The organism is Nostoc sp. KVJ20, from assembly GCF_001712795.1.
Taxonomy (GTDB): domain Bacteria; phylum Cyanobacteriota; class Cyanobacteriia; order Cyanobacteriales; family Nostocaceae; genus Nostoc.
In genome coordinates this window covers 1-57,671 of record NZ_KV757696.1, presented here as the reverse complement: position 1 = coordinate 57,671, position 57,671 = coordinate 1, and the positions used below count along the sequence as shown (strand labels likewise).

Genomic DNA, 57,671 nt, shown 5'->3' with positions numbered 1-57,671 from the left:
TCAAGTTTGATCTGGATCTGATTCAAAAGTACGACACTCGCGCACCTAGATACACCAGTTACCCACCGGCTACAGAGTTAAGCGAAACATTCACCGAAACTGATTTTAAGGCCGCGATCGCAGCATCGAACCAACGCAAAACCCCTCTTTCTTTATATTTCCACATCCCTTTTTGCCAAAGTGCTTGCTACTTCTGCGGCTGTAATACGGTAATTTCCAACAACAAGAATATTGCTAAACCTTATGTGGAGTCTTTGATTCAAGACATCAAAAACACCGCAGCTTTAATCGATCCAGACAGAAAAGTACTGCAAATCCACTGGGGAGGTGGTACTCCTAATTACTTAGAGCGTCACCAGGTAGAAGTTTTATGGAAAAATATAAATCGCTATTTCAACATCGATTCAAAAGCAGAAATCTCAATTGAGATTAATCCCCGCTATATCGATAAAAACTACATTTTCTTTCTGAGAGAGATTGGGTTTAACCGTATTAGTTTTGGCATTCAGGATTTTAATAGCCAAGTTCAAGTAGCTGTTAATCGTGTCCAGCCAGAAGAAATGCTCTTTGATGTTATGAGTTGGGTCAAAGAAGCTAAGTTTGAAAGTGTGAATGTAGACCTAATTTATGGTTTACCCTATCAAAACCGCGAGACGTTTCGGGAGACGCTGAAAAAGACTATTGAATTAGATCCTGACCGAATTGTGGTTTTTAACTTTGCTTATGTACCGTGGCTCAAACCGACGCAAAAAAATATTCCTCAAGAGGCGCTACCCCCAGCAGAGGAAAAGTTAGAGATTCTGAAAATGACCATTGAAGAATTGACGAATAACCAATATCTATTTATTGGGATGGATCATTTTGCTAAAACTGATGACGAACTAGCGATCGCTCAACGCAATGGCACTCTCAAACGCAATTTTCAAGGCTACACTACTCACGCTGAAACAGAACTCTTTGGTTTTGGTTCTACATCCATCAGTATGCTAGAAGATGCTTATGCCCAAAACCACAAGGAATTAAAGGATTATTATCAGACAATTGCAGCAGGTAGTTTACCTGTTAGTAAAGGCATCAAACTTACTCAAAATGACATCATCAGACGGGATGTCATCATGGGTATTATGTCTCACTTCCAGTTGCATAAGCAAGATGTTGAAAATAAATATCATATCAATTTTGATGAATATTTCTCCGAGGAAATAGAGGCATTAAAACCACTAGAAGCCGATGGTCTAGTCAGTTTATCAAAAAATCAGATCCAAATTACAGACATCGGTAGATTATTAGTCAGAAATATCGCCGTCATATTTGATACTCACACCAGAACGCGAGAGACAAAATTCTCCCGCGCCATTTGATATTCCTTTTGCAAATATTGACTACATATTATCCCCTCAATCCAATACTGCTCGGATAAGCATTTTGAACTTGGAATTGGGTTTCGGGAAAAGGTTAAAGGGTAAAGGTTAAAGGTTTTTTCTTACCCCTTACCCCTTACCCTTTTCCCCAAAACCCGAAAAGTATTGCCCCTCAATCTACCTTGAAAATAGCGGTTGAGGGGATTTCAGTAATGAGAAATTACGAATTAAAAATTATTTCAATGCATCTCCAAAAAGTTAGATAACTTTTTTCCATCTTTAGATAGATATAAAAAGCATAAAAAATATAATTTATTCATGTATTCATATCTAGTTATAGGGCGAATAACTTCTAAACTAGTCTATTCAATAATTCCTGATTTATCTGAGAAAACTTTTGCATAACATTTTTATACTATAAATGCTAATTATTATCCAAATAATCTTGATATAAACATTTTTGTCTAACTTTTGGATTTGGTATTTATCCCATCTGGTAGAAAGAATTTTAGTTCAGAGTTGATAACTTAGATACAAGCGAGATTGTTGAGGAAGCTTATAAGTATTATTGCTTGAGTAGTTTTAGTAATTTTGGCAGGTGCAACTGCTAAAGTTTCGCTCCCTTCTCTAACATCATAATTTTTGGAAGTATCAATCTATGTTTTTTCACAAAAAAGAGACTATTCGTGCAGTTAACGTTAGTGAGCCAAATCCTCGTTTTGCTCAGTTACTTTTAGAGCAGTTTGGCGGCGCTACTGGAGAATTGAGTGCAGCACTTCAATATTGGGTTCAATCATTCCATGTTGAAAATGCTGGCATTAAAGATATGCTCCAAGACATTGCAATTGAGGAATTCAGCCATTTAGAAATGGTTGGTAAACTCATTGAAGCTCATACTAAAAATGTAGATCAAACCGAGGCTTATAAGAGTACTCTCTTTGCAGTTCGAGGAATTGGGCCTCATTTTCTAGATAGCCAAGGTACTGCTTGGACTGCAAGCTACTTGAATGAGGGTGGAGATGTAGTGCGTGATTTAAGAGCCAATGTTGCAGCAGAAGCAGGCGCTCGTCAGACTTACGAATCATTGATCAAGTTGGCAACCGACAAAGGAACTCAAGAGACTTTAGTGCATCTGTTAACACGAGAAATTTCTCATACTCAGATGTTTATGAAAGCTCTAGATTCACTAGGTAAGTTGACAGATCCATTCTTTGGTAATGTTAAGCCAGATGATACTGTTGCTCTCTACTACAACCTATCTACAAACGGAAATGGTAAAGATGAACGTGGCCCTTGGAATTCGGAGCCAACATTCAAATATATTGCTGATCCGCTAGAAAGTCACTCTTAATTGCATAGGTTGCAGTTAGAGTATAGGTTGATTTGATGTAAAGAGATTTTTAACAGATTCTTGAAAAGTTCAATCATCCGGTAGACAGCCACTCTCTTTAGTAATTGTTGGGCTGTTGAGCTATCTCTCATAAACAAAAAGATTCCTGACTTTTTAGAAAAGTCGGGAATTTCAACTGAGTATTTGGTTATTACACTCAAGTGAAAATACCTATAGTTATTATTCAGTCACACTAAAAAAGTTAGAGCGATCGCTCATCAATATCTACATCAACATTTCTGATTTCAGAAATTAATTCAACTCAAATTCAAAACTCAGAATTAGGAGATTAACTTGTGATTGTCAACGCTATGCCAAATGGTTGGGAAGTCATTTATCATCGTGCCCATGCTCTATTAGCAGCTCAACTGGCGGGACAATGGCGACGTAAAGATGCTCCAGCAAGGTTATATGAAACGATGACTGCAATTTCCCATCACGATGACCTAGAAAAAGAGTGGGAAGAAGATATTCTGACTGAAGCGGGTGTGCCAAAGGACTTCACCCTCAACTCAAATGCCGATGCAGATGCCGGTGTCGAGAATTTGGCTGGTCTAGCAAAGAATGCCCTTTACCGTGGACGATGGGTAGCTCTATTAATTTCCATGCACATCAGCCGTTTAAATGAGCCAAGGCGGGGAAAGTCTTCAAAACTAGACAAAGTTTTGGATGAACAACTTCAAAATCAGCAACGTTGGCGCAAAGAACTGGGGATAAAAAAGGAGGAAGTTGATGCAGCCTATGCATTTATGCAATGGTGCGATCGCCTTTCTCTCATCTTATGTCAGCAACAACTACCTGAAGATGAGCGGTGTTTAGAGATTAGCAAGGGCCCTGAAGGTCAGCGCTATGACATCATGCAGCGCAGTGATAACTTGGTTGTTGTTAAACCGTGGCCGTTCCAGGACAATGAATTTACAGTCAACGTCGAAGCCTGCGAACTCTCCCAGGTAAAATTTGAAAGTAGTAACGAACTAACTAAAGCACTACAAGAAGCTCCCATTAAGGTACTAGAGTGGACATTTGTTAAGAGTTAGATAGTTGTCGCCACCACAATAAAAAAGAGCCAGAGAACTAACTCTCTGGCTCAAAGCTGGAGACAAAAGAATCTTCAAATAAAAGCTAACTTGGGTAAGAATCTAAATTCTTCCCAGGTTATGCAGCCCTAAGACAACGCCCACTCCTAAGATGTGACCAAAGGCGGTAGTTGCTAAAAGCGCTGGTAAACCAAAACCACCAAATAAATTAGATGAGGGTAGTTTTGGCTCTGCGTTGGGATACTTGATACTAGATTTGCCAAAGGCAATGGCAACAATATTAGCGAGAATGATAATCAGCCCAACTGTAGGACTCCATTGTAGGGGTGTAGTTGCAGCAGCGAGTAAGGTTGAAGTAAACACCTGATTTGCTCCTGAAATTTATTAATGATTGAAAATATAATCTGAAACTTTCTGAAGTAAATTCAATAGATTACCCAATTTTGCATCAATATTTAACAGTTATTCTCATTACTTAATACAATGTGAGTTGATCGTGACGCAAAAATCGCCAAAAAGCTTGATGGTTTCTTTACAAGATAATGCGCGACCGCGCATTATCTTGTAAAACAGAGTTTGTAGAATATGCCTAAATCCTGGAATTGACTGTGGTAGATGGTTAGAACTTCAACAGCACGTAGAGCGCCTGCTTTTTCGCTTCGTCGAACTCACGTTAATGTATCTATCTATGGGACTATATCTGCACAAACAAGACGAAATATAATATTTATCTATCAAAAGTATTAGATATTCTGAATTAATACAGCAATCCGAATTGAAATAAGAGAAAGCACGGAAGCTTAAAGTAAGTATTTATAGGCTTTTTAGCCATTTTGCCTTTCAAAGATCATATATAAAAAAATATAATTTGAATCTATCAAAAGTGTGAGATACAAGTATAGAAATAATCCTATATCTAAAGAAATTAAATATTTATATGCAACCTAATAGTATACTTTTGGTAAGAAGATGTAAATAAATATTAGACATAATAAATTAAGATAAATATTAATCAAAGTTCCTAAACAATTCAAGAAAGCGTGCTATACACGAACTTGAAACAGCCTAAAACTTTGTGAAAATCAGCAACACACAAACTATGAACTCTACCACCGAAAAACGTATCGCCTTAATTTCCGTCCACGGAGACCCGGCGATTGAAATAGGGAAAGAAGAAGCTGGGGGACAAAATGTTTATGTGCGCCAGGTGGGTAAAGCACTAGCGCAGCTAGGATGGCAAGTTGATATGTTTACCCGCAAAGTGAGTCTGGAGCAAGACTCGATTGTTCAACACAGCAAAAATTGTCGAACTATTCGTTTAAAAGCTGGCCCCCTTGAGTTTGTGCCGCGAGATGATATTTTTGAATATCTGCCAGAATTTCGGGATAATTTCCTCAAATTTCAAGTAGAAAATGACATTACATACCAGTTAGTTCACACTAACTACTGGCTCTCTAGTTGGGTGGGGATGGAGTTAAAGAAAATCCAACAGAGTAAACAGGTTCACACGTATCACTCCTTGGGAGCAGTCAAGTACAACACTATAGAAGATATCCCTCTGATTGCCAGTCAGCGATTAGCAGTAGAAAAAGAGGTGTTGGAAATAGCAGAGCGAATCGTGGCAACAAGTCCGCAAGAACAGCAACATATGCGATCGCTAGTTTCCACTGAAGGTAATATCGATATCATTCCCTGTGGTACAGATATTCAGCGGTTTGGTTCGATTGCACGAGAAGCAGCCAGGGCTGAATTGGGTATTGATAAAGAAACCAAAGTTGTATTATATGTAGGTCGTTTTGACCCACGCAAAGGCATAGAAACCTTGGTGCGGGCAGTAAACAAGTCTGGGCTACGCGACTCCAAGAATCTCCAGCTAATTATTGGTGGTGGTAGTACTCCTGGTAACAGCGATGGCATAGAACGCGATCGCATTGAGCAAATTGTCAACGAATTAGGCATAAGCGACTTTACTACTTTTGCCGGTCGTCTGAGTCAAGATATTTTGCCAACTTATTACGCAGCTGCCGATGTTTGCGTTGTTCCCAGTCACTACGAACCCTTTGGACTCGTAGCGATCGAGGCGATGGCAAGCGGTACACCAGTTGTAGCTAGCGATGTCGGTGGACTTCAGTTTACGGTGGTTAATGAAGAAACTGGTTTATTGGCTCCACCGCAAGATGTAGATGCCTTTGCTTCTGCCATCGACAGAATTCTCTTAAATCCAGAATGGCGAGATGAATTGGGTAAAGCTGGCAGAAAGCGCGTCGAAAACAAGTTTAGTTGGCATGGTGTTGCAACTCAGTTGAGTGAACTTTATACCGAACTGCTACAACCAGTTAAAGAAACTTTGTTGCTCACTAAATAACCTTCCAACCAATCCAATAGGATTTGGATCAGATCATCTACATACCGATAACTTTTGTAGAGACGCAAATTTTGCGTCTTTTTACGTCTGAAGTTCCCATGAACAACCTTAAAACAAATGGTATTGCCAACTAAACTTGTACGGAATTTGGCAATACAATTTGCTTATTTGAGTAATTGCTAATATCAATATAGGACTCATATTTGATTTGGTGAAAAAACTCAGTACAACTAAGAAGCCCTCCAATACTGCTCAGGTTTTGGATTTTTAACTCGGAATTGGGTTTTGGGAAAAGGTTAAAGGGTAAAGGTTAAAGGTTTTTTCTTTCCCTTTTCCCCAAAACCCGACAAGTATTGAAAAGCCCTATTGCCTAACTATTGCCTATTACCTATTGCCTATTGCCTGTTGCCTATTGCCTATTGCCTGTTGCCTGTTGCCTATTGCCTATTGCCTATTGCCTGTCTCCGCAAATTCGTTCAGAAATCAAAGCGGATTCCTATATTAGAGACGATAGAAGTATACTGAGCATCGACCTTTGAACGCGAATGGCTATGCAACCAGTTGACTTCACGACCCTTACAGCTACTTGTAGCGAAATACGCGCTAACTGGCTGCCCTCGCGGACAGAGCAGGTTTATCAGCGCGATCGCTACACTATTGCCATCGCATTACGCACCCTGAAACAGCGGGATTGGCTACAGATTTCTTGGCATCCCCAAGCTGCACATATTTGTATTGGTGATCCACCGCCGCGATCGCCAGACACTTTTACCTTTAGCCAACAACTGATACACCAATTGGGTGGTTTGGCGCTGGTAGCTATTGAAGCGATCGCTCCTTGGGAGCGGGTTATTGATTTGCAATTTGCTCGTCGTCCCGGAGAAAGTGCCCTGTATCATGTCTATGCAGAAATTATGGGCAAGTATAGCAACGTCATTCTCACCGACGCTAACAATATAATTATCACCGCCGCTCATCAAGTCAGTCAGCAACAATCTAGTGTCCGTCCCATCCAAACCGGACAACCTTATGAAACCCCACCGAAACTGACTGGCACTGTCCCTAGTTTGAACGAATCCCAAGAACGTTGGCAAGAACGGGTAAGTTTAGTCCCAGGGGCAATCAAGCGGCAATTGCTCAAGAGTTATAGTGGCTTGAGTGCAGCACTGCTGGAGTTAATGCTGTTAGAAGCAAATATTGCACCAGAAACATCCACCGATACTCTCAACCCCGACGACTGGCGACGGTTGTTTGAGCGTTGGCAAGAATGGCTGCAAGCCTTGGATTCCAAAAAATTTCAACCCGCTTGGACAAAAGATGGCTACACCGTCATGGGTTGGGGTGCAGTTGAAAAAGTCAAAGATATTCAAGAGTTACTCAACCACTATTACAGTAACCAGATTGACCAACAGTTATTTTCCCAATTGCGCCATCAGTTGAGTCAGAAATTGAATAATATTCTGGCGAAATTACGTAACAAAGCTCAAACCTTTAAGACGCGTTTGCAGCAATCAGATCAAGCCGATGATTATCGGCAAAAAGCTGATTTATTGATGGCTCACCTGCAAAACTGGGAACCGGGGATGAAAGAAATTATCCTGGCTGATTTTGAGACAAATTTGCCAATTGCGATCGCACTTCAGCCAGATAAAAATGCCGTCCAAAATGCCCAAAGTCTTTACAAACAGCACCAAAAACTGAAACGCGCTCGTGCTGCCGTGGAACCGTTATTGTTGGAAGTGCAGACAGAAATTGAGTATTTAGAACAAGTAGAAGCTGCGATCGCTCAGATAGACACCTACCAAACAGCAGAAGATTTACGAGCTTTAGAAGAAATCCGCGAAGAGTTGATTGGGCAAAAATATCTAGAAGATCCCGAATACCGCAGCCGCAGTGCAAACGAACCTCCCAGCACGAACTTTCATCGTTACCTGACTCCCGGTGGCTTTGAAGTATTAATTGGTCGTAACAATCGCCAAAATGACCAATTGACCTTTCGTGTAGCTGGAGATTATGACTTATGGTTCCACGCTCAAGAAATTCCAGGGAGTCATGTGTTACTACGTCTAGAACCGGGTGCTGTTGCAGAAGAAGCTGATTTGCAATTTGTAGCTAATCTTGCTGCATATTACAGTCGCGCTCGTCAGAGTGAGCAAGTTCCAGTAGTTTACACTCAGCTAAAACACGTCTACAAACCCAAAGGAGCAAAACCAGGAATTGCCATTTACAAGCAGGAAACCATACTTTGGGGAAAACCGCAATTAATGCAAGAGACGCGATAAATCGCGTCTTTATTTATGATGATTGATCGCATCTTTAGCGATCTATTGTCATCAACCGAACCGTATTGCCCTCATTCCGGTAAACCCTCTACCCGCATCAAATCCAATTCACGTTCAAATATTTCATCAATCGGCAACATTTGACCATCAGCAGTCATAAATTTATGGTCTTTTGTTGCCCGAATCAATGAACCATCTTCCAAGCAATACTCAAATACCTCTTGTTGTCCGCGATCGTGCCACTGTGCTACAGGTTGCGTGTAAATATTTCCATTACTATCAACACTGTACACAGTACATTCAATGCCTTTTTCGACAATTTCTCCAATCGGCATTAATCCATATTCTACTGTCAAGATTTCCGTGTCATAGCTTAAACAATATTCAGCAAACTTCAACATTTGCTCAAATAATTCATCCGCGACTTTTTTCTGAACGCCATTTTTCGCTGCGCCATCCACGAATTTTTCGCGCTGCTTTTGCATCTCAGAAACTTTCTTTTTACCCATCGCCCGACGCAGCAAGTCAGCTTGTCCTAAAGAATATCCTGCCATATCCTGAGCAATTTTCATGATTTGCTCTTGATAGACCATAATTCCATAAGTTTCGTCTAATATTGGTTCCAGAATGGTATGTTGATAATCAATTTTTTCTCGACCATGTTTGCGGTTAATAAATTTAGGTATCAGTCCCGCATCTAATGGCCCCGGTCGATAAAGTGCCAAAATAGAAGAAATATCTTCAATATTAGAAGGTTTCAAATCTCGCACGATCTGACGCATCCCAGAAGATTCTAATTGAAATATCCCTTCTAACTCACCTGCTTCTAATAGTTCATAAGTTTTTTGGACATCTTTAGGTAAACTGCTATGTTCACCTTTAGCTAATATCCTCTGGGCTTTTCTTTCTTGGCGAGGAATTTCATCGGGATCAACCCGATATCCTCTTGTTTCTTGAATCAAATCTACAGTTTTTTGAATTAGCGTTAGGTTCCGTAAACCCAGAAAATCCATTTTCAACAAACCCATTGATTCCAAGTCTTCCATGAAATATTGGGTAATTACGGAACCATCATTATTCTTCTGTAACGGGACAATTTCATCAAGTGGATCGGCAGAAATTACCACACCTGCGGCATGAACACCAAAAGTTTTGTTAGTTCCTTCAATTCGCATCGCCATATCAAGCCAATGCCGAACATGCGGTTCTTTATCATATTTCTCTTTAAACTCTGGTTCTGGAGTTTTATCGGAAACCATCACCTTGAGTTTCGTTGGTTTCCCCCGCACCACAGGAATCATTTTCGCCATTTTGTCAGCTTCCCCGTAGGGAATATTTAATACTCTGGCGACATCTTTCAAAACTGCTTTAGAAGTTAGGCGGTTAAAAGTAATAATTTGGGCAACTCTATCTGCACCATATTTTTCAGTTACATATTCAATAACTTTATCCCGTTGTTCAATACAGAAATCTGTATCAATATCAGGCATGGATTTCCGTTCTGGGTTCAAGAAACGCTCAAATAGTAACCCATGATGTACAGGGTCAATATTGGTAATTCGCATTGCATAAGCAACTAATGAACCAGCCGCCGAACCCCGACCTGGCCCCACAGGAATATTATTATCTCTAGCAAATTTGATGTAGTCCCATACAACTAAAAAGTATTTGGAAAAACCCATCTGCTGAATCATTTTCAGTTCGTATTCCAATCTTTCTTTATAGACGGAATCGACTTCCTGGCGAGATTTGCGATTTAAGCGTTCTAAAAGTCCGCTCCATGCAACATCTTCGGCGTAAGTGTCAGCAGTATGACCAGAAGGAATCGGAGGTGTAGGAATTTGAGGCTCACCCATGATATGGTAAGGCTCAACTTTATCGGCCACTTCTTCAGTAGTTGCGATCGCTTCGGCAATTACATCATCCGGTAAATGGTCACGAAATAGCTGCCGCATCTCCTCACCAGATTTGAGATACTCCGTACCGCTGTAACGCATCCGCTTATCTTCAACAATTAATTTGCCAGTTTGAATACATAGCAAAGCGTCGTGGGCTTCAACGTCAAAACAAGATATAAAATGTGAATCATTAGTGGCAATGATTTTAATGCCTAGTTCCCGCGCAATTTTGACTATTTCAACATTCACAATCCGGTCTTCTTGGGAACCGTGGTCTTGAATTTCTAGATAATAATCATCACCAAATACATCTTTATACCACTGAGCAACTTTCCGCGCGGCATCTGGTCTATTACTGAGAATCGCTTGGGGGACTTCTCCACCCAAACAAGCGCTGGTGACGATCAAGCCTTCATGATATTCTTTTAATAAATCTTTATTAATACAAGGACGAGAAAAAATTCCTTTACCTTGAACACCTTTGAGGTGAGAAATTGTGGTTAATTTGACTAAATTTTTGTAACCTTTGGTATTTTTAGCTAAAACTACTTGATGATATTTGGGGCGGCGTTCTTGTTTCTCGATATCGCCGTTAATTACATACATTTCATTGCCGATAATCGGCTTAATATTTTGACTCCGGCAAATTTTGATCAGTTCAACAGCGCCATACATGACACCATGATCGGTAAGAGCGATCGCTTTCATTCCCAGTGCGATCGCTTGATTCACTAACTCTGGTAGCTGACTTGCCCCATCGAGCAAACTGTAGTCACTGTGAATATGTAACGGGACAAAGGACATAAGCATCTCCAACCACAAGCCAAGATACCTCTAGGGGCCTACCTTGTGGTATACCCTTTCGAGCTAGATTTTGCAAACCAACGGAATCTTAGATTAACAGTTTTTACCCAAAATTAAAGCTGTTCTTTTTCCGAAATTGTCACTATCATTAGTGTTGTTTTAACAGTTACAGCAGTTAACCAGTATTTAACTAATGAGTCAAACAGAGAGTACTACTTCGCCTGCAACCAAAACTCGCCCTTGGTGGCAGCGTATCCCTCTCACGTTGCAAATTCTCATCGCCTTAGTAGTGGCAGTCAGTGTCGGAATTGCCCTTGGTGCAGGGAATCCCAATCCTAGCAATGCTGCCTTAATCAATAATTTAGCAATTCCGGCGGAATTGGTGCTAAAGGCTCTCCGCGCCTTGGCTACACCCCTAATTCTGGTAGCAGTGCTGCATACTTTGATGACTACCAACATCCCTGGGACAGCCGGACGGCGGCTGGCAGTGCTACTTTTAACCAACACTACCGTAGCTATTTTAGTGGGGCTTTTCGTAGCCAATGTACTGCGTCCGGGGACTTGGGGAAATGTAACGACCTCAACAAGTACAGAAATAGCTCCTCAGAGTCTTGACCCTTGGGGAATACTCAAAGATGCTGTCCCGGAGGCTATTCTCAAGCCATTGGTTGATAATAATGTCATCCAACTAATTGTGATTGCTCTAAGTTTTGGCATCGTTCTGCGGGCATTAAAATCTGAACAAATCGCTCAAGGCAAGAATGGATTCCAGCCGATAGAGGATGTCATCGGAATTTTATTTGAAGCGGTAGTCCGCGTCCTCAACTGGGTAATTGCCTTAGTGCCGTTCGCAGTCTTTGGAATTGTTGCTAAAACCGTGGCGATGCAGGGCTTTGCACCATTTAAATCTTTGGCTGCATTTATCGTCGCGGTGTTGTTAGCGCTGGTATTGCAAGCGTGTTACTACCTCACCAGAGTAAAATTTGGTTCTTGGGTACACCCACTAAAATTTCTAGCTGGCGGTTCTGATGCATTTTTGACAGCTTTCTCAACTTCTTCCTCAGCGGCGGCAATGCCCATAACCTTTGAGGTTTTGCAAACGAAAGTTGGTTTAAGGGAATCTTCTGCTGCCTTGGGGGCATTAGTCGGGGCAAATTTCAACAATGATGGCACTGCCCTCTATGAAGCAATGTCTGCGTTGTATATTTCCCAACTAATTGGGCAACATCTAAGTCTAGGACAGCAGTTAATTGTCATTCTTACCTCGATTTTTGCATCCGTAGGTGCGGCGAATATTCCTAATGCGGGACTGGTAACAATGACATTAGTGTTCACTTCTGTCGGCTTACCTACCCAGTACATTGCTTTGCTAGTTACTGTAGACTGGTTTCTAGATCGCTGCCGTACCGCGATTAATGTTATGGGAGATATGACTGTCAGTGCTTTACTTGACGGCAAAAAGCCCCATTCTGTAAACGAGGCTTAGTTTGCCGGTTTTTTAGCTCGCTAATGCTGTTGAGGCCCTTTGGCATCACATTCTTTAGTCCAGCAGCGTTCTAGAAGTTGCAGACGCCAGATCAATGCAAAACGTTGAGGATTCAATACTAATTTAGTATCGTGACTAAATAAGGGCTGGTTCAAATACTGCCAAAGGGGAAATTGGATTTTGGTGTGTTTTGGAGTCATAAGAACAACAAATATTATAAAAGTTTAGTGGCCATAGTTGGCATTTTTTCTAAAAACTGCCTTGATACTCTTTTTCTAGTTAAAGGCTACACTGCGTTTTTACAATTGTCTTGGTGGCAATTGCGGAATTTCAGCAAATGAATTTATATTGTTTCCGCTTTAATACTGAAATTGCACTCACCCCTGACCATTGATGACATCAGCTAAGTTGTCAAAACCATTGATATTATTTTTCAGGTCATTCAGAAAGGTGACTGTGTTTTTGTTGAAGATGGTGCTTTGGGTGGAGTTGGCTTTCAGGATATCAAAGCTGTCACTAATTGTAATTGGCCCATTAAACAGGATATTACCCACTGCTGAGAGATTATCTAGTTTTTCCACAGCAAAGTTTTGCAGAATAACTTTTTCATGAACCACCCCTTCAAAAGTGATTTCCAGATTGTTACTATTCTGAGTGAGTAGTAGATTTCGGGCAGTTAGAGGATATTTTAAAAGTTGCAAAATATAAACCTCTCCTCAAAAGTTCAAGAGGCTTTAAAACCCCCATTCCCTTGTAGGGAATATGACTAGTACAGCACGGCGGAAATAAACCACCCATTCCCAATCAACAAAACCCTTACGCTGTCTTCATTTTTAATTTTTAATTTTTAATTCCGCCTTGCGGTACTAGGGGGTTAAGTTTCCGAGGCTTAAATGTTAGCAATCATACTTTTCAAATAACCTCTAAGTTCGCTGGCCTTGCTTTCTAGAATCGATAATGTGGATTCCTATATCTATACCTTTAATATTGCAACTTATATACGACAAAAGCGCATAAATAAAGATAACTATGCCCAGCATCTCTAGCACTTCTTCTATAGTTGTTATGAAGACATAAAGCATGCTATTGGGGGTGTAGTAATATTCATAATATCCGCCTACCAATTCAGTAGCAATTGCACCCGCTACGTAAATTGTTCCAGAAATGAAAAATAAGCGTCGTGTCTTGCCAGGAAGAGTCGTGACAAATCGCCCAAATACTAGCAAAAAGAGGAGTACGAAGATAGCACCCGCAATCACCCAAGCATAGTAAAGAAAACCACTAGTATTAAATGTACCTCGCAGTGGTGTAGTTAGTCTTTCATGAAGACCGATCAATTCATCTAAGAATAAACCAGCAAAAACTATTGACAATCCTCTCCATGCCCAGACATCTTTATTCTTAGCTAACCTCTGAGCTTGGAAGATGATCTCCAGCAGAATAGAACAAAATAGTAAAGCTCCTCCAGAGTAAATTGTCGGAATATTATCTTCGCTGTTGAGATCGAATAGAATTCTAAAGATATCTCTCCCAGGGAAGTCAGGTAGATAGTAGACATTGTAATTAGCCAAAAGACTGATAATAGCCAAGAAAAGTACCACGCCAAGCAGAAATTTGAGGGTTTTGTTGGCAGAAAGATATACTTTCAATTTATGCGATGATTGCAATGGTGCGATCGCATCTACTGGTTTTATATAACTCTTTGACTCAATTACAGAGATGCGATCGCTGTTACCATTGTCTGAATAAGACTGGTTTTTCAGGATTTTGCGTCGCTCTGGCAATACAACCTTTGACATGAAGTACTCAATGGTTTGCTGCCTAACAAAACCATGCATTGCCAGAATTTTTCCCAACTGCTCACCACTCAACTTTTGTATCTTAAGTGCTGTGTCTAATTCATCTGGAGTGATTAGTTCAGCTTCAACCAAATACATCCCAAGAGGCTTAAGCTCAAAACTTTGCGCGTCTATTTTCCTAATCAATAATATCTCCTTATTTTCACTGGCTCAATGTAATAAATCGTCTGGCTTAGTCATGAAACATTACAATTACTGATGAGAGCAGATTTTAAAAGTTTCATAACCTTCGCTTAATCATATTTTGCACTCGCTAAATTCTTCACTATATACGTGTAAACTTATGATAAAAAAACTATGAATTTATTATGTAGATACGTCAGTTCTGCGGTTGCTGTTATTTCTAAACGCATTGATACAGGATTTTCTCTCATGGTTTATGGCAGGCATCCCTGACTAGCAGAACGCACTTTTACCTCAAAACCTTTTTCCTACCAAAAAAAAGAATCCACCTACACATGAGAGTGATAGGTGGATTCATTTAGATGTACAGACATCTAGTGAGGTTGATTGTATCTCTAGCAGACAGAGTAAGTAACAAAAATGCTGCTAGAGTTGCATTGCAGGGTAATCTTCTAAGTTGAAGAGTACCTATAAAGATTTAATAATGAGTGCCTGTTTTACGATGGTTGATGGCAGTAACAGCATCAGGCTTGAGTAATTTACCTTCATCCACAGTTGCATACACAACCCAATGATCGCCACATTCCAGACGTTGGTTGACTGAGCATTCCAAATATGCTAATGCATCAGTGAGGACGGTACAGCCATTATCTGCAACTGCTGTACTAAAGTTGGCAAATCGATCTTCCCCAGGCGCGAAAGATTTACGGAAATGCTTCATGTAGTCTTGATGATTGCCTTCAGGTAAAATATTTAAGGCAAACTTACCGCCTGGATACATTAAAGATTCGATCGCTCGTTCTTTAGCGATCGCAACTGTTATTCCGGGTGGATTGAAGGTGGCCTGAGAAACCCAAGCGCCTAGCATTGCGGTAGACACTTCTCCTTGTTTTGCTGTTACCACGCAAACGGAACCAACAATCCGACCAACAGCCTGTTCCACTGGGGTAGCAGCTTGTTGTGGTACACGTACCTTTTTAGCCTTTTTCAGTGTTTGGGCAAAGTCTGTACCTAGTTCTTCACAGAATTTGAGAGTGACATCATCAGGTTTAAACTTCACCTTCAGGGTGTCAAAGCCAAAGCGATATCCAGAATCTCGGAGTTTACCTTCGATTAAGTCAAATGCTTCGCCACTCCAGCCGTATGAACCAAATACCCCAGCGAGTTTACTGTTGTCACCGCTTGAGATCACAATCCCTAAAGCAGTATGAATGGGAGTTGGTGCATGACCACCGATGGTAGGAGAACCAATGATAAAACCCTCTGACTGTGCTAGGTTGATACGAATTTCATCAGGGGTAGCAAATTCGCAGTTGATTGATTTAACTGCAACTCCACCTTTGGTTAATCCCAGAGCGATCGCTTGTGCTAAAGTCGCCGTATTCCCGTAAGCTGAAGCGTAAAGTAGGGCAACGGAAATTTCGCGATCGTTATGAGAACGGCTCCATTCTCCATAAGCTTTGGTGAGTTCGATTAAGCTGCTACGTACCAAAGGCCCATGACCCACAGCATACATTCTCACCTGCAAATCTGATATTTTCTCCAAAGCTGCTTGCACATGAGGAGTTTGGGGAGCCATCAAGCAGTTAAAGTAGTAACGCTGGTCTTCTTTGAGCGCTTCCCAGTTATCATCAAACACTTCATCACCACAGAGATGAGTTGCAAATAACTTATCTGTGTAGAGAATTTGGGTTTGCTGATCGTAGGTACAAAGTCCTTCCGGCCAACGCGGACTAGGAGTGGGTAAAAATTTTAAAACATGACCCTTGCCTAAATCCAGAGTTTCTTTCCCCCGCATCACCAAGACTTTCAAATCATGATCTAGGAAAGCAGCACGCAAATTGTTCGCACCGGGAAGAGAACAGACAAAAGTTACCTGTGGTGCCAATTCTAAAATTGCTTTGAGGGTTGCAACTCGATTGGGACTAAAATGACCCAGGATTATATAATCCAAATGTTGCAAATCTAAAGTCTGCCGCAATGCCTCTAAATAAATTTCGGTAAAGCTTTCTGGCGGTGGATCAATAAGTGCGGTTTTATCAGCTTCAATTAAATAGCAATTGGAGGTAGTACCTCTTTCAAGTGCGTATTCAATTTCAAACCGCAGACGTGACCAACTACGTGCTCTGATCGCCTTAGTATTTGTAGCAATTGGTAAAACTTGTACGTCGCGTGGCTTGGAATTGGTCATAGCTGTTTTAAAGTTGGGGAATAGGGAATAGGGAATAGGGAATAGGGAACAGGGAACAGGGAACAGGGAATAGGGAACAGGTTATAGGGTATGGATCATAGGAAACAGGGGATAGTTTTCTTTTCTGTCCCCTGTCACCTATTACCTCTTCCCTATTTCTTAGTAGTAATTACCTACTTTGCGATGGCGAACAGCTGTCAGCCCATCGTTTTTGGAAACACGACCTTCTTGGACGGTGCAGTATAAAATCCAGTGGTCGCTGCATTCCATGCTGCTCTGTATTTCACATTCCATGTATGCCAGAGCATCTGTCAGAATTGGTGAACCGTTTTTCGCGGTTTGAGTTTTTACTCCCGCGAAGCGATCAGCACCGGGATGCAAGCGCTTGAGGAAGTGTTTCTTGAGTTCTTGATAATTGCCTTCTTCCAAAACGTTGAGGACGAAGCGATCGCCTACTTGCATTAAGGAATCAATGGCGCGGTCTTTAGCAACGGCAATTGTGAATCCTAATGGTTGCAAACTCGCTTGCGTTACCCAGGATGCCAGCATTGCACTGGATACATTTTCTTTTTTAGTTGTGACTATATATAGTCCGCTGCTAATGCGACCCAGCGCCTTTTCCATGTTGACATCAAGGGACTTGATTTGCTTGATGTTGCGATCGCGCACTAGCAATTGTCCGATGTCTTTACCCGCTTCTTCACACAACTGGAATGTTGATGCGCTGGGAGCCTCTCTAATCCGAATCGCTGGGAAGGCTTCTTTGATGCCAGAATCGAGAAATTTTCTTCGGAGTGTATCAATGGGTTCATCATCCCCACCGTAACATTCAAACAGCCCAATCAGTTGCTTGTTCTTGGCGACAGCTAGCACCGAACTGATGCTAGCTTGGGCGGCGGCGGAGGTAGTTGGAGGCATACCAATAATGATGCCTGCTGCTCTCCCAGCTAGTTCTTGAATTTCTTGGCTTTCAGCAGTACTCAGATCCAGTACTTCTACGCCAACGCCAGTTTTCAGTATACCTTCGGCAATTGCGTGACCAAGGCGCTCACCATACCCATATTCTGAGACAAAAAACAAGCCAACTGTTGTTTCTGCTTTAGCTTGTTTTTGGCTCCAATTTTCGTAGCACCCGGTTAGAACATCTAAGTGGTGGTATAATAAAGGCCCGTGACCATTGGCGATTATATTAATCTTCCCTAGCTCACCCATCCGCTTCATCGCATTCAGCAGCGAACGAGCGTTAGGGCCCATTAAGCAGTCATAGTAAAATCTAAAGTCAGCTTCGATCGCTTCTAAATCTTCATCGAAGGTGCGATCGTCACAGAAGTGCATCCCAAAAGCATCACAGGTATAGAGAATTTGGGTTTTGCGGTCAAAGCTAAAGATTGTATCCGGCCAGTGCAGGTTAGGCGCACTCACGAATTCCATTTCGTGTCCTTTGCCGATATCTATGCGATCGCCACTTTTGACAATCCGCTTGGAAAAAGGATCGTGTACTAAGCCTTCTAAAAACTGAAGTGCAACTTTTGAGGCTAAGACGGTAGCTCTAGGAGCTAACTGGAGGACATCTTCTACTAAGCCGCTATGATCTGGCTCTGTGTGACTAACAATTATGTAATCAATTGTCTTGGGGTTAACAAGACCTTTGAGAGTCTCTAAATACAGGTGACGAAACTTCTGGTGAGAAGTATCAATCAAAACTGTTTGTTCGCCCCTAATTAGATATGAATTATAGGTTGTACCGTTTTGCAGTCCGAATTCGATATCGAAGCGATCGCGATCCCAATCAAGAGAGCGAATCGCCGTTGTATTAGGGGCAATTTCTACAGTTTGTATAGTTAACCGATGTTGAACGTTCTCTGCGTGGGCATCGCCGGTCGTAGACATCGCTACCATTATTCGTCTCCGATCGCAAATTAACAGGTTTTTCTTCTGCCCCCATTCTCTCTATTATTTTTTGTTTAAGTTGTAATAAATATCAGTTTTTGAAAAATTTAACTTGTATCAATTATGGCTGTTTTTTAGCAAAAAATATGACTCGAAAATATACTACATATTAATCTTTTCTAAGAATTTACTGAGTAGTTAATTTTGCTGTTTATCTATTCATGTCTTAATTCAAAAATATCATCTCTATTATATTATTTGACAATAAAAACTGAAAACCTGCAAACTAAAAAAAATTACACGTTTAAGACTGTTATATTAGCCTTTATTTTTGAAAATGACCTATAAATGCTAATTACAGACCATAATTTACAAATAAATCTGATGATTGTGGCACACATTATTGAGCGATCGCAAAATAAATATCTTAAAAAAATAGATTGAAATATCAATCATAAAAAGCTGGTTTTTTTAAGATACTCTCTTATAACTAAGTATAAAAGTGGGAAAGGTAGGAAAGGTAGGAAAAGTAAGATAAGTTGTTTTAGATTTTAAATCTACATCAAATAAAGCTGCTAACACTGCTTTCTCAAATGGGTATTGAATATATTTTTATCTCAAGCAAGAATCTAGTTGTGTAAAATATAAATTTTATGTAAACTTGATGAAGCAGATACTTTTTTGGAGATTAGCAAAGCAATTTTGTAGAGACTAGTTGAATCAAAAGAAACTAGGCTTGCATATCTTTTTTTATTCATCCAAATGGAAAATAGCGTAAAAATCATTTTTAAAGTTTCCATAAATCTCCGTAACCATACGAATCATCTCAGAAGTTTGGTGATACAGTCCTTTATTATCGACTTTAGACATTAATCGGAATAACGCCAGCAAATTCTTATTTTCATAGCCATAAGCTACAGCTTCAGGCTATTAAATAAATTTGCCTATACAGGCTAATGGTGTCATCTCTGATATGCCTAACTTTTTACAAAAATTCCTGATGATAAATTGCAAACTTTGATAATGTTCTCGATCCAAATACTTATCACGTAGCAGTCTTCTAGACGCTGACAACCTTAATACTTGTAGTTTAGCTTTTAGAGAGTGTAATAAAGCACTAAGCTACTTAAGTATATAGGCGTGAATAGACATAAAAATGACAAAAATTTATTGCATAAAAGGTTATTAACTATGGGATGCCGATTAAAAGTCTTTCTAACTGAGGAAGAAAAGCTGACTTTAGAAGAGTTGAGAAAAGCCAAAGATGTACCTCAACGTACTAGGGATCGTGCTCAAGTTTTACTACTGAATACTCGCGGCTTAAAAAATGAGCAAATTGCTAAAGGCCTGAACTGGGCGATTTCAACAGTACATCAAACCCTTCATCGCTGGGAAAAGATGGGTTTAGTGGGTTTATGGGATGCTCCTGGCCGAGGAGGAAAACCGCGATATTCGGAATCAGATTTGGTTTATCTAGAAAATTGTTTAGCTCAAGAGTCAGAGAGTTATAACTCTAAAGAATTAGCAAAAAAACTGGCATCTGAGCGTCAAGTCAACTTGAGTGCAGATAGATTACGACGGGTACTTAAAAAAAGGGGAAGGAGGTTTGGAAGCGCACGCAAAGAACCCCAGAAACAGAATAATTAGCTGATTGAAGAAGAATTCAGAAGTCAGAATGGGCTAAACCTTAGCTATCCGCTAACAGGAGTCAGAATAAAGACGCTCTCTACAAGACGCTAAAAGCGAACGCGGACTCGCTCTCCGCAACGCTATCAGTCGGGGATTCAGACCGGCGCAGGAATTGTTGCACCACCAACTTGAAAATTTGGTAGGGGTGCAAAAACGTCGATTATTCAGACGCGACTCGAAAATACTCGCTCTAAGTGAAGCATCCCGAAGGGTATACGCTACGAAGCACCGCAGTCATACAGAAAACATTGCTGAATTCTGACTCCTGACTCCTGAATTCTGTTCGATAAAACAAAATCCACCTAAACATTAAAGTGTTTGGTGGATTTGTTACTTATCTTTAGTGGATCCGAGCAGAGTCGAACTGCTGTCCAAATTGGGTATTGACCCCCCGCTCATTCACAGGTTTAGCCTTTCTGACCCTCAAGGCGGGAATCGTTCATTATCCCGAACGTAGGATGCTCTGATTTAATCTTAGCCAGCAAGCCAACCAGAGAACGCTTGCTAGAGCATCCGTTGGGGGTTGGTCTTCAGTCCTTAACGGAGTCAAACTAAAGACGCTCGAACCTATAAGAGGTGTTTAGGCAGCTACTAGAGCATCCTTACGAGCAAAGCTAACGATGTTATTCGCATTTACTTTTTGTTTGAGCCTTTGATTTCCGAGAGGAGACTCACTCTCGACCTGAATCACAGAGCAGCGTTCGCCAACCTGTCGAAACCGTGACGGACCCATGCGCTTCATACTTCAATTATAATACGCAATTTTGAATTCGTAATTCTTAATTTGTAATTCGTAATTATCAAAGTCAGAATATATGGCTCCACTTAGTCAAAATAGCCAATTGCTAATTTCAAAACAAACTAGCAATTAGCTATTTATCACAATTAACAATTAGCTATTTCTAAGTTAGTGCTTCAGCACCACCTACAACCTCAAGGAGTTCTTGAGTAATTGCAGCTTGTCGTGCTTTGTTGTAAGACAGGGTGAGGGTGTTAATCAGTTCACCAGCATTTTCACTGGCATTACTCATGGCTGTCATCCGCGCTGCTAGTTCACTAGCTGCCGATTCTTGTAGCGCCCGCAATAGCTGGTTACTCAGATACAAAGGTAACAGGGAATCAAGAATCTGTACTGGATCTTGTTCAAAAATCATGTCAGGAGCCAACGGGCGGACTTGGCTAGTCACTTTCTCCCGTTCGACTTGAAATTGACCACCACGGGTTGTTAAGCGGAAGATTTCGTCATCTCCTGCTTCTAAACCTTGTGGATCGAGGGGTAGTAAGGTTTGGATTACCGGACGGGAGCTAACCAAAGAGACAAATCTGGTATAGATTAATTCGATGCGGTCAACTTCTTCCGAAAGGAACAAGGAAAGTAGTTGGTCAGCGATCTGATTGGCTTCCGCTGCGGTGGGGATTTGCTCTAAGCCGGTGTAAGTAGCATCGATGGGCTGATCGCGGCGTTGAAAGTACTGGGTAGATTTGCGTCCGACGAGTACAAATTTATAGTCTAAACCTTCTGCCTGGATTTCCTTGGCGCGGTTTTCTGCACGACGGATGACGTTATTATTGTAGCCGCCGCATAGACCGCGATCGCCTGAAATTACCAACAGCCCAACTGATTTAACTTGGCGTTTTTTCAGTAGTGGTAGGTTTGCTTCTTCAAAGCGCAGACGGCTTTGCAAACCATACAATACTTGTGCCAAGCGATCGGCAAAGGGACGAGTCGCTAGCACTTGTTCTTGCGCCCGACGTACTCTAGCCGCAGCTACGAGACGCATGGCTTCTGTGATTTTTTTGGTATTTTTGACCGACTGAATGCGATCGCGTATTGCTTTTAGATTGGCCATATTCTTGAGTTAGGAGTTAGGAGTTAGGAGTTAGGAGTTAAGAGCTAGGAGTATTTCATTAACTTTTAACTCTTAACTCTTCACTCCTCACTATTAATTACGCTGCTGCTTTGAAGGTCTTCTTGTATTCGGTGAGTGCTTCTTTCAAGGCAGCTTCTTCTGCGTCACCTAGTGCTTTGGAGGCTTTTACTCCTTCGGCATACTGGGTTTTACCAGTCTTTAAGTAGTCCCGCAGACCTTTGGTGAAGGTGGTTACTTGATTTACAGGCACGTCATCTAAGTAGCCATTAATACCAGCGTACAAAATTGCTACTTGCTCATATACTGAGAGTGGCGAATTTTGTGGCTGCTTCAGAAGTTCGCGCAACCGTTGACCCCGTGCCAACTGGTCTTGAGTGGCTTTATCTAAGTCAGAAGCAAATTGAGCGAAGGCTTGTAGGTCGTCAAATTGGGCTAGTTCCAATTTAATCTTACCGGCAACTTTTTTCATTGCCTTGGTTTGAGCCGCAGAACCCACACGGGATACAGAAATACCGGGGTTTACAGCGGGACGGATACCAGCGTTAAACAAGTCAGAAGACAGGAATATCTGACCATCGGTAATAGAAATTACGTTGGTGGGGATGTATGCTGAAACGTCACCAGCTTGGGTTTCGATGATTGGTAGGGCGGTCATGCTGCCTTTACCTAATTCGTCACTCAGCTTTGCGGCTCTTTCTAACAAACGGGAGTGGATGTAGAATACATCACCAGGGTAAGCTTCGCGTCCGGGTGGGCGACGCAGCAGTAGGGACATTTGGCGGTAAGCTTGGGCTTGCTTGGAAAGGTCATCATAAATTACCAGGGTAGCTTTGCCTTTGTACATAAAGTACTCAGCAATAGTTGCGCCTGTGTAAGGAGCTAGGTATTGTAGGGTTGCTGGTTCACTGGCACTAGCTGCGACGACGACGGTGTAATCCATTGCGCCTTTTTCTTGCAATGTCTGCACCACGTTAGCAACTGTGGAAGCTTTTTGACCGATCGCAACGTAGACACAAACTACATCTTCTTCTTTTTGGTTGATGATGGTGTCGATCGCGATCGCAGTTTTACCGGTTTGGCGATCGCCAATAATCAATTCCCGCTGACCACGACCGATAGGAATCATTGAGTCAATAGCTGTGATCCCCGTTTGCATGGGTTCGTGTACAGACCGACGGGCAATGATACCTGGTGCTGGAGATTCAATCAAACGGCTTTCTGAGGATTTGATGTCTCCTTTACCATCAATGGGACGACCCAAAGCGTCTACAACTCTTCCAATTAGAGCTTCTCCCACAGGTACTTGGGCAATTCTACCAGTGGCAGTTACAGAACTACCTTCTTGAATTTCTAGCCCTTCACCCATCAACACCGCGCCCACGTTGTCTTCTTCTAAGTTTTGAGCGATGCCAATTGTGCCATCTTCAAATTCTAAGAGTTCCCCAGACATAGCCTTTTCCAGACCATAGATCCGGGCAATGCCGTCACCAACTTGGAGGACAGTACCAACGTTAGCAACTTTGACCTCTTGATCGTATTGCTCGATTTGTTGTTGGATAATGCTGCTAATTTCGTCAGGTCTAATTGATATGCTCATGTGTCTATCTTTTTTGCTTTCGAGACGGAAGTAAAAGGGACTGGGGATTAGGGATTGGGGATTAGGGATTGGGGATGGAAAGAATTTATGACTATAATCTTTTTCCTAGTCCCCAGTACCCAGTCCCCAGTCCCAATTTTCTAGCTATTGGTTAAGCGCAATGAAAGGCGGCGCAACTGACCCCGGATACTGGCGTCAATTACCTGAGAACCTACTTTAATGATCACACCACCAATTAACTCGCTGTCTACATTGGTTTCTAGTTCTACCTGGCGAGCATTCGTAATGGCGATCACCTTTTCTGTAATTGCCTGCTGTTGAGCTTCTGTGAGGGGAACGGCTGAAATTACTTCCGCTAATACGGTTTGATTCAGCTGCCGCAACAGCGCCAAATACTGTTGAAAAATTGATTCCAAAAATGCAATGCGCCGTTTATCTACCAATACCAGCAAAAAATTGCGTAAGTAGGGGTTAGATCCTTCACCGAGTATTTGTTTGATGAGAGCTTTTTTGTTCTCAGACTGAATAAACGGGTTGCTGAAGAAGTTATGTAGCTGTTTGTCTGCTCTGAGCAGGCCGAGGAAAGTCCGCGCATCTTCCCCGAACTCTTCTGTCAAATTTTTCGATTGCGCTATTGACAAAAGTGCCTGTGCGTAAGGTTGGGCTACTTCAGCTGCCGCTACCTGACTTGTCATACATTGCCTCCCAGTTGTGCGATGCTGCGGTCAATTAAACTTTGTTGAGCATCGTCGGCAATCCCGCTTTTGAGTTGCGATTCGACTTTTTGCAATGCTAGTGTAGCTACCCGTTGCCGCAGTTGAGCGATCGCTCGATCAGTTTCGGTGTTTAAATCTGCTGCTGCTGTTTGTTTCAAGCGTTCTACGTCTTGCACTGCCTTCGCTAACAAGGCTTCTTTCGCTTTTTGAGCGTTTTCTACAGCAGATTGGCGGATGCGTTCTGCCTCTGCTTGAGATTGCTTTAATTGCTCTTGCGCTTGGGAAAGGGCAATCTTTGCCTCTTTTAAGCGCCCTTCTGCTTCCTGAATTGCGGTGGCAATATTGGATTGTCGCTCGTTCAGGATATTGCTTAAAACTTTACGTCCGAAGTAGAATAATATGCCAATCAGAATCGCTAGATTGATCAGATTGGTTTCAAAAATGTCTAGGTTTAGACCGAAACCACCTTCTGCTGCGCCTTCTGCCAATTCAGAGTGAACAGCGTTCGCTTCTGCGGCAAGTAATAAGAATGTCCCCATGATACCCATTTACAAGTGCGCTGCTCGCTGCTAATACGTTGTATTTTCCCCAAGGGAAATTTTAAGTATCTTTCCCCAAAGGGAAATTTAAGTATCTTTTCCCCGTAAGGAAGTTAAGTATCTTTTCCCAGAAGGGAAAAAAGTGCCTTTTTGTGACACTTAAATTTTGCGCTCTGGACTAGGGCCCAGTTGCGCGTATGCTTTCACAGAGCCAGTCTAGTTAGCTTATCTAACTGGAGTTGGCCCCAATAGTTTTTCTAGAATCTGCCGGCTTAAAGCATCAACTTGTTGCTCTAAGGTACGAAAAGCTTCCTGCTTTTGTTGTTCTATTTCAACAGAAGCTTGTTCTCGTTGAGTCTGAGCTTCTTTTTGGGCCTCAGCAATTTTCTCAGCAGTAATTTTCTTAGCTTCAAGTTGAGCTGCTTCTATAGTCGCTTGCGATTGTCTGCGAGCGTCTGCGAGTTGCTGCTCATATTCGGTAGCCAAGCGCTCGGCTTTAGCCAAGCTCTCCCGCGCCTCAAGGGTATTCGTTCGGATGTAACTATCGCGATCGTCTAGTACCTTGGTCAGTGGCTTATAGAAAATTGCATTCAACAAAGCTGCCAAGAGCAGGAATTGCAATGCCATGAAGGGCAAGGTAGCATCGAAATCAAACATTTGTCTCCTCTTTGGCTGGAGTAGCAGTTTTCATGGCTAGCAACGTCATCCAACCTTTCATATTTTAGAGACCCATAGCCAACAAGGGTCAAGTAATTTTGGATTTTAGATTTGCAATTTTGGTGAAGCAGCGCGGTCTTCTCCCAAGGGGAGACGCCAAGGGCGATGGGGGTTTCCCCCATGAGCGACTGCTGAACCCAAAGGGATTAACACTAATCCAAGGGTTATGTTCTTCTGAGCATTTTAGATTAATGATTTGAGATTTGTTTCACCAATCACCTTCGGCACATGTACCGGAAACTCTTGATAATCCAAAATCCAAAATCCAAAATCTAAAATCTAAAATCACATTAGAATGACTAAATACCTAAAACCTCTTAGATTGTAGAGGCGTGATGATTCACGTCTCCACACTCACAAAATTTTCAGGTATTAGCCGAAGGGGTTAGCAAACAGCAATACCAAGGCAATTACTAGACCATAGATAGTCAAGGATTCCATGAATGCCAAGGTTAATAGCAGAGTACCGCGAATTTTTCCTTCTGCTTCAGGTTGACGAGCAATACCTTCTACTGCTTGTCCAGCAGCGTTACCTTGACCAATACCAGGGCCAATTGCAGCTAAACCAATCGCTAAAGCAGCAGCGAGAACTGAAGCAGCCTGAACTAATGGATCCATGTTGATTTTCCTTGCTTTGATTACAAAACTAACAAAAGTACGTTAACGATTAGAAACGTGGTTTTCACGCTGCACATAAGTTCTTTGATCGCGCTTTGCGATATTTTGAGCGAATATGCTCTTGGAACTGTGCTATCAACTGAGAAGTTTAATGCTCCTCATGTTCTTCTCCGCCATGCCCCTCCATTGCCTCATGAATGTATGCTCCGGCGAGGGTGGCGAAAACCAGGGCTTGAATGGCACTGGTAAACAAACCCAAGGCCATTACAGGCAGAGGTACAAATAGAGGAACTAGCAGCACCAACACCGCTACAACCAATTCATCCGCCAAAATATTACCAAATAGCCGGAAGCTTAGGGAGAGAGGTTTGGTGAAATCTTCAAGAATTGCGATCGGCAACAAAACAGGTGTTGGCTCTATATATTTCTTAAAGTAGCCTAAACCCCGTTTGCTAAAACCTGCGTAAAAGTACGCCAAGGAAGTCAGCAATGCCAATGCAACAGTCGTATTGATGTCATTGGTGGGAGCTGCCAATTCGCCTGAAGGTAGCTTGATGAGCTTCCAGGGAATTAGTGCGCCTGACCAGTTCGATACGAAAATAAACAAGAACAATGTGCCAATAAATGGCACCCAAGGGCGGTACTCTTTCTCACCGAGTTGGTTTTTGGCCAAATCACGAATGAATTCTAGGGCGTATTCCATCAAATTTTGGATGCCCTTGGGAATTCTTTGTGCATTTCGAGTAGCAGCTATTGAGGCTACTACTAGAATACTAATCACAAACCATGAGGTGAGAAAAACTTGCCCATGAATTTTAAGATTGCCCAACTGCCAGTAGAAATGATGTCCTACTTCTAATTCGGCGAGGGGAAAAGAATTAAAGGCGTTTAAGACACTAAGCATTTGCATTCTTCAAGCATTTTCCCCAACGAGCGAGGATGGGATTACTATCTTTGTGAGCCTGAATTCTTAAGAATCAGGAATGAACGCAATTTGCACCATATAGACGAGGAGCGTGGCTTTGTAAGTTAGAAATCCCAAAAAAATGGGTAGAATCTGTAGCTCACGCCATTGAGTTGCTACGATCATGACTCCCATAAATAGAGCAAAACGAGTTTTGCTCAGACTGGTTTTCTCACTACCGAGCTGCTCAACATCTCTAGCCAACATTTTTAAGTAAACCACACCTGTACACGCCCCAATTAAATAATTTAGGGCAATGTTTAAGGAATAAAAAATCCACACAGAGATAAAAATAACCCCCGTCAAGACAAGCGTGATTACCAACAATCGCTGGAAGAGTTGATAGAACTCTTGCATGGAGTTATCCGATTCTGTGTCTTCAGAATCGGTTTTAGCATCTTGTTGCGTTGTCGGAGTGGGCGCAATTGATTCGTCAGACAAGCTCACGGGACTTGAAACCAGTACAGTTAAATATGATGACTGCACATTCAGTCAGCTGAATCATATCACGATGCGGTAACAATACTTTAGGAAAAAACAATTAACTTCTTGTCAACATCAGAGAGTAAGTGCCGACGGACTAAAGCTTACAGCACTTTTACCAAGTCCGCCGACGTGGACGTGGTGAAAAAATAAGGGTTTTATAGACCATTCGTAAATTGAGGGCAGGCAAGATGCCTACCCCACAAGAGTTTTGGGTTGAATCTATCTCTCGATTAAATTATCTTGGCAGTCCGTAGACCGAACAGCAAACCTACAGATAAGCCAAAGAATAAACCCAAGAAGACGACATAAGATACAATTGCAAACATTTATTGCTCTCCAGAATACTTCCTAAATCTATTGAATCATTAGTTGTTGGGCATTGGGAATGGGGCATTGGGCATGGTGGTAGAGGGGAAATACTTACTACAACTTTTCCCCTGCTTCCTTGTTTCTTAACCAATCCCCAATTCCCAATGCCCTATGCCCATTTCCGAGATTGCGATACAATACAGCCCACGGACGCTTGTTTGGGGTTGGGCAATGACTTCTGTAATTAATGTAAATTTACCAGAGCAGTCTTATGAGATTGCGATAACTTCGTCGAGCTACGCTAACGCACCTTCGAGTTTAGATCAATTAGGTCAACAGATGGCCAGTCTCAAGCTAGGCAAGAAGGTACTGCTGGTTTCTAATCCGACAATTTTTAAGCATTTTGGCGAAAGAGCGATCGCATCTCTAACAGCTGCCGGATTTGAAGTCGCTAGCTGCACTCTACCACCTGGTGAACGCTATAAAACCCTCAATTCTATCCAAAAACTCTACGATATCGCCTTGGAAAACCGCCTAGAACGTTCTTCTACTATGGTGGCTTTGGGCGGAGGTGTAATTGGTGATATGACTGGCTTTGCGGCTGCAACTTGGTTGCGCGGCATTAATGTTGTCCAAGTACCTACCTCTCTGTTGGCGATGGTGGATTCGGCAATTGGTGGCAAAACTGGCGTGAATCATCCCCACGGTAAAAACTTAATTGGGGCATTCCACCAACCGCGTTTCGTTTTGATTGACCCAGATGTGTTAAAAACTCTACCTATGCGTGAGTTTCGGGCAGGGATGGCAGAAGTTATTAAGTACGGTGTGATTTGGGATGCCGAATTGTTTGCCCAGTTGGAAGCAAGTAAACGCCTTGACCAACTCCGCTATGTAAAACCTGAACTGATACATACCATATTAACGCGCTCTTGTCAAGCTAAAGCTGATGTTGTTAGCAAAGATGAGAAAGAAGGAGGATTACGGGCGATTCTCAACTATGGACATACCATCGGTCATGCAGTGGAAAGTTTGACTGGTTATCGTCTAGTAAATCATGGTGAAGCGGTAGCCATTGGTATGGTAGCAGCCGGTCAAATTGCTGTGGATTTAGGACTGTGGCAAAAAGAAGACACAGAACGTCAAAATGCTTTAATTCAAAAAACGGGTTTACCAACTCAATTACCAACTGGGGTAGATATTGAAGCAATTATTGAGGCGTTGCAATTAGATAAGAAAGTCCAAGCCGGGAAAGTGCGGTTTGTTTTACCAACGGAGATTGGTGTAGTAACGGTTACCGATGAAGTATCATCTGATATTATTCGCCAAGTTTTGCGGGGAATGTAAAGAATTTAGGAGTCAGAACAAAAATTAGTTGCTCTGTCATTCAATTACGAATTACGAATTACGAATTACGAATTATTGAGCCATGATACTCCAAGCAAAGAATCAATTAACCTTGCAAGAGTTTCTAAATCTTCCGCCAGAAGAGGGAGACATAACTTATGAGCTAGTTGATGGTCAGGCAATTCCTAAAATGTCACCAAAATTTTTTCACGCTAAACTTACCCGCGTTCTTCTCAATTTGATTGAGCAATCGTGTGAGGGGAAAGGAGAAGTTTGCCCGGAATGGGCTGTTGCATTAACTCGTCGGGGACGAGATTGGATGCCAATTCCAGATATTTTATACATTTCTTATGAGCGTTTACCCGCTAACTGGGATGAAAACGAAGCTTGTCCTGTTCCTCCTGATTTGGTGATTGAGATTATTTCCCCAGGACAAACCTTTGGACAAATGGTGGCTAAAGCCAAAGATTATTTAGATGCTAAGGTGCTGCGCGTGTGGATATTAGATATTAAAGCCAGAAGCATTACTGTTTTTTATCCAGATGCAGCACCACAAACTTATATGGGAGAAGAACTACTCACAGATTCTTTGTTTGAAGGACTGCAATTTACTATTGAGCAAGTGTTTCAAAAGGCAAAAATACCATTAGCTACTGAATAGTACATTTTTCATATCCAGCACAATTCTCTTGCTCTTAACATCCATCAAAAATTTCAAGATTAATTCATCCATTTGTGGGAGGTAATTAGCAACCCCATAAGTGTATTTTGCTTATCATCAGACCAAAACAAGATGGTTTGAATCAGCATTCACACAAGGGATGTATCAATCATGTTAAACCTGATATTTGCCGGATGTATAAAAATAAAACCCTGGGTGGTTTCAACAGCTTTTTTATTGGCTGTACAGACTTCCGCCAATGCTGAACAACCCCTTCCTCGTTTGACTCCAACACAAGCTCAAAATTTATCTCGTGACTTGGTTCCACATAACTCTCAGGACTTTTTTAGGCAAGGAAAAGATTCAATTGAGAGAGAAATTCAAATTCTTAGGCAAAGACAACTGCGCTCAATTAAACCTATTCTTAAGATTGATTCAGTACCTCAGATAAAAAGACCAGATACTCAGCGAAAACCCTAAAATCTTAATCTAAAGTAAGAATTATAATCTTTACTATGACATTTTAGATCGCTACTTCTTGTCATTAATTCTTAAGCCATAGCACCTAAACTACACCTACAGGCATTGCAATTACTATGCTCTGCTTCGATATAACAGAGTTTTTGTGTTTTCAATAAACTTTGCAACACAAATTTACAATTTTAATCGTCTAGCAAACTCATCAATGCGTGAACCTCAACGTCTTGAGGCTCTGACAATTGATGCTGTAACTCTAATAATTCATCTTGTAATGCTTCTACTACATAGAGCATATTAGATTCTTGTGCAATTTTTAGCTGATTTTCTTTAATTTTGATTTGTTTTAGCAAGTTGTTTTCAAGATGAATTGAATTGTAATGTTGAGTAATCATAGTTTTACATTTATTATTAATTTATGGAATGCCATTAAATTTACCACCTGTGTATTATTCCACAGTTTTCTCACTTTTTAAATATCTCGTGATTTAATCTTCATTACTCGTTCGGAACCTAACGCACTGAAGTAGTCTGAATGGTAAGTTACATTTTGATCGCATTCTACGTACAAGAAATGTGTGTTATTAAATATACGCTACTCAGCAAAACTCAGCTGCGCGGGTTTACCAATGTAGCTGACTGGTGAATCTGATACTCAGAAGGGAGTATAGTTTATATAGTTAGTCCTTTGCTGAAATTTTAGTTTGATACTAAAGGAATTAAAAAATGTCTACTGATACTCACATAGTTGCTTACGTTGAAGAAAGTGAATTTGATGTTGTTTTAAATGGAAGCGAAGAGAAAGTTGTTGTTGTTGATTTTACTGCTACTTGGTGTGGCCCTTGTCGCCTGATCAGTCCGTTAATGGATCAACTTGCCGAGGAATACAAAGGTCGCGCTAAAGTTGTGAAAGTAGATGTTGACAGCAACAAGCCGATTTTCAAAAAATTCGGTCTTCGCAGCATTCCAGCAGTTTTAATTTTCAAAGATGGCATTTTAGCAGAAACTATCGTGGGAGTTTCTCCTTACGAGCAGTTTAGTGAGGCTGTTCAGAAACTTCTTGAGGTTGTTTAAACTGAATTCGTAATTCTTAATTAACAGTGACGTTTTAGGTGGAGTTCAAATTACCCGAAGTTCCGAACGTCGGCTTCCGAGCATCGGACTTCTCACCAATTGAAGCAAAATTATAAATTTTTAACCTAATACAGTTCAGTTAAGGTTACTGGTGTAGATAATTTGTTTTTGAAGACGCGATGAATCGCCGTCTCTACAAGTTTTTTGGGCTTATCTGAACTGTATGGATTTTTAACCTTTTCTTTTTCGCCTTGCAATACGCTTGGGTTTAGTTTCTAAACCCAAGCGTATTGCAGTTTATGGTTTTTGACGCTAACCCAAGCGTATTGGCTTATAGTGTGCTTGAAGTAAACCACTTGGATATTGTTTTGAGTGAATCAACTCCAATTTTTTTTCAGGGGTAGGCGGTGGGAAAAGTTGTATGCCGCCACCTAAGATAGTTGGAATAATTGAAATAATATATTCGTCAATCAAATTGTGCTGAAGAAACGAATTGATTAATGCTCCACCACCAACTAGCCAGATGTTTTCTAAGCCTTGAGCCTCTATATTTGCTAACGCCTGTTGTACTGTATCTGAAACAAATACAACGTCTTCGCGGTCAGATTTGAGATGGCGCTGAGTGAAAACGAAAGATTTTTTGTCTGGATAAGGCCATTTATCAAAACCAAGCCCTACTTCATAGGTTTTGCTGCCTAATACGATCGCATCAATCGATTCGTAGAAATCAGTGTAACCATAGTCTTCCCCTTCTATATCAAGGATTGATAGCCAATCAATTCCGCCATCGCTGCGAGCAATGTAGCCATCCAAACTAGCTGCAATGTAGAGTGTAACTTTCGTCATTTTGCTTCTGAATTTGGTATTTTTCACCCAATTCCTTACGTTTTTTGATTCTGCGATTTAAACCGGCCTGCAATAAATTCTCGCTTCGATAAATGCTTTGTATTGCGTTTGGTAACTCGCTCTCGCCACATCTTGAAACTAGATTCCTTCATTTCGCGCCTCATTAGGGCGATTACCTGTTTCTCCAGAAGCCCAAACTGAGCCTCAATGGCATCAAAAGATGTTCTATCTTCCCATGCCATTTCAATGATGCGATTGATAGTTTCCGAATCGAGGTTAGGTAGCTTCATTCCTTGGCTGGCAATTAATAAATTTGAGCTATGAAAAGGAATTCTGTATTCTTCTTCAAATATATTTTACTTTTCGTTTTGAAGAACCATTGTGTCTGCTGCACCTAGTTGAAGGGCATAGAGGTTGGCATACACACCCTGCTGATTGACAAGTTCAGTGTGAGTACCTTGCTCTACAATTTGTCCCTGCTGAATTACTAATACCTGATCTGCCTGAGTAACTGTACTGAGACGGTGGGCAATTACAAAGCTGGTACGACCTTGGAGCAAGCGAGCGATCGCACTCTGTACTAGTGCTTCTGTACGTGTGTCAATGCTGCTGGTGGCTTCATCAAGAATCAGAATTCGCGGGTTAATCAACACCGCACGAGCAATACTGATTAATTGTCGCTGTCCCTGACTTAGGGGCGCTCCCCGTTCACCCAATTGAGTTGTATAGCCTTGTGGCAATGAGGTAATGAACTCATGTACATTTGCCAGTTGTGCAGCCGCTTCGATATCAGCTTGGGTGGCATAAGGAGCGCCAAAGGCAATGTTTTCAGCAACAGTACCACTGAACAGAATATTGTCTTGCAGAACGATGCCTATTTGACGCCGCAGACTTGCTTGAGTAACACTACGCACATCAATATTATCAATTTTCACTGCACCGCCAGATACATCGTAAAAGCGCAAAATCAAGTTAATGATTGTACTTTTTCCCGAACCGGTCGGCCCGACTAACGCAACCATCTGCCCTGGATAGGCGTGCAAATTCACTCCTTTGAGAACCAGTTGATCTGGGTTGTAGCCAAACTTGACATTCTCAAATGTCACCTCACCTTGAATAGGCGGCATTTCTGTCGCATCGGGTGCATCTTTGAGTTCTGACGGCTCATCTAGTAATAAAAAGATTCGCTCTAATCCGGCAAAGGCAGATTGAGCTTGGGTGTAAAACTGGCTGAGAATTTGGATAGGGCGGAAGAACTGCTGGACGTAAAGTAAAAAGGAGGTCACTACACCCACTGTTGCTGCTTCTGTAACTGCGAGATAGCCGCCATAAGCCAGCACACCTGCGGTTGCTAGTGTGTTGAGAAAATCGATGGAGGGCAAAAAGGCTGAAGTAATTGCCACAGCTTCGACGTTGGCATCACGATTGGCGGCATTGAGAACGTCGAATTCTGCGATGTTCGTCTGTACACGATTAAATGCCTGTGCTTCTCGCACGCTGCCAATATCTTCTTCTAACTTGGCGGAAAGCTGCCCAATGGTTTGTCGGGTGACGCGAAATCTGGCTCTCGCCCAACGTGCAAACAAGCTTGTGGTAAAAATCATCAGTGGCACAACCAGGTTGCTCAACAAACCGAGTTGCAGGTTGATTGAGAGCATCGCAATGATTATACCGATCAAACTGAAAGTGTTGCCCAGCATTTGGGCGATCGTCAGTCCAAATGCCTGATTCACGGTATTAACATCATTCAGCAGACGGCTCATTAAATCGCCTGCTTCGCTGCGATCAAAAAAGCTAAGTGGCAAACTTTGGATTTTAATGAAAATATCTTGCCTCAGTTGAGCCAGCAATCGCTGCATAATCCAACCGACTCGAATGATTTGACCCCGGATTGCTAATACACCAAGTCCGTAGTTTAGTCCAAGTAGCCCTAATAACAGCAGCAGTCCTTGCAAATTACCTTGTGCAATGAGACGATCAATCGACCAGCCGAGGAAAAATGGCCCAATTGCCTGGGTTATAGCACCAATCAATACTAAAGTCAGGGCTATGGGAATTTCTTTGCGATAGAGTAGCACGTATTGCAAAAAGCGCCGCAGGGTGGAGAGTTGCTGACTCGCGTTTTCCTCAGATGCAACAACGGGAATAGTGCCTCTCATAAAAATTTTGGATTTTAGATTTGGGATTTTGGATTAAAAGTCTTTATTAAGTTAAGTCGGTGCGATTAAGGCTAATTGGTGGGGCTGTCATTTGTCATTTGTCATTTGTTATTGATAAGGGTTTTAAGACTATTTACGTTTTGGTTTATTCCCACCGACTTATTTAGAAGGGTGTGAGCAAAATTAATTATGCTAATTGAGGATTATTTTTCTCCTTTGGTTTTACTTGAGATTCTAAAATCACCCCGTAGAGTGGGCTGGTTTGCATCAATTCTTCGTGAGTGCCTTGTGCTACCAATCGTCCTTTATCTATCAGAAAAATGCGATCGGCATTCTTGACGGTGCTAATGCGTTGAGCTACTACAAAAGTTGTACAAGCTTTTTGGCGCATGAAGCCATCTAGTTCGGCTTGAATCTGGGCAGCAGTTTTGGCATCCACTGCTGAGGTACTATCATCCAAAATCAGAATGCTGTAATCGGTTAGTAAGGTACGAGCGATCGCAATTCTTTGTTTTTGTCCACCAGATAAGCCCACGCCCCGTTCTCCCACAATTGTCTCGTAGCCATCGGGTAAACCGCTAATAAAATCGTGCATTTGTGCGGTTTTGGCAACTTCAATTACCTCTTCTAAGGTTGCATCGGGTTTGGCGTAGGCAATATTTTCGCGGATTGTGCCAGAGAAGAGGGTGGTTTCCTGAAATACAATACCAATACGCGATCGCAGACTTTTGAGCGTAAAATCTTTTACATCTCGTCCGTCAATGCGAACTGCTCCCCCTGTGACATCATAAAAGCGGGCAAGCAAGTTCATAATTGTGCTTTTCCCGGAACCAGTCATCCCTAAAACGGCGATTAGCTCTTTGGGCTTGGTTTCAAAGGAAACTTCTTTGAGAGTTTCGGTTGTTGCTCCTGGATAGCGAAAGGAAACATTTTCAAAGGTGATTCTACCAACGCAGGTGTCAAATGGGACAGCGCCGGGGCGATCGCGAATTTCTACCTCTGCATCTACAACTTCATAGACTCGTTCGGCGGAAGCAGCTGATTGAGCGATCGCAGGTGCAGCAAATCCAATTAACAAAATTGGTTGGAGAATCAACGCTAGGTATGAATTAAACGCCACCAGTTCGCCAATGGAAAATCTATTCCCAATTACCTGCGCTCCCCCGTAGCCGAAAACTGCCAGTGTTACTAAATTACTCAGCAAAAAGATCACGGGGAAGGTATCACGGATGGCGCTAATGGTTTTCATGTTTGCCTTGACTAGGCCATCATTCAGTGTTGTGTAACGCGACCTTTCAGTTGATTCCCGCACAAAGGCTTTCACTACCCGAATTCCGAGTAAGTTCTCTTGCAATACAGCATTGAGGTTACTCAGTTGCTCTTGTACCTGTCGAAAAAGTTTGTTATTTCGGTTGATGAATCGCGCCATTAACCATCCGGCTAGGGGTACTACCGTTAGCGTAATCAGCGCTAATTGCCAGTTCATCACCAGCAAAACTACCGAAATAGTCACCAATGTCACAATTGAACCGATGACCTGAATTAAGTTAGTGCCAACAAAGGTACGGATCTGCTCAATGTCACTGGTGACACGGGTTAGTAGTTGGGAAGTCTGCGCCTGGTCATGATAGCTGAAACTGAGAGTTTGAATTTTGCTAAAAATTTTGTTTCGCAGGTCATAAGCTACACCCTGAGACACTGCTTCTGCTAAATAGCTTTGTCCAAAGTTAAATACACCACGAGCGATCGCGGCGACTACCATCCAGGCGGCGCTATACAGCACAATTTGGAGGTTTTGTTTGATGATTCCTTGATCTATTCCCCACCGAAATAGTTGTGGGGTAACTGCGTTTGCGATCGTCAACAGCAACAGACTGACCAATGCTCCTAGCGAAGTCCATCGGTAAGTGCTTAAACTCTTAAGCACGCGCTGGATTGACTGTATTGACGAAGTTTCCTGGAGTTCTGGTTGCTGAACCACTGGAATTCACCCCTGTATCTTTGGAAAATTATCTCGTATTTTGATTGTAAAAAACCACATTGGCTAATTGAGAGTGAGGAATGTGGGATCTATTTGTCGTGGAAATTCCAAATTTTGGGACAACGGTATGGGAAAATACCTCTTTGGCAAGCATTGCGGCTAATTTTAAATACCTAAGAAAACCAAAGAACAAGAATAATGGCTCAAAATTTTCATAGCAATTCCCCACTTCCCTCGGATATCTCAACTGTTATCAGCCGCACAGCCAAGCCAAGTTCTGAGTTCTACTCTATTTTTTCTGAAGAAGAAGTTTTAGAAATAATTCATGCATTAGAATTCAGACGAGAAATACCATTAAAGTATTCTTATAAAGGTAGAGGCGCAAACATCTGGAATGAGTTTTATCTCAAATATCTTATTCCTACATGGTATCGAACATCAAATGTAGAAATTGAACTTTTAAAGAATAACTTTCAATACTTGAATGACAATATTCAAAATGGGAAAAAAGTCAATATTGTAGATGTAGGTGCAGGAAATTCATATCCGGTTAAAGATTTTATTCAAAGACTTAATAAATTAGCAAAAATCAATAAATATATCGCATTGGATATTAGCGATGAATTGCTGAATTTATCTAGAAAAAACTTCAAAAAATGGTTTCCTCTCGTCGATTTTATCAGTTCTACAATTGACATCGAAAATAGTTGCATACCCAAAACTTTATTCCAACAAAATAAAGCTAACCTTGAAATTGATGACACAGCAAAAATATTTTTTCACTTAGGGGTTACTATTGGTAATCATCAAAATAGAGACAAGGTATTCAAAAACTTTAGAGATAGCATGGGGAAAAACGATTTTCTGGTATTCACTAATGAAATTGGCTCTAACTCCAGATGGGATGGAAACGTGAGAGGTGGCTGCAAGTATCATGTAGAAGAAATATATGGATGGGTAAAAAACAAAATTGGGATTAAATCTGAAGATTGTGAATTAGTGAGGAAGTATGATTTAAAAACAGATAGTATAATCGCTAATATAAAACTACATCAGGATTACACAATAAATTTTAATCAGATGGGGATAGATAAAAAGATTGAAATCTCAGAAGGTGAAGAAATTACTATTTGGCGACATCATAAGCATGAAATGCCTGCACTTTTACAAGAACTAGAACGTTCTGGATTACAACTTATTCAATATAGTACTAACAAATACAAATCACATATTATGGTAATTTGTAAGGTTGCCAGTAACTAACCTTTTCAATTATATTTTGCGCTGTTCAGATACCCAACTTATCAAATAAGTTGGGTATCTAATTTTTCACGTATAATTTAGGATTGCTATGGGTTATTATTATGGCAGTAGGATTTTGTATCAATTAAATGTACATCAAACGTGGTCTAGGTTGAGGAATTGGACGCCCTAAATCCTTAGCCGTTTCTATCCATTCCTGCATAACTAATTCTATATTATGCAAGGCTTCTTGGTAACTATCGCCGTCAGCAGCACAGCCTGATAATTCTGGTACTTCAGCAATAAAGGCTTGATCTAATTCACTCCAGTAGAGAATGATTTCATAGCGAAACATCATTTTTACTTCCTAGTTTATACTTGAGAATTACTGCCCGAACTTGTTTAATTTGATAGCTTTTGGCTTTTCCTCTTTTATGTTGTAGGTTCAATATTTCTTCAACATCGGCTTTGATAAAAATACGATGATCGCCACGAATCCGTTCATCAAAGCCTAGTGTATATAAAAGTTGCCACAGTTGGGCGAAAGGGATGTCTGTATCAGAAGTCCCAGAGAGAATTTTGTCTAAGAGTTTGTCTTGCTGACTCACGTTTTTCTGACTGCTTTAATGTTTCTATAGTCTCATATTTATTTAAAATCGGAGCATACAAAAACAAATGACTATTGTGGAGGCACATCATTTTGCTTGACATTGATCGCTTGTTTATAAAATAGAGAAATGCGATCGCGTTGCAAACGCAACAGAAGATATCGCTTGTGAAACACTGGTATCAAACCCAACTGATAACCGCTATACCCAAATTTATAAGTAATATAGGTAACTACAGAGGTCAAATTGTTAAGATTGCTCATATCATAATTCTGAGGTATAAATCCATCTCAGTTAGTGTTGGTATTGAGTAAGAAATATTACATAAATATGAAAAACCACATTCTAGGTGTAGCCGCATTTTTAACCACGATTAGTTTGACAACCAGTGTACAAGCAGCAAATTCTGAACATGTTAGACAGTTGTTGGCAACTAAACAATGTCAAAACTGTGATTTGACTAGCGCAGGTTTAGTGATGGCTGACTTATCTGGAGCGAATTTGAGTGGTGCTAATCTCACAGGTGCTAACCTCAGCCGTGCAAACTTGAGCGGTGCAGATTTGCGGGGTGCAAACTTGAGTGGCGCTAGTTTATTTGGTGTTAACTTGAGCGAAGCTAAATTTAGTGGGGCAAATTTGACGGGTGCTGACTTGAGAAATACCTATCTAGCAAATGTAGAACTGACTGGTGCTTACCTAAATGGTGCTAACTTCCAAGGTGCAGTTGGTATACCATCACAAATTGCTTCACCAGAAGAATTTTATGCTTGGGGTGTAGCAGAAGCACAAAAAGGCAACCAACAGCAAGCAATTAGTTATTTTAATCAAGCGATCGCTATTAAACCAGAATATGCGGGTGCTTATTTAGCTCGTGGTGTCGCCCGTTACCAAATACTAGATAGACAAGGTGCATTCCAAGACGCCCAAGTTGCTGAAAAATTGTTTACATCCCAAAACAACAATCCTGGAACGCTAACAGCCCAAGCTTTTATTAAAGAACTGCAAACACCCGTCAATGAAAAGGTAAGCGCTGGTAAACCCAGTTTTGTTGACTTTTTGGGAAGTCTTGGCTCAGTCTTGCTCCAGTTCTTCCCTTTTTAAGTACTTTTTTTTAAGGGAGAGAGTTAAAAGAACAGAGGGATAATATACAGATGACAAATGACAAATAACAAATGACTTTATCTAAGGAATTATGGGCAGCAAATCAAGACTTAGCCCAAGCTTGCCTAGAGCATCCTTTCGTTCAAGGCATTGGCGATGGTACTCTTGAGCAAGTAAAATTTGCTTACTACGTAGGGCAAGATGCTTTTTTTTTAGAAGCTTTTGCCCGTGCGTACAGTATCGCCGCAGCTAAAGCACCAGACTGGTTAGGCTTCACTACATTTCATAACTTAGCTAGCGGTGTTTTAGAAGAACTGCGGTTGCATAGTAGCTATGCTTCGCAGTGGGGAGTCAATTTGCATTCTGTAGAACCACAATCTGCTACCCGCCGCTATACTGATTTTTTATTAGCAACTGCTTGGGGTGGAGATGTGGGCTTAACTGCTGCGGCGATGTCTCCCTGTATGCGTTTGTATGCCTTTTTGGGAGAAAAGTTGGCTTGTAATGGCATTCCTAATCATCAATATGCAGACTGGATTCGTACTTACAGCAGCGCAGACTTTCAACCACTAACACAACAATTAGAAAATTTAGTTGACAATTATGCCACTCCCAATCCTGTTGTATATTCAACCTATCGTTATGCTATGTTTTGTGAGCATGACTTTTTTCAGGCTGCGTGGATTGCGAAATAAATTCAACGTATGTAAATAATGGCCCCTAATACCGTTTCCTTGTGAAGCTGCATATATTCACCCCCCGGCTATCGCCGTCCCCCCTTGCCAAGGCTACGGTGTACACACAAATCAGAGTTACTTTGAGATCCGGGTTTTACCCCCCTTAATCCCCCCTTGTCAAGGCTACGGTATACACACAAGTCAAAAAAAGATCAATTTCGCATTATTCTCTCGTTTATCTCGTTCCTATGCTCTGCATAGGAATGCCTGATTAGAGGCTCTGCCTCTAGTCAGATATTGAGTCTCTGACTCAAGAATGCATTCCCAGGCGGAGCCTGGGAACGAGGAAATGCTTATCAAGCTAGGTTTTTAGGACTTGTGTGTACACCGTAGCCTTGCCAAGGGGGGACTACAGGGGGGTATTATGATGTGCATCTTCATACAGAATTGGTATAACTCCTGACCATTAACTAATGACTGAAGTAGATATTCTCATCCTATCAAATGGCCCAGGTGAGGTAACAACCTGGGTGCGTCCAGTAGTAAAGGCATTGCGGCAAGAACTAGGGGATGATCCTTCTGTAGTGAGGATTTCTGTGGTATTGTCACCTTGCTCAAATGCCAGTGGAAAAGAAGCTGCGATCGCTCTTTCTTACCCAGAAGTAGATAGAGTACAAGGAGCAGAGCATTTTTGGCAATTTTTGCTTTGGGGCAAAACATTTGAAAATTGGGACTGGAGAAGTCGCGGTGTAGTTGTTTTCCTCGGTGGGGATCAAATTTTTCCCGTAGTCATAGGTAAAAAACTCGGATATCGCACAGTGGTTTACGCCGAATGGGAGGCCAGGTGGCATAACTGGATTGATCGCTTTGGTGTAATGAAACCCAAAGTTGCAGCCAAAGTCCCAGCAAAATATGCCCACAAATTCACTGTCGTCGGAGATTTGATGGTTGAAGCCCAAGAACAAGTCAGCACTCCCTACTCCCTATTCCCTACTCCCCACTCCCCAATCATTGGTTTACTCCCTGGATCAAAAGCAGCAAAATTATCCCAAGGAGTGCCATTAACTCTAAGCATTGCCGAATACATTCATGCAAAAAGGCCGCAAACCAAATTTGTGATTCCTGTAGCCCCAACTCTGGATTTACAAACTTTAGCTAGTTTTGCCGATCTCAAAAAGAACTCTATTGCTGAAATCTTTGGCTTTGGCGGTGCTTCCTTAATTCTCCCAGAGGACGGTAGAGGGAAGGCATTGCTTAAAACAACAACGGGCTTAACTGTGGAACTGTGGCAAGAAAACCCTGCATATCATTTATTGTCCCAGTGCTGCATTTGCTTAACTACAGTGGGGGCAAACACTGCCGAACTTGGTGCTTTAGCAATACCAATGATTGTTTTGCTGCCAACGCAGCAACTTGACGCCATGCGTTCTTGGGATGGTTTACCTGGGTTGCTGGCAAATCTGCCAGGTGTAGGTACGCCCTTTGCCAACGTAATTAATTGGCTATTCCTAAGATTTGTGAGACGCAAAGGTTTATTAGCATGGCCAAATATCTGGGCACAGGAAGAGATAGTGCCAGAACTTATGGGTAAACTTCAACCGCAAGAAATTGGGGAAATGGTTTTAGACTTATTAACCCATCCAGAAAAATTGGATGATATCCGCGCTAAACTCCGTAACATTCGCGGTGAAAGCGGTGCAGCCCAGAAGATAGCACAGATTGTTGGTGAGGAAATTGGGTAACAATTAAAGACCCCATACTTGTCGGGTTTTGGGGAATTGGGTTTGGGGTAAGGGGAAAGAAAAAACCTTTAACCTTTACCCTTTAACCTTTTCCCCAAACCCAATTCCGAGTTCAAAATGCTTTACCCAAGCAGTATTGATTAAAGACCAACAGATTCTAAATCATCTGGCACCGTTGAGTCATTAAGGGCGTTGCGGAAGTATTCTCCTGCCAATCCAGTTGCGGAAAAAATTGGTGTACCAGCCTGGAGGTCAAAAATATAAGCAGTATACTTTGTTGAACGACGAGGATTTGAAGATTGAAAGCCGCTAATGTCAAAGTTTCCTTTGACTACTACTAACATCAATGGCGGTTCTTTACCCATAAAATCAAACTCACCAAAACCAGTAGAAGGAATTTCAGCAGCTTTGATTGGACGGGCAAATATTGCTTCAGGTATGCCGCTGAGTATCTTAAATCGGCAAGAGTGGGCAAGAGTATAGTTTACAGCAGCTTGCTTAATTTCCTTTTCCGAAGCTGAAGTTAGCGGACGTTTTTGAAATATACTCAACCGATTAACTTCTTCAGGAAAGATTTTGTTGAAGATTTCGGGCGGAAGAATGCTGAGTTGATTCTGAAGTGAGCAACGATCTGACAAAGCATTTGACAAAGTAGAGATAGATAGTACTGTACAAATACTTGCTGACACTAGTGCCAAGCTCATTAAAAGTTTGTTCATAATTTTATTTTTAATTCCTATCCTCCATAATTCTAATTAAAAAATGTAATCTTTAGTGTTACGGACGGATCATTGTGCTTACATACTATTGCTGAGTAGAGGGAGGCTAAAGAAATAAGAAATTTCTCCCTCATGCCCCTTATCTCTCTTAATCCGAAGATTCTCCATCCCTGCGCCCAAGTTCATAAATGCCAGCGCCCATACAAGCTAATATACCTGTACTAATTCCCCAACTCTCACCTAAACTAATTTCCAGACCCCAGTTACATAAAGCACCAACTACTAAAAAAGGCACGATACTGAACAGAGAAGCGTAGAAAGCATTTTGAGATTCTCTGGCTTTACGAGTCTTTTCAAATTCTGATTGGCTAGTATAAAGCGATCGCTCGGCAAAGTTAAACCAGCGGTTAAGTTGCTCGATTACCCATTCATTAACTGGGGAAAAACCTAGATATAGCGCCAATGACCACAAACTCGCTCCTGCGATCGCGATCGTGTCTAACTCAAAACGGAAAGGTAAAATTTCAGTCAGCATTGCTTAGGTGAGTCCTGCAAAGGGTTAACTTTAGCTGTCAGTAGATGCTAAATAAACCTCTTGTGCAATTTTAAGCATAAAGGTTAACAAGATTTCAACTACTTAGAAACTCTCCCACTTCTTAGCTTTCAGAGTTTTAGGCTTTAGCTTTACGTCAGTTTATGCGTTATGTCAGAGACGTTTTTCTCTGTGAAGTATGCCAGGAACCGGACTTGAACCGGTGACACGAGGATTTTCAGTCCTCTGCTCTACCAACTGAGCTATCCCGGCTGGGGCTTTTGTGAGCCACGATTAATCAATGTAGCAAACATCAAAGAATATAGCAAGGCCTTAGAAAAAAATATTTAGGCGGCTGTCAATTTCAACTTAAACCAGATGAAAACGGCTACAAATAGTAGAAACTGGACAAGAACAATACTTGGGCCAGAAGCAAGGTTGAAAATACCTGACACCATGATGCCAGCAATGCTGCTGATGGAACCAACGATCACCGACATGATTAGAAAGTACCTAAAGTGGTGACTCATCAGTTTGGCGGTGGAAGCGGGAATAACCAAAAAGGCGTTGACCAGTAAAACGCCAACAGCTTTAATCGCTACAGCAACGGCGAGTGAAAGCAAGACCACAAAAGCATAGCGGTACAATTGAACGGGAACGCCTTGAACCTGTGCTACATCGGGGTTAAGGGTCAATAAAATTTGCTGGCGCAGGGTTGACAGTAAAAATATGCTACCTCCTACAAGTACTAACAGCGTCAAAATCAAATCTGTGGTATCGATCGCTAAAATATCCCCAAACAGCACAGCCATCAAGCTGCCACGATATCCTTTAATTAAGCTTGTGAGAATTAAACCGATCGCTAATGCCCCAGATAACACTATGCTAAGTACGCTATCGCTAGCTAAGTCGGTTTTGTCGATGAAGTAGAGAACAATAACACCAAAAACTAAGGTAAAAGGTAACAGCATCCAAGTAGGATTTACCTGTAGCAGCACACCTAACGCTACACCTACCAATGCTGCATGACCAACCGCGTGGCTGAAAAAGGATAACTGGCGTAAGGTGACAAAACTACCCAACATCCCGCCAAGTATGCCCATCAACGCAGCACCTACGATCGCACGCTGTATAGAAGCAAGTTGTAATAACTCTAGCAAGTCATTACTACTGGCGATCGCAAGCCAAGCTATCTGACAATCATTGAAAAAATTCATACTTATGGGCATTAACTAATTCTGGGAGTCTAATTACGAATTACGAATTACGAATTATTTTAATGTTGGTGCTGATAGCGGCTGAAACCTGGGCCGTAGGTTGCTAAAAGGTTTTGCGGTGAAAGGGCAATTTCTGGCTTACCAGTACAAACAATGCTTTGGTTCAGACAAAGCACGCGATCGCAATGGCGATTTACCATATCAATATCATGGGAAACTTGCAATACTGTCCAACCTTCCTCTCGCTTTAATTCATTTAGCAAAGCATAAAAATCTGCTGCACCTTGCACATCAATACCAGCAAAGGCTTCATCTAGTACCAACAGTTTTCGAGGCATTACCAAACAATAAGCCAATAAAACCCGCTTGAGTTGACCACCGCTAAGAGTACCAATAGCTTGATGCTGTAAATGATAAGCATCAGTTCGCCGTAAAGCTTCTGTTACTGCTGCCGATTTTTCTCGGTCTTGTCTCCACAGCTTGGAAAAAAATAAATCCCCCCTTTTACCTTCCTTAGCCCATCCCAGTCCTACCAATTCGCTGACAGAAATGGGAAAACTACGGTCAAAGATGAAATTTTGCGGCATATAGCCCAACAAGTGACGTAAACGCCCCAGTCTTGCAATTGGGCGACCTAATATTTCAATCGTACCAGCACTTCGAGGTATCAAATCTAAAACCGCTTTTACCAGGGTACTTTTACCAGCACCGTTAGGGCCAACTATGGCTGTATCTGTTCCTGGCAATAATTCAAAGGAAACATCTCGAACAGCTAGATAGCTGCCTTGATAGACAGTTAATCCTTCTACTTTCAAAATAGCAATATCATTTGTCATTGGTTATTTTTCATTGGTTATTTGTCATTTGCAAAGGACATAGACGCTCTAGCGGCTTCCCGCAGGGTAGGACATCTGACAAATGACAAACCTATTTACAAGCTGTTTCTAGAGTTTGCAAGTTAGCTTGCATCGCTTTGAAATAATGCTGTGGATCTGTTTCGCCAGTTTCTAATGAATCTAGCGTCTGCAAAGTTAAATTTAAATCTTGGGATAGGCTGGTTAGAAGTTTGTTATCTACTCCTGGTTCACTAAATAAAGCTTTAACTTTGTACTTTTTCACAGCATTGACTGCATTTTGCACATCCGCTGGTGAAAGTTGATCTTCGGGAATTTGCACCACAGCAACTTGCTTGAGTTTATAGCGTTGAGCTAAATATGGAAACGCATCATGAAAGGTAATAAAGGTGCAACTAGGATTTTTTTGTAAAGTCTGTTGAAATTCGCTGTTTAAATTTTCTAATTCTTTAATATAAGCAGCAGCATTAGCTTCATAAATAGCTTTGTTCGCTGGATCAGCAGCAACTAATCCATCCCGAATATTTGTTACTTGCTGTTTTGCCAAAACTGGATCTAACCAAACGTGCGGATTACCTTGGGCGTGGCTGTGATTGTGGTCGTGGTCTTTTTCCTCTTTCGCTGTTTTTACAACAGGTGAAATTTCATTTAAAGGTTTAATACCTTTACTGGCATCAATTTCAGTTAGTTTTTTATTTTCGGCATTTTTGATAGTATTTTCCAGAAATTCCTCCAAACCTAAACCATTTTTTACTAACACATTCGCAGTAGCGATCGCTTTGACATTTTGTGGTGTCGCTTGATATTCATGTACCTCCGTACCTGGCGGCACTAAAATTTCTACATCTGCCACGTTTCCAGCTACCGCCTTAGTAAACAAATATATCGGCAAAAATGTCGCCACTACTTTAGTTTTTCCCGACTGCGCCGTTGGGGTAGAAGCAGCTTCCTGTACTTGCGGCGACTGTTCGGAAGTTGTTCCTTGATTCGGATTCGATTGGCTACAGCTAGCCATTGACAACATTAGCAGAGCAATTATAGACAAGATGCCGCTTCTTTGTCTGCCTGTTCTAAGTCCTCTGTAATTCATCATCACGGTCTTTTCCCCTCAAAACGGATGCTTGTTTTGCCTCTGTCATAATTCCTATTGACAATGAGACTGATTATTGATTTTATACTATAATAATTCTCATTCTCATTCACAGCACATCATATCATTCTGGATTTCCTGTGTAATGAATAACAACAACACTTTTGCAGACGGTACAGCCTTCTGCAATTTAGTTTTCCCTGAATAATTAGGATTTCTTGACTTTTTTTGTTAAAAAGTTTGCTTAGTTCTGATAAAATTACTGAGAAATATTTTCATGAAAAACACGTTTTTTTAAACGTGTTTTAGGTGTGAATTGGAGATTGGTGTGAGGAAAAAAATGCAAAAATTCTGTAAATATCTGCTGGTTAGTCCAGCAGTTTTTAGCGTAATGCTATTTGTGAATACTGCTGCATTTGCAGGTGAAACTTCCAGCAATTCTGAAATCAACCAACCGCAAGTTTTAGCCAATCCAGACACAAGAACTCAGAACATAGCCCCAGATCAGATAATGGGGCAAGTTACCTCCGTGTCTCAATTTTCTGACGTACAACCCACCGACTGGGCATTCCAAGCATTACAGTCGTTGGTTGAGCGCTATGGCTGTATTGCAGGATACCCAAATAGCACTTATCGCGGTAATCGGGCATTAACGCGATATGAGTTTGCTGCCGGTTTGAATGCTTGTCTTGATCGGGTTAACGAACTAATTGCAACAGCTACAGGCGATTTAGTTAATAAAGAAGATTTAGCCACATTACAAAAGCTGCAAGAAGATTATTCCGCAGAACTGGCGACACTTAGAGATCGTGTAGATGCAGTAGAAGTACGCACTGCTGAATTGGAGGCGAATCAATTTTCAACCACAACCAAACTGCAAGGACAAGTTGTTGCTGTCGTTAGCGATGTTTTGTCAGGAAATACAGTCAACGGTGAAGAAATTACAGACGAGAACACAACATTAGGAGTACGGGCGCGAGTAGAATTTGTCACCAGCTTCACAGGACAAGATACGCTGTTTACCAGAATCCAGGCTAATAATATTCTCAGTCCGAATATTGGTACACCAGAGGGTAACTTATTCTTTGCTGGCGAAGATGGTACTACTAATGCTGCGATAGATGCACTGTTCTACAGATTTCCTTTGGGCGAAAAAACACAGGTGATCGCGATCGCTAATGGAGGTGCAGCAGACGACGTTACCAGCACTGTCAATCTCTTTGACGGTGATGGTGCTTTTGGTGCTTTGTCTACCTTTGGTACACGCAACCCAATTTATAACCAAATAGGCGGCGCGGGGTTGGGAGTAACACACGAGTTTAGTGATAAATTAGCACTAAGTCTAGGGTACTTGAGTGGTACAGCGAATGACCCTACCCTTAATAATGGTTTGTTCAATGGTGCTTATGGTGCGCTGGCGCAGTTGACAGTTAAACCAAGCGATCGCATTTCTATCGGTTTAACTTACATCAATTCCTACAACCAACCACTACTCACAGGTAGCAATGCTGCCACTTTCCAGGATATAGCAGCTATCCAGGGTTTACCAGAAGATCAAGTAGGATTTTCCAGTAATTCTTACGGCGTCCAAGCATCCATTGGCATCACTGATAATATCGTTTTGGGTGGTTGGGCTGGATACACCAACAGCCAAAGTTTAAGAGGAACCAGTGGAGATGTTGATATTTGGAACTATGCTGTCACCCTCGGCTTCCCTGACCTCGGTAAAAAAGGTAACTTAGCAGGTATTATCGCTGGTGTGGAGCCAAAAGTGACAAGCTCTGACATCGCAGGATTGGCTAGTGATCCTGATACGTCCTATCATCTTGAGGCGTTCTACCAGTATAAGCTGAGTGACAATATCACCATTACTCCAGGAGTTATTTGGTTAACATCACCAGATCACAACAACGACAATGATGATGTTGTTATTGGTGCATTGAGAACCACATTTAGTTTCTAATTTTTAAAATCTTAAAAGAAGACGCAAAGGATAAATTTGCGTCTTTTATTTTGTGTGTAGTCTCACAAATAAAACTCCGTATTTTTGCTGGGATTGATATCTCAAAACACTATAGTGATTCTGAATATAGATCAATACAGTTCAGATAAGACCAAAACACTTGTAGAGACGGCGATTTATCGCGTCTTTATAACGATTTATCGGATTTTTGCGCTCTACAATTTCCATCAAAAAACCTTAACCGAACCGTATTGAGACTTGAACTTACTACCCATAAATGCTCAAAGTGTTCGTAGTGATTTATCAGATAACCAATGCATGGGTACTTTAAATACAAAAAGACCAGCCTCCCACAGCTGGTCTAGAAAATGTTTTTTTGCGTTGTCTTCTCAAGAGAGTTAAAACCCAATTGCGCGTTCCCAAAATGCAACGGGCAACTTTTCTTAACAATATTGTAACAGCCAACACAGATTTTTCTTGAAAATTCATCAAAAAAAGATATGCATAAAACTTAAAAGCCTCTATCTATCAGGAGAATTCAGCAGCGCGGAGGGTATAGATCGTGGAGGTAAGGGAGAAAATTTTACCTTGTCTCCCTCATCTCCCTTGTCCCTGCGCCAGTTTCAACCGATCAATTTCAACTTGACAGGCTACTGATGCTGGGAGCGATTTCTGCATCTGCTGGTGTTTCGCCCACGCGGAGGATTTTAGCCCCCAATTGCTGCAACTTCATATCGAGTCGATCATAGCCGCGATCGAGGTGCTGTAGTCCTTGAATCGTGGTTTGCCCTTCTGCCGCCAATCCTGCTATGACTAGCGCGGCTGATGCTCGTAAGTCTGTACCTAAGACTGGTGCGCCAGATAATTTTGGTACTCCCCGAACGAAAGCAGCATTGCCTTTGACACGAATATCTGCCCCCAAGCGATTCAACTCTGAGGCATGACGCAAACGATTTTCAAAGACGGATTCGTTAATTACGCTGTCGCCTTCTGCCAATGTCAGCAAAGCCATGAATGGCGCTTGCATATCTGTGGGAAAACCTGGATGGTATTGAGTTTCAATATCCGTTGCCTTAAGGCTTTCCGCTGGCAGAATATGTAATTGGTCAGGCTTTTCATCAATTATTGTCACTCCAATATCCCGCAGCTTGGCAATCACTGGGATGAGATGTTCTGGAGCCACTGGCGAGAGAAGAAGTTCTGAGCGGGTAATTGCTGCTGCCAACAAAAACGTCCCGGCCTCAATGCGATCGGGAATAATGCTGTAGTCAACAGAATGCAACTTGGGGACTCCTTCGATAATAATCCTGCTAGTCCCCGCGCCCTTAATCTTCGCTCCCATCGCGTTACAGAAGTTAGCTAGGTCAACTACTTCCGGTTCTCTGGCAGCATTTTCGATGATCGTTTCACCCTCTGCTAGGGTAGCCGCCATCATCAAGTTTTCTGTCGCTCCAACACTGGCGATGTCTAAGTAAATCTTCGCACCTTTTAATCTCCTGCTGCTGCCAGGGACGTAGGCATTACAAATGCCATGCTCAATTTGTACTTCCGCTCCCATTGCTTGCAGTCCGCGCACATGCAAGTCAACTGGTCTGGCTCCAATAGCACAACCGCCTGGTAAGGGCATCTGCGCTACTCCCAGTCTTGCCAGAATGGCCCCAATGGCGAAAAAACTCGCCCTCAACTGGGTAACTAGTTCGTAGGGAGCTTTTGATGTTTTAATCTCGCTGGCGTTGATGTCTAAAATGTCACCTTGTCGTGTTAATTGTACACCCAAGGCCGATAACACCTGACCCATCCGCTCAACGTCCGCTAATAAGGGGACATTGCGGATACGACAATCGCCGGGACACAGCAAGGCTCCAGCCATGATTACCAATGCTGAATTTTTTGCCCCGCTAATTTTCACATGACCCCGCAAAGGATGCCCGCCCCAAATTTGCAAGACTGAGGAGTCTGCCTCTGGAGCAATTTTCGCATCTGGTAAGCTGGTAGAAGGATTAATAAGCCTACCTCCAAAAGTAATACGTATTTTATATGTTTGAAGTTGGTTTTGATTCTACAGTAAAGATTCAAAATGTCCACGTTTTAGGGCAACGTCTTGCATAAAAAAATTGTTTTTTGGGTAAATAATCCGGGCTGAGAATAAGTAACAGCAAGCATTTTGAGCTTTTTAAAAATTTTCAAAAAAAGAATGAATAAGTAGTATTTTTAAGCAAAAAAAAATACTCAGTAAAATAACTTAAGTGTTCTCTAAAAATCAATGCTCTACTGTTGAGTTAATATTTTTATTTAACCGATCTCCTAAAAAACTCGTTTACAGTTTGAGCCTTTTAACAAGGCATTAAAATTTTACTTGACAAAGGTAAAACATAACGCAATAATAAGAAATTGTCGATAAGTAGAAATGCCAGCGGAACTGGCGGAATGGCAGACGCGCTAGATTCAGGTTCTAGTGCCGCAAGGCTTCCGGGTTCAAGTCCCGGGTTCCGCATATCATCAATTTTGGATTTTAGATTGCCAATTTTGGATTAATCTAAAATCCAAAATCTAAAATCTAAAATCGTGTTGACCAGTTTACAAAATTCCCTAGTCAAGCAAATTCGCAAGCTGCATTCCACCAAGGAGCGGCACAAGCAGCAGTTATTTTTACTAGAAGGGACGCACCTGTTAGAAGAAGCTTGTGCGGTGAATTACCCCCTAGAAACTGTATGTTGTACCCCAGATTGGCAAGCAGCCCACCCTTCGCTGTGGTCAGAAGCTTGTAGCAGATGCGATCGCGCCGAAGTTGTCAGCAGAGAAGTCTTGGATGCGATCGCTACCACAGTCCAACCTGATGGTGTGGTGGCAACGGCAAAACGAGGCCAACAGCAAACTCAACTACCATTTACTGGTTTAGTGCTAGCTTTAGAAACCGTACAAGATCCCGGCAACCTGGGTACGATGATTCGTACTGCTGCTGCCGCTGGAGCATCAGGTTTGTGGGTAAGTGGAAATAGTGTAGATTTAGATAGCCCTAAAGTTCTGCGTGCTTCCGCAGGGCAATGGTTTCGCCTAGCAACAGCCGTAACCGAAGATTTAAAAGCGACAGTGCAAGAAAGTCAGCAAGCAGGAATGCAGGTAGTGGCAACTTTACCGAGTGCGACTTTAACTTATTGGGAAGTGGACTGGCGAAAACCCAGTATGATTTTACTGGGAAATGAAGGTGCTGGATTGTCGGCAGATTTAGCAGCGATCGCAGATCAGCAAGTTAGAATTCCTTTGAGTCCTGGAGTGGAATCTTTGAATGTGGCGATCGCAGCCGCTTTAATGTTGTACGAAGCTCAACGGCAATTGATTTGCCAGTAGGCAAATCTGAGTAGTTCACCTTTTTACCCCAATTGGGTTTTTGTTTTTTCTTCGAGATATTGTTCAATATCAGCAACTGCGTCTTCAAGAGCCGCTAAATCAATATCTATCAAGTCTTCGTCAAGTTCTACTTCCGTGAAATTACTAGTATGCAGTTGGGGGATCTCTTCTTCCTCAATTGAAATTTCTTGTAAGATATCCTCCAACTGTTCGAGGGATTGTTGAAACACTTGATCAGCGGCGCGGCGCTGTTCTGGCTGGCTTTGCTCCATAATATTAATTTGAAAATCCTGATTTACTGACTTAATTTTGATTCTAGTTCCTACAGATTTAAATTTTGCACTTATAACATCATAGTTGTGTGCTGTATCAACTTTAGCAGTGCTTATCAAGAATATCGATAGCTGTCTCCAATTAAGAGGAGCCAGAATTCAGAATTCTGAATTGCTTATTACTCTACCGATAAAGGGATAGAGTAATAATCAAGGAAAAAGATTCAGCGGCGCTATCGCCCAGTCGTACAGAATTTATTCTGAATTCTGACTCCTGAGTTCTGAATTCTTCTTCATTTGATAGACTATCCTAAATTTGAAATTATAAAAACTGGTAGCTCAGGGCTGATAACTAACTATGAGTGAAGCCTTATTCTGTATCGAAAATTTGCGAGTTGCCTATCCTGCACGGAGTGGAGAAGAAGCAAGCTGGGCGGTTGATGATGTATCTTTCACCTTGAAACCAGGTGAAAGAATGGGATTAGTGGGAGAGTCAGGTTGTGGTAAATCAACTATTGGACGGGCAGTAATGCGTTTACTACAAGCCTCTAGTCGTGTTGAGGGACGCGTGACATTTCAAGGACAATCGGTGTTTGACTTGACACCTAACCAGTTGCAGAAATTTCGGGGAGAAGCGATCGCGTTAATTTTTCAAGATCCCATGACACGTCTCGATCCACTGATGACGATTGGTAAGCATTGTATCGAAACCCTCCAGGCGCACTCACCACAATTATCAACGCGGGAAGCGAAAGAAAAAGCACTTGCTACTTTAGCTAAGGTGAATATTCCCGCTAGTCGTTGGAATCAGTATCCTCATGAGTTTAGCGGTGGAATGCGCCAACGGGTAGCGATCGCCTTAGCTTTACTCCTCAATCCCAAGTTAATTGTTGCTGACGAACCCACAACCAGTTTAGATGTCACTGTTTCCGCACAGATATTGACAGAATTAACTCGCCTGTGCGGTGAAGAAAACATGGGATTGTTGCTGATTTCTCATGATTTAGCAATGGTGGCTGAGTATTGCGATCGCATTGGCGTGATGTACAACGGCAAAATGGTCGAAATGGGTGCTACAGAAACCGTATTTCGGCAACCTCAACATGAATACACGCGATCGCTTTTAAAAGCAGCTTTACATATTCAAGCAGTAAATGATAGTGGAGAATTGATAATTGCCAATGACGGAGAAAAGCAATTACCGATTATTAATGAGAAATCCCCAATTTTGAGTGTTACAGAACTCAAGCAACATTACACCATAGAACCTAACTTTATCGAACGACTGTTTAATACACAAACGCAGACAATTAAAGCAGTAGATGGAATCAACCTGGATCTTTATCCAGGAGAAATTCTCGGCTTAGTTGGGGAATCAGGTTGTGGTAAAAGTACGCTATCACGAACAATTTTGCAACTAATTCGTCCCACTAGTGGCAAAGTTGAGTTTTTAGGACAGGATTTAACTAAACTGTCGCGTCAAGAAATTCGTTCTTCACGGCGACAAATACAAATGGTCTTTCAAGATCCTCATGCTTGTCTCAATCCAGCCATGACAGTGGGACAAAGTATTGCAGATCCTTTATTTATCCATAATCTTGCCAATCCTACCAAGGCAAAAGAACAGGTTTTGTGGATGCTAAATAAAGTCGGGTTAACACCGCCAGAAGTTTATTATGAGCGTTATCCCTCAGATTTATCTGGTGGACAACAACAAAGAGTAGCGATCGCTCGTGCTTTGATTACTCACCCTAAACTTTTAATCTGTGATGAACCCGTGAGTATGTTAGACGCCAGTGTGCAGTCGCAAGTGCTGGATTTGATGTTGCAGTTAAAGGAAGAGTTTGAGTTAACTTATCTATTCATCACTCACGATCTTTGGTTAGCTCGATTTTTGTGCGATCGTATTGCCGTAATGAATGGCGGTAAAATTGTCGAACTCGGTCTTACAAAAAAGATTTTTGCCAATCCTCAGCATCCTTATACCAAAACCTTACTAGCTGCTGCTCCATTACTAGCACGCGCTTAACTAAATAAAATTATGAGTTAGAACTTTTAAACTCCTAACTCTTGTACGGAGGCGATTAATCGCGTCTCCTAACTCTCTTCCCTTCCCTCAAGTAATTTAGTTGCTTCTCCACTCGATCCATATAGCTCAACAAACCTTTTAAACAGCAACGCACTCTCGTGATTTGAAGTTCTACTTAAGTTGAATAAACGCTCTATATTTTTATCAGCTAAAGCTTTTAGGTACGGCAAATCTTCAAAAAGTGTCAAACAAGAAGCAAAATGCAATATTATTTGTAATAATGGCTTTGGCCACTCTAAGTCACTATAAATATCTATAAACAACTGATGTTCTGAGTCAGTTAAAGGGAAAGCATTAAATATCACAATTATCCTTTTGTGATTATAGACTGGAATACTCAGTTCAACAGTGTAGGGAGTATGTAATATTAAATCCACCTCCACAGTTGGCTGCCGCCAAATTCTCAAAGGATTAGCTGGTGAATCTAATATCGTTTGAAATGTGATTTTACCACCAACATTTGTAGTTTGAAACTGGCTGATATTAAGAATTTTAAGATTATTAAGGCTAAATCTATGAACTGTTTCTAAATGTTTTAAGTTCAATAGATGATATATTTGGCAAATATATGGGAAAGGTAAAATATACTCCTGGCTAATCATGTGTAGCTTTCTTATTTGCAGCTTGTTAGCTTGAGTACGAGCGAGATATTCTTGATATTGAGTGGGGTCTAAATCATTGCTATTGAAGCTTTCTTCTGGCTTTAAATATAGCCAACTCATAAAAAAGAAAGAGGCTGTAAATAGCTGAAATATTTCTATAGCAGATAAAGAACCATCGGCAAATACAGCTATACTTCTATCGGTTATCCCGAAAAGCCAAGATGGAATACCAAAAAGCCAAATGCTATTTTTTATTTTATCTATAAAAAGCGCTATTTCGACAATATTTGGAATATTACTATCTTGATTTTTTAAACAATTAATAGACATAACAGGTTCACTTAATTTTAATCTATAGATTTGATGCTTATGTGTATGCTTATATTTATATTGATTAATTTTAAGGAATTATTTATGGTGACAACCTCTATCTTGAGTTATATATAAAACTTGTACTGATTAATACGAACTTAAAATCAGCTTTTGTAAATATGACTGCAAAATAGAATTTAGTGTTAGACATAAACCTAAATTCTATATGTATAAAAACATAATTGAATTGCCTGTAAATCTTGCTAATAAAGGATTTATACGTTTTCAAAGGATAAAAGCTTATAGTAAAAATGTTGCTACAATATTTATGCACACTGAATTTTAAAAAAACAAATTATCTCAATATTAAAAAATTACTATATAAATATTCAGAGAAAAGATTTGATTTTTCCTGACATAATAGAACTATCTATTTCTTTAGGATGAATGCTGAACGATGCTTTAGGAATAAAAACTTAGAATTTAAAAGTAAGGAGTTATAAAGCCTCTCTGTTACACAAAATACAGTACATAGTGCGTTTGAATTTTCCTCTAGTTATAGCAACAGTGGTGTCTTTCGTAGTGGTTTATCGCATACTTGCTAGTAGAGTTAGCAATTATCTGATGTAAGGTACGAGTCCCCTACCTGGTAAAGTATCTGTGACAATCACGATAGAATCCATAGAATTGCTACTGTTAACACTGTATTATTTTTAAATATTTTCTGAAGATTTTTCCGAGACAGTATCAATGACTATTCGCCATGCGACTGAAACTGACTTGCCTGCAATTGTGGCAATTTACAACACTGCAATTCCCAGCCGCATGGCAACCGCTGACTTAGAACCAGTATCAGTGGAAAGTCGCCTTGCTTGGTTTAAGGGGCGATCGCCTTCACAACGGCCACTTTGGGTAATTGAAGTAGATGGAGTAATCGCTGGATGGCTTAGTTTCCAATCCTTTTATGGGCGACCCGCTTATAGTAAGACTGCCGAAATTAGTATTTACATAGCCCCTAGCTTTCATCGGTGTGGCTTGGGACGGCAACTCTTAGCACAAGCAATTAACGAAAGTCCTAGTTTAGGTATAAAGAGCCTAGTTTGCTTCATCTTTGCCCACAATCAGCCCAGTTTAAAACTCTTTGAAACGTTTGGCTTTCAGCGCTGGGGACATTTACCTAACATTGCCGAACTTGATAGTGTTGAACGGGACTTAGTGATCATGGGACTGCGAATTAGTAAACCTTTTGTTTAAAGCGATCGCACAAGTGATGATCCGCCTCATTTTATTTAAAGTACAATCCTCATACTCAAATCCAGCCACTTTGACTGAGTAATCGGCGCACTGCTCGAAATATAGTCAACACCCGTTTCCGCCACAGCGCGAATCGTTTCCAAATTCACATTCCCCGAAGCTTCAATTTTCACTCGGCTATCCTGCTCACGAATCAACAGCACCGCCTGACGCATCATATCCAAAGGCATATTGTCCAACATAATAATGTCAGCCTTATGCTGCAAAGCTTCTTTCACCTGCTCTAAACTTTCCGTCTCAACCTCTATAGTCAAGGGATAAGGAATCTGAGAACGAATACGGGTAACAGCTTCTCCAATTCCCCCAGCAGCAGCAATGTGATTATCCTTAATCATCACCGCATCATCCAAACCCATGCGGTGATTAATTGCCCCACCCAAAGCAGTTGCATACTTTTCCAACAGTCTCAGCCCTGGTGTGGTTTTACGCGTATCCACCAACTGAGCAGGTAAATCAGCAATTTTCTCTATATATATATTAGTCAGCGTTGCAATCCCACTCAACCGCATAGCCAAGTTGAGCGCCACCCGTTCTCCCATCAGTAGCGCATCCAGCGAACCATGAATTTCAGCTACTACCTGTCCCGGCTCACACCATGCGCCTTCAGCCGCAACCGCCACAAAGCTGACTTTTTCATTCAAAATTTGAAACACCCTAGCTGCAACTGGTAAGCCAGCAATTATCCCTGAAGCTTTAGCGATCCATTTAGCAGAGCCTAGAGTCACATCTTCTATTAGTAGGGTATTTGTAGTGCGATCGCCCCTGCCAATATCCTCCATCAACCAGCCACGCAACAGTGGATCTAAAACCAACCAGGGCGGCAAAATACCAGAATTCCTCACAACTTTAATTGCTTCCTTAGTGACATCCAGAAATACTATAGCCTAAAACCCTTACTCCCTAAGGCTTTGATAGTGACGAAGAAACAATCCCAAAATATTTTGGAAAAAGTAGTTGACACAATGAAGTAGGTTCGCTATATTGAATAAGTGCCTGAAGCGGAGCGCGAAAGAGCGACGCCTGAAGGACACCGAACCTTGAAAATATTATAGTTTGAAAGCCATTATACAACAAGTGGCCTGCGTCAAGCAAATAAAGAGAACTAAGCTGAAGTTTTAAAAGAGCAGCTAATTGAGCTATAGAGCTTTCCAATACAAAACGGAGAGTTTGATCCTGGCTCAGGATGAACGCTGGCGGTATGCTTAACACATGCAAGTCGAACGAAATCTTTCGGGATTTAGTGGCGGACGGGTGA

At 41.5% G+C, this 57,671-nt stretch carries 52 protein-coding genes, 2 tRNA genes, 1 rRNA gene and 1 other RNA gene (1 of these 56 running past the window's edge); 21 read left to right on the top strand and 35 right to left on the bottom strand.

Annotated features, from left to right (window positions below):
• The 3 genes from hemN to A4S05_RS29320 form a co-directional block, all read left to right on the top strand.
• Positions 1-1,361, top strand: the 3' portion of a protein-coding gene (gene hemN / locus A4S05_RS29330) for an oxygen-independent coproporphyrinogen III oxidase (RefSeq protein ID WP_069073297.1). Its footprint begins 22 nt before the window's first position; the window shows 1,361 of its 1,383 coding nt (coding positions 23-1,383); its start codon lies off the left edge, out of view; it ends in the stop codon at positions 1,359-1,361.
• Positions 1,362-2,019: 658 nt separating this feature from the next.
• On the top strand, positions 2,020-2,712 hold the full coding sequence (locus A4S05_RS29325) for a manganese catalase family protein (RefSeq protein WP_069073296.1): 693 nt from the start codon (positions 2,020-2,022) through the stop codon (positions 2,710-2,712).
• Positions 2,713-3,047: 335 nt separating this feature from the next.
• On the top strand, positions 3,048-3,788 hold the full coding sequence (locus A4S05_RS29320) for a DUF3891 family protein (protein WP_176727143.1): 741 nt from the start codon (positions 3,048-3,050) through the stop codon (positions 3,786-3,788).
• A 102-nt stretch (positions 3,789-3,890) separates the two neighbouring features.
• Here the strand turns inward: A4S05_RS29320 and psaK are convergent, their stop codons facing one another.
• Positions 3,891-4,151 carry a photosystem I reaction center subunit PsaK gene (psaK, locus tag A4S05_RS29315; RefSeq protein ID WP_069073294.1) on the bottom strand — a complete coding sequence of 87 codons (261 nt, stop codon included), beginning with the start codon at positions 4,149-4,151 and terminating at the stop codon, positions 3,891-3,893.
• 736 nt (positions 4,152-4,887) lie between these two features.
• On the opposite strand from psaK, the gene A4S05_RS29310 reads away from it, so the two are divergent.
• Both A4S05_RS29310 and A4S05_RS29305 read left to right on the top strand, forming a co-directional pair.
• Positions 4,888-6,153 carry a glycosyltransferase family 4 protein gene (locus tag A4S05_RS29310; RefSeq protein ID WP_069073293.1) on the top strand — a complete coding sequence of 422 codons (1,266 nt, stop codon included), beginning with the start codon at positions 4,888-4,890 and terminating at the stop codon, positions 6,151-6,153.
• Positions 6,154-6,704: 551 nt separating this feature from the next.
• Positions 6,705-8,435 carry an Rqc2 family fibronectin-binding protein gene (locus A4S05_RS29305; RefSeq protein ID WP_069073301.1) on the top strand — a complete coding sequence of 577 codons (1,731 nt, stop codon included), beginning with the start codon at positions 6,705-6,707 and terminating at the stop codon, positions 8,433-8,435.
• 71 nt (positions 8,436-8,506) lie between these two features.
• Here A4S05_RS29305 and A4S05_RS29300 read toward each other — a convergent pair whose 3' ends face one another.
• Complete coding sequence (locus A4S05_RS29300; protein WP_069073292.1) at positions 8,507-11,137, bottom strand: trans-splicing intein-formed DNA polymerase III subunit alpha N-terminal partner DnaE-N; 2,631 nt, start codon at positions 11,135-11,137, stop codon at positions 8,507-8,509.
• A 193-nt stretch (positions 11,138-11,330) separates the two neighbouring features.
• Between A4S05_RS29300 and A4S05_RS29295 the strand changes: the two genes are divergently transcribed.
• A complete protein-coding gene (locus tag A4S05_RS29295) occupies positions 11,331-12,623 on the top strand; it encodes a dicarboxylate/amino acid:cation symporter (protein ID WP_069073291.1) in 1,293 nt (430 codons plus the stop codon).
• A gap of 20 nt (positions 12,624-12,643) precedes the next feature.
• On the opposite strand, the gene A4S05_RS29290 is transcribed toward A4S05_RS29295, so the two are convergent.
• The 5 genes from A4S05_RS29290 to A4S05_RS29270 all read right to left on the bottom strand — a co-directional run bounded on the left by A4S05_RS29290 (position 12,644) and on the right by A4S05_RS29270 (position 18,695).
• On the bottom strand, positions 12,644-12,823 hold the full coding sequence (locus tag A4S05_RS29290; protein ID WP_069073290.1) for a hypothetical protein: 180 nt from the start codon (positions 12,821-12,823) through the stop codon (positions 12,644-12,646).
• Positions 12,824-13,000: 177 nt separating this feature from the next.
• A complete protein-coding gene (locus A4S05_RS29285; RefSeq protein ID WP_069073289.1) occupies positions 13,001-13,324 on the bottom strand; it encodes a hypothetical protein in 324 nt (107 codons plus the stop codon).
• Positions 13,325-13,546: 222 nt separating this feature from the next.
• A complete protein-coding gene (locus A4S05_RS29280; protein ID WP_069073288.1) occupies positions 13,547-14,608 on the bottom strand; it encodes a cyclic di-GMP-binding domain-containing protein, MshE-related in 1,062 nt (353 codons plus the stop codon).
• Positions 14,609-15,083: 475 nt separating this feature from the next.
• Complete coding sequence (locus A4S05_RS29275; RefSeq protein ID WP_069073287.1) at positions 15,084-16,796, bottom strand: diflavin flavoprotein; 1,713 nt, start codon at positions 16,794-16,796, stop codon at positions 15,084-15,086.
• A gap of 159 nt (positions 16,797-16,955) precedes the next feature.
• On the bottom strand, positions 16,956-18,695 hold the full coding sequence (locus A4S05_RS29270; protein WP_069073286.1) for a diflavin flavoprotein: 1,740 nt from the start codon (positions 18,693-18,695) through the stop codon (positions 16,956-16,958).
• Between the two features lie 1,182 nt (positions 18,696-19,877).
• On the opposite strand from A4S05_RS29270, the gene A4S05_RS29265 reads away from it, so the two are divergent.
• On the top strand, positions 19,878-20,333 hold the full coding sequence (locus A4S05_RS29265) for a helix-turn-helix domain-containing protein (RefSeq protein WP_069073285.1): 456 nt from the start codon (positions 19,878-19,880) through the stop codon (positions 20,331-20,333).
• Positions 20,334-20,716: 383 nt separating this feature from the next.
• Here A4S05_RS29265 and ssrA read toward each other — a convergent pair.
• The 10 genes from ssrA to petL form a co-directional block, all read right to left on the bottom strand.
• Positions 20,717-21,106, bottom strand: a transfer-messenger RNA (tmRNA) gene (gene ssrA / locus A4S05_RS29260).
• A gap of 171 nt (positions 21,107-21,277) precedes the next feature.
• Positions 21,278-22,225 (bottom strand): F0F1 ATP synthase subunit gamma, encoded by a 948-nt coding sequence (locus A4S05_RS29255; protein ID WP_069073284.1) that lies wholly within the window; start codon positions 22,223-22,225, stop codon positions 21,278-21,280.
• Positions 22,226-22,322: 97 nt separating this feature from the next.
• On the bottom strand, positions 22,323-23,843 hold the full coding sequence (atpA, locus tag A4S05_RS29250; protein WP_069073283.1) for a F0F1 ATP synthase subunit alpha: 1,521 nt from the start codon (positions 23,841-23,843) through the stop codon (positions 22,323-22,325).
• A 140-nt stretch (positions 23,844-23,983) separates the two neighbouring features.
• Positions 23,984-24,538, bottom strand: coding sequence for an ATP synthase F1 subunit delta (atpH, locus tag A4S05_RS29245; RefSeq protein WP_069073282.1), 555 nt, complete (start codon positions 24,536-24,538; stop codon positions 23,984-23,986).
• Positions 24,535-25,107 carry a F0F1 ATP synthase subunit B gene (locus tag A4S05_RS29240; RefSeq protein ID WP_069073281.1) on the bottom strand — a complete coding sequence of 191 codons (573 nt, stop codon included), beginning with the start codon at positions 25,105-25,107 and terminating at the stop codon, positions 24,535-24,537. Before A4S05_RS29240 ends, atpH begins: the two co-directional genes overlap by 4 nt.
• A gap of 216 nt (positions 25,108-25,323) precedes the next feature.
• Positions 25,324-25,755 carry a F0F1 ATP synthase subunit B' gene (locus A4S05_RS29235; protein ID WP_069073280.1) on the bottom strand — a complete coding sequence of 144 codons (432 nt, stop codon included), beginning with the start codon at positions 25,753-25,755 and terminating at the stop codon, positions 25,324-25,326.
• Between the two features lie 432 nt (positions 25,756-26,187).
• Positions 26,188-26,433: an ATP synthase F0 subunit C gene (gene atpE, locus A4S05_RS29230; RefSeq protein WP_012411162.1), complete on the bottom strand. Its 246-nt coding sequence runs from the start codon at positions 26,431-26,433 to the stop codon at positions 26,188-26,190.
• Positions 26,434-26,581: 148 nt separating this feature from the next.
• On the bottom strand, positions 26,582-27,343 hold the full coding sequence (atpB, locus tag A4S05_RS29225) for a F0F1 ATP synthase subunit A (protein WP_012411161.1): 762 nt from the start codon (positions 27,341-27,343) through the stop codon (positions 26,582-26,584).
• 60 nt (positions 27,344-27,403) lie between these two features.
• Positions 27,404-27,844, bottom strand: coding sequence for an ATP synthase subunit I (locus tag A4S05_RS29220; protein WP_069073279.1), 441 nt, complete (start codon positions 27,842-27,844; stop codon positions 27,404-27,406).
• Positions 27,845-28,113: 269 nt separating this feature from the next.
• Positions 28,114-28,209, bottom strand: coding sequence for a cytochrome b6-f complex subunit PetL (gene petL / locus A4S05_RS39540; protein ID WP_084227316.1), 96 nt, complete (start codon positions 28,207-28,209; stop codon positions 28,114-28,116).
• 214 nt (positions 28,210-28,423) lie between these two features.
• Between petL and aroB the strand changes: the two genes are divergently transcribed.
• From aroB to A4S05_RS29205, 3 genes are all read left to right on the top strand, one after another.
• A complete protein-coding gene (gene aroB / locus A4S05_RS29215; RefSeq protein ID WP_069073300.1) occupies positions 28,424-29,536 on the top strand; it encodes a 3-dehydroquinate synthase in 1,113 nt (370 codons plus the stop codon).
• An 82-nt stretch (positions 29,537-29,618) separates the two neighbouring features.
• On the top strand, positions 29,619-30,197 hold the full coding sequence (locus A4S05_RS29210; RefSeq protein ID WP_069073278.1) for a Uma2 family endonuclease: 579 nt from the start codon (positions 29,619-29,621) through the stop codon (positions 30,195-30,197).
• A 171-nt stretch (positions 30,198-30,368) separates the two neighbouring features.
• Positions 30,369-30,677 carry a hypothetical protein gene (locus A4S05_RS29205; protein WP_069073277.1) on the top strand — a complete coding sequence of 103 codons (309 nt, stop codon included), beginning with the start codon at positions 30,369-30,371 and terminating at the stop codon, positions 30,675-30,677.
• 182 nt (positions 30,678-30,859) lie between these two features.
• Here A4S05_RS29205 and A4S05_RS29200 read toward each other — a convergent pair whose 3' ends face one another.
• A complete protein-coding gene (locus A4S05_RS29200) occupies positions 30,860-31,069 on the bottom strand; it encodes a hypothetical protein (RefSeq protein WP_069073276.1) in 210 nt (69 codons plus the stop codon).
• Between the two features lie 331 nt (positions 31,070-31,400).
• On the opposite strand from A4S05_RS29200, the gene trxA reads away from it, so the two are divergent.
• The gene (gene trxA, locus A4S05_RS29195) at positions 31,401-31,748 is read left to right on the top strand and encodes a thioredoxin (protein ID WP_069073275.1); all 348 of its coding nucleotides are present in this window, start codon (positions 31,401-31,403) and stop codon (positions 31,746-31,748) included.
• A 312-nt stretch (positions 31,749-32,060) separates the two neighbouring features.
• Here the strand turns inward: trxA and A4S05_RS29190 are convergent, their stop codons facing one another.
• The 4 genes from A4S05_RS29190 to A4S05_RS29175 all read right to left on the bottom strand — a co-directional run bounded on the left by A4S05_RS29190 (position 32,061) and on the right by A4S05_RS29175 (position 36,734).
• Positions 32,061-32,594, bottom strand: coding sequence for a dihydrofolate reductase family protein (locus A4S05_RS29190; protein WP_069073274.1), 534 nt, complete (start codon positions 32,592-32,594; stop codon positions 32,061-32,063).
• Positions 32,595-32,629: 35 nt separating this feature from the next.
• The gene (locus A4S05_RS29185) at positions 32,630-32,884 is read right to left on the bottom strand and encodes a TIGR03643 family protein (RefSeq protein ID WP_069073273.1); all 255 of its coding nucleotides are present in this window, start codon (positions 32,882-32,884) and stop codon (positions 32,630-32,632) included.
• 66 nt (positions 32,885-32,950) lie between these two features.
• A complete protein-coding gene (locus A4S05_RS29180; protein WP_069073272.1) occupies positions 32,951-34,753 on the bottom strand; it encodes an ABC transporter ATP-binding protein in 1,803 nt (600 codons plus the stop codon).
• A gap of 187 nt (positions 34,754-34,940) precedes the next feature.
• Positions 34,941-36,734 (bottom strand): ABC transporter ATP-binding protein, encoded by a 1,794-nt coding sequence (locus A4S05_RS29175; RefSeq protein ID WP_069073271.1) that lies wholly within the window; start codon positions 36,732-36,734, stop codon positions 34,941-34,943.
• 198 nt (positions 36,735-36,932) lie between these two features.
• Between A4S05_RS29175 and A4S05_RS29170 the strand changes: the two genes are divergently transcribed.
• Positions 36,933-37,997 carry an L-histidine N(alpha)-methyltransferase gene (locus A4S05_RS29170; protein ID WP_176727142.1) on the top strand — a complete coding sequence of 355 codons (1,065 nt, stop codon included), beginning with the start codon at positions 36,933-36,935 and terminating at the stop codon, positions 37,995-37,997.
• 124 nt (positions 37,998-38,121) lie between these two features.
• Here A4S05_RS29170 and A4S05_RS29165 read toward each other — a convergent pair whose 3' ends face one another.
• The 3 genes from A4S05_RS29165 to A4S05_RS29155 all read right to left on the bottom strand — a co-directional run bounded on the left by A4S05_RS29165 (position 38,122) and on the right by A4S05_RS29155 (position 38,847).
• The gene (locus tag A4S05_RS29165; RefSeq protein WP_069073269.1) at positions 38,122-38,334 is read right to left on the bottom strand and encodes a type II toxin-antitoxin system HicB family antitoxin; all 213 of its coding nucleotides are present in this window, start codon (positions 38,332-38,334) and stop codon (positions 38,122-38,124) included.
• On the bottom strand, positions 38,318-38,584 hold the full coding sequence (locus A4S05_RS29160; protein WP_069073268.1) for a toxin HicA: 267 nt from the start codon (positions 38,582-38,584) through the stop codon (positions 38,318-38,320). The genes A4S05_RS29165 and A4S05_RS29160 overlap by 17 nt, the downstream gene beginning before the upstream one ends.
• 71 nt (positions 38,585-38,655) lie before the next feature.
• Positions 38,656-38,847: a hypothetical protein gene (locus A4S05_RS29155; protein ID WP_069073267.1), complete on the bottom strand. Its 192-nt coding sequence runs from the start codon at positions 38,845-38,847 to the stop codon at positions 38,656-38,658.
• 67 nt (positions 38,848-38,914) lie between these two features.
• On the opposite strand from A4S05_RS29155, the gene A4S05_RS29150 reads away from it, so the two are divergent.
• The 3 genes from A4S05_RS29150 (at position 38,915) to A4S05_RS29140 (ending at position 42,104) form a co-directional block, all read left to right on the top strand.
• A complete protein-coding gene (locus A4S05_RS29150; protein WP_069073266.1) occupies positions 38,915-39,685 on the top strand; it encodes a pentapeptide repeat-containing protein in 771 nt (256 codons plus the stop codon).
• 71 nt (positions 39,686-39,756) lie between these two features.
• Positions 39,757-40,380, top strand: a complete 624-nt coding sequence (locus tag A4S05_RS29145; RefSeq protein WP_069073265.1) for a TenA family protein — start codon at positions 39,757-39,759, stop codon at positions 40,378-40,380.
• A gap of 455 nt (positions 40,381-40,835) precedes the next feature.
• Positions 40,836-42,104 (top strand): glycosyltransferase family protein, encoded by a 1,269-nt coding sequence (locus A4S05_RS29140; protein WP_069073264.1) that lies wholly within the window; start codon positions 40,836-40,838, stop codon positions 42,102-42,104.
• Positions 42,105-42,244: 140 nt separating this feature from the next.
• Here the strand turns inward: A4S05_RS29140 and A4S05_RS29135 are convergent, their stop codons facing one another.
• From A4S05_RS29135 to A4S05_RS29110, 6 genes are all read right to left on the bottom strand, one after another.
• Positions 42,245-42,823 (bottom strand): hypothetical protein, encoded by a 579-nt coding sequence (locus tag A4S05_RS29135; protein WP_069073263.1) that lies wholly within the window; start codon positions 42,821-42,823, stop codon positions 42,245-42,247.
• Positions 42,824-42,971: 148 nt separating this feature from the next.
• Positions 42,972-43,358, bottom strand: a complete 387-nt coding sequence (locus A4S05_RS29130) for a hypothetical protein (RefSeq protein WP_069073262.1) — start codon at positions 43,356-43,358, stop codon at positions 42,972-42,974.
• A gap of 197 nt (positions 43,359-43,555) precedes the next feature.
• Positions 43,556-43,628 (bottom strand) — tRNA-Phe (locus A4S05_RS29125).
• Positions 43,629-43,702: 74 nt separating this feature from the next.
• Positions 43,703-44,572, bottom strand: a complete 870-nt coding sequence (locus A4S05_RS29120; protein WP_069073261.1) for a metal ABC transporter permease — start codon at positions 44,570-44,572, stop codon at positions 43,703-43,705.
• 59 nt (positions 44,573-44,631) lie between these two features.
• The gene (locus A4S05_RS29115) at positions 44,632-45,408 is read right to left on the bottom strand and encodes a metal ABC transporter ATP-binding protein (protein WP_069073260.1); all 777 of its coding nucleotides are present in this window, start codon (positions 45,406-45,408) and stop codon (positions 44,632-44,634) included.
• 91 nt (positions 45,409-45,499) lie between these two features.
• Complete coding sequence (locus A4S05_RS29110) at positions 45,500-46,450, bottom strand: metal ABC transporter substrate-binding protein (protein WP_370684496.1); 951 nt, start codon at positions 46,448-46,450, stop codon at positions 45,500-45,502.
• Between the two features lie 406 nt (positions 46,451-46,856).
• Here A4S05_RS29110 and A4S05_RS29105 point away from each other — a divergent pair, with 406 nt between their 5' ends.
• Entirely contained in the window at positions 46,857-48,479 is a 1,623-nt protein-coding gene (locus A4S05_RS29105; protein WP_069073258.1) for an iron uptake porin, read from the top strand.
• 637 nt (positions 48,480-49,116) lie between these two features.
• On the opposite strand, the gene murA is transcribed toward A4S05_RS29105, so the two are convergent.
• On the bottom strand, positions 49,117-50,484 hold the full coding sequence (murA, locus tag A4S05_RS29100) for a UDP-N-acetylglucosamine 1-carboxyvinyltransferase (protein ID WP_084227315.1): 1,368 nt from the start codon (positions 50,482-50,484) through the stop codon (positions 49,117-49,119).
• Positions 50,485-50,892: 408 nt separating this feature from the next.
• Here murA and A4S05_RS29095 point away from each other — a divergent pair.
• Positions 50,893-50,973 (top strand) — tRNA-Leu (locus A4S05_RS29095).
• 71 nt (positions 50,974-51,044) lie between these two features.
• Entirely contained in the window at positions 51,045-51,827 is a 783-nt protein-coding gene (locus A4S05_RS29090) for a TrmH family RNA methyltransferase (RefSeq protein ID WP_069073256.1), read from the top strand.
• A gap of 23 nt (positions 51,828-51,850) precedes the next feature.
• Here the strand turns inward: A4S05_RS29090 and A4S05_RS29085 are convergent, their stop codons facing one another.
• Complete coding sequence (locus A4S05_RS29085; RefSeq protein WP_069073299.1) at positions 51,851-52,099, bottom strand: hypothetical protein; 249 nt, start codon at positions 52,097-52,099, stop codon at positions 51,851-51,853.
• 358 nt (positions 52,100-52,457) lie between these two features.
• Between A4S05_RS29085 and A4S05_RS29080 the strand changes: the two genes are divergently transcribed.
• Positions 52,458-54,128 carry a dipeptide ABC transporter ATP-binding protein gene (locus A4S05_RS29080; RefSeq protein ID WP_069073255.1) on the top strand — a complete coding sequence of 557 codons (1,671 nt, stop codon included), beginning with the start codon at positions 52,458-52,460 and terminating at the stop codon, positions 54,126-54,128.
• A gap of 68 nt (positions 54,129-54,196) precedes the next feature.
• On the opposite strand, the gene A4S05_RS29075 is transcribed toward A4S05_RS29080, so the two are convergent.
• Entirely contained in the window at positions 54,197-55,120 is a 924-nt protein-coding gene (locus tag A4S05_RS29075; RefSeq protein WP_069073254.1) for a hypothetical protein, read from the bottom strand.
• Between the two features lie 732 nt (positions 55,121-55,852).
• On the opposite strand from A4S05_RS29075, the gene A4S05_RS29070 reads away from it, so the two are divergent.
• The gene (locus tag A4S05_RS29070; RefSeq protein ID WP_069073253.1) at positions 55,853-56,356 is read left to right on the top strand and encodes a GNAT family N-acetyltransferase; all 504 of its coding nucleotides are present in this window, start codon (positions 55,853-55,855) and stop codon (positions 56,354-56,356) included.
• A gap of 35 nt (positions 56,357-56,391) precedes the next feature.
• On the opposite strand, the gene nadC is transcribed toward A4S05_RS29070, so the two are convergent.
• Positions 56,392-57,258, bottom strand: coding sequence for a carboxylating nicotinate-nucleotide diphosphorylase (gene nadC, locus A4S05_RS29065; protein WP_069073252.1), 867 nt, complete (start codon positions 57,256-57,258; stop codon positions 56,392-56,394).
• 313 nt (positions 57,259-57,571) lie between these two features.
• Here nadC and A4S05_RS29060 point away from each other — a divergent pair.
• Positions 57,572-57,671, top strand: a 16S ribosomal RNA gene (locus tag A4S05_RS29060); the annotation flags it as partial.

Bases quoted from the DNA above. Each gene is read 5' to 3' on its own strand.
- A4S05_RS29325 (WP_069073296.1), top strand. From the start codon at position 2,020: ATGTTTTTTCACAAAAAAGAGACTATTCGTGCAGTTAACGTTAGTGAG.
- A4S05_RS29310 (WP_069073293.1), top strand. From the start codon at position 4,888: ATGAACTCTACCACCGAAAAACGTATCGCCTTAATTTCCGTCCACGGA.
- A4S05_RS29305 (WP_069073301.1), top strand. From the start codon at position 6,705: ATGCAACCAGTTGACTTCACGACCCTTACAGCTACTTGTAGCGAAATA.
- A4S05_RS29300 (WP_069073292.1), bottom strand. From the start codon at position 11,137: ATGTCCTTTGTCCCGTTACATATTCACAGTGACTACAGTTTGCTCGAT.
- A4S05_RS29295 (WP_069073291.1), top strand. From the start codon at position 11,331: ATGAGTCAAACAGAGAGTACTACTTCGCCTGCAACCAAAACTCGCCCT.
- A4S05_RS29290 (WP_069073290.1), bottom strand. From the start codon at position 12,823: ATGACTCCAAAACACACCAAAATCCAATTTCCCCTTTGGCAGTATTTG.
- A4S05_RS29275 (WP_069073287.1), bottom strand. From the start codon at position 16,796: ATGACCAATTCCAAGCCACGCGACGTACAAGTTTTACCAATTGCTACA.
- A4S05_RS29270 (WP_069073286.1), bottom strand. From the start codon at position 18,695: ATGGTAGCGATGTCTACGACCGGCGATGCCCACGCAGAGAACGTTCAA.
- A4S05_RS29265 (WP_069073285.1), top strand. From the start codon at position 19,878: ATGGGATGCCGATTAAAAGTCTTTCTAACTGAGGAAGAAAAGCTGACT.
- A4S05_RS29255 (WP_069073284.1), bottom strand. From the start codon at position 22,225: ATGGCCAATCTAAAAGCAATACGCGATCGCATTCAGTCGGTCAAAAAT.
- atpA (WP_069073283.1), bottom strand. From the start codon at position 23,843: ATGAGCATATCAATTAGACCTGACGAAATTAGCAGCATTATCCAACAA.
- atpH (WP_069073282.1), bottom strand. From the start codon at position 24,538: ATGACAAGTCAGGTAGCGGCAGCTGAAGTAGCCCAACCTTACGCACAG.
- A4S05_RS29240 (WP_069073281.1), bottom strand. From the start codon at position 25,107: ATGGGTATCATGGGGACATTCTTATTACTTGCCGCAGAAGCGAACGCT.
- A4S05_RS29235 (WP_069073280.1), bottom strand. From the start codon at position 25,755: ATGTTTGATTTCGATGCTACCTTGCCCTTCATGGCATTGCAATTCCTG.
- atpE (WP_012411162.1), bottom strand. From the start codon at position 26,433: ATGGATCCATTAGTTCAGGCTGCTTCAGTTCTCGCTGCTGCTTTAGCG.
- atpB (WP_012411161.1), bottom strand. From the start codon at position 27,343: ATGCAAATGCTTAGTGTCTTAAACGCCTTTAATTCTTTTCCCCTCGCC.
- petL (WP_084227316.1), bottom strand. From the start codon at position 28,209: ATGTTTGCAATTGTATCTTATGTCGTCTTCTTGGGTTTATTCTTTGGC.
- aroB (WP_069073300.1), top strand. From the start codon at position 28,424: ATGACTTCTGTAATTAATGTAAATTTACCAGAGCAGTCTTATGAGATT.
- A4S05_RS29210 (WP_069073278.1), top strand. From the start codon at position 29,619: ATGATACTCCAAGCAAAGAATCAATTAACCTTGCAAGAGTTTCTAAAT.
- A4S05_RS29205 (WP_069073277.1), top strand. From the start codon at position 30,369: ATGTTAAACCTGATATTTGCCGGATGTATAAAAATAAAACCCTGGGTG.
- A4S05_RS29200 (WP_069073276.1), bottom strand. From the start codon at position 31,069: ATGATTACTCAACATTACAATTCAATTCATCTTGAAAACAACTTGCTA.
- trxA (WP_069073275.1), top strand. From the start codon at position 31,401: ATGTCTACTGATACTCACATAGTTGCTTACGTTGAAGAAAGTGAATTT.
- A4S05_RS29190 (WP_069073274.1), bottom strand. From the start codon at position 32,594: ATGACGAAAGTTACACTCTACATTGCAGCTAGTTTGGATGGCTACATT.
- A4S05_RS29185 (WP_069073273.1), bottom strand. From the start codon at position 32,884: ATGAAGCTACCTAACCTCGATTCGGAAACTATCAATCGCATCATTGAA.
- A4S05_RS29180 (WP_069073272.1), bottom strand. From the start codon at position 34,753: ATGAGAGGCACTATTCCCGTTGTTGCATCTGAGGAAAACGCGAGTCAG.
- A4S05_RS29170 (WP_176727142.1), top strand. From the start codon at position 36,933: ATGGCTCAAAATTTTCATAGCAATTCCCCACTTCCCTCGGATATCTCA.
- A4S05_RS29165 (WP_069073269.1), bottom strand. From the start codon at position 38,334: ATGATGTTTCGCTATGAAATCATTCTCTACTGGAGTGAATTAGATCAA.
- A4S05_RS29155 (WP_069073267.1), bottom strand. From the start codon at position 38,847: ATGAGCAATCTTAACAATTTGACCTCTGTAGTTACCTATATTACTTAT.
- A4S05_RS29150 (WP_069073266.1), top strand. From the start codon at position 38,915: ATGAAAAACCACATTCTAGGTGTAGCCGCATTTTTAACCACGATTAGT.
- A4S05_RS29145 (WP_069073265.1), top strand. From the start codon at position 39,757: ATGACTTTATCTAAGGAATTATGGGCAGCAAATCAAGACTTAGCCCAA.
- A4S05_RS29140 (WP_069073264.1), top strand. From the start codon at position 40,836: ATGACTGAAGTAGATATTCTCATCCTATCAAATGGCCCAGGTGAGGTA.
- A4S05_RS29135 (WP_069073263.1), bottom strand. From the start codon at position 42,823: ATGAACAAACTTTTAATGAGCTTGGCACTAGTGTCAGCAAGTATTTGT.
- A4S05_RS29130 (WP_069073262.1), bottom strand. From the start codon at position 43,358: ATGCTGACTGAAATTTTACCTTTCCGTTTTGAGTTAGACACGATCGCG.
- A4S05_RS29120 (WP_069073261.1), bottom strand. From the start codon at position 44,572: ATGAATTTTTTCAATGATTGTCAGATAGCTTGGCTTGCGATCGCCAGT.
- A4S05_RS29115 (WP_069073260.1), bottom strand. From the start codon at position 45,408: ATGACAAATGATATTGCTATTTTGAAAGTAGAAGGATTAACTGTCTAT.
- A4S05_RS29110 (WP_370684496.1), bottom strand. From the start codon at position 46,450: ATGTTGTCAATGGCTAGCTGTAGCCAATCGAATCCGAATCAAGGAACA.
- A4S05_RS29105 (WP_069073258.1), top strand. From the start codon at position 46,857: ATGCAAAAATTCTGTAAATATCTGCTGGTTAGTCCAGCAGTTTTTAGC.
- A4S05_RS29085 (WP_069073299.1), bottom strand. From the start codon at position 52,099: ATGGAGCAAAGCCAGCCAGAACAGCGCCGCGCCGCTGATCAAGTGTTT.
- A4S05_RS29080 (WP_069073255.1), top strand. From the start codon at position 52,458: ATGAGTGAAGCCTTATTCTGTATCGAAAATTTGCGAGTTGCCTATCCT.
- A4S05_RS29075 (WP_069073254.1), bottom strand. From the start codon at position 55,120: ATGTCTATTAATTGTTTAAAAAATCAAGATAGTAATATTCCAAATATT.
- A4S05_RS29070 (WP_069073253.1), top strand. From the start codon at position 55,853: ATGACTATTCGCCATGCGACTGAAACTGACTTGCCTGCAATTGTGGCA.